Below are 57,421 nucleotides of genomic sequence, written 5' to 3'. Positions count from 1 at the left end.
TTGCTGCCCTTAATTCTCGGCCGCGTCACCGCCGCAGGCGACCTACGCAGCCCGAAAGTTGACCCGTAATGGGTATGCGGCGCCAATCAGCTTGCGCGCCCGCTGATTCGGCTGACTCCCCGACGTCCAGGGTGGGTCCGGTCTGTCCGGGGTGGGCTGCGCGCCGCCCGTCAGCAGAGGTCAGCGCGTGGTGGCTGCCGGTCCGGGCGGTGTTGGTGGCTGCACTCTCATCACGAGGCATTCCGCGACGGCCTTGTCGGCGCCACGGGCGTCGACGGACAGATGTCGATACACGGTCTGCCAGGCACCTCGTCGGCCTGACGCAACCCCGCCTTGGTCAGGTCATCGAGCAACTACCCGCTGGGAGAGATAAGCGCCATGGCCGCAGCCTGATCCCGCTACGCGACTAGACCACCGCTCGCGCAGCCCTTTCGCATCCGCGCCGCATTCATGGCCGTGGCTAGGTTCGTCAATTGGACGCGGTTCGTCCCATGAATTCGATGGCACCCTCGATCCGAGGGTTCGTGTAGCCACGAACATGGTCGGCGCGGTGCTTCCGCATAGGTGTGATCAACGGCGTACGCCGCGTAGTCATGAGCCATCAGTCATGAAACATAACTAGTACGTTCGGGTTACGACGAGACCAACTCATCGAGGTCAGCCGGCGCGGGGTACCAAGCGGATCACCGGCAGTTGGCGGTCCGTCTTCTGTTGATACTGCGCGAAGCGGGGCGAGGCCGCGGTGATCTGTCGCCAAGCGTTTTCGCGCGTCGTGCCGTTGAGCTGCTCGGCGCTTACGGCTATCTCGCGACCGGCGACCTCGATATGAATCTCGTCGGGATGTGCGGCGATGTTGTAGTACCACGCCGGGTTTCTGGCCGCGCCGGCGGCTGAGGCCACGACGAGCCAGCCGTCATTGCCGCTGCGGAAATAGCCGACTGGAGTGCGACGTTGTGCTCCGGTCTTGCGGCCCACTGTCGTCAGGACCAATGCGTCCATGCCGCCCATGAACTTGCCGCTCTTTCGGATTCGGCTCATGGCCCAGTTGTTAAACCACCGCATCGCGCGACTTGCGCGCGGTTGGCGAGAGCCGCGGGTGCCGTTGGGGGTATCGAAGCTCATGTGACCTCCTGAGTGATCCAACCGAGTGCTTTTGCGGTCTATCCCGTTTCGGCGATCAAGGCCTTGGCATCCCGCAGGTCGGCGGTGTCAAACCCCTCCGAATACCAGTCGTAAACGGCTGCCAGAACCTTCACCGGGCGGTGCCGGTTGCCTTGCTTGTACCGGAGTCGGGTGATGCTCATTGCCGCTCGTAGCTCCCAGGACTTGGCCTGCTGACGGTGCGCAATGTCCATGGCCCGCCGAAAACATTCTTCCGCCTCGGCGGCGTTCGCAGCGTCCTGTTCGAGTAGTAGCTGACCTTTCTGCCGATACGCTTCGGCCGCGTAGAGATGCTCGTCGTTGTGCTGGACCCACCCCAGTGCCTCTTCTGCGGCACGCAGGCCATCGTCAACATTTCCGGCTCGTCCGTAGGCCTCGCCCAGCACGGTGTAGAACCACGGTAGGACGGCTTTAGCTCCGGTTGCGTGCCGCGCATCCAGCGCCTCGTGTATGTTCGCGATGCCTTCCATCGCATGTCCCTGCTGTGCCTCAGCCCACCCCCGGGGGAGCAGGCACCAGGTGCGATATGCCTCGAAGCCGTGCTCGATACATAGCGCCAACGCCTCCTCAGCGCGGGCCCGCGCAGCCTGAGGTTCTCGGAGCAACTGATACAGATGGGCGGAAAAGAGAAGTGTCTGCGCCTCGCTGAAGGGATGCGCCAGTCCGCGGGCGCGTGCCAGGGTTTCGTCCATACTGTGCACGGCTTGGTCCGGATACCCTAGAACCCACTTGGTGAGGGCTCGGATCCAACCGCAGCAGACTCCAGAGTCCTGTCCATAGCTGACCAGGCTCGCACGATGCTGCTCAGGATTGTAAATAGCCAGGCCTTCACGGCTGTGGTCTAGCGCTTCTTTCAAGTCGCCCTGCCACCACGCGGTATTGGCCAGCATCCGGTGGCCCGCCGCAAGTACGAGCGGGTCTCGCTGCCGGCGCGCCAGCTCGAGGTAATCCGCGGCCAGTTCCCGTGCCGGTGGCATCTGGCCCTGCGCGATACGCGCATACCAGTACCCCCACAAGGCAGCGAACAGTTCCGGTGTGCTGCCCCCTTGACGGGCCAGCTCACAGGCCCGGGTGTAGACGTGACCCACCGCCTGTTGGCCCTGCGTGGCGCCCAGCGCAGCGCCCAGCATGATCTGCAAGCCGAGCTCCTGTTGCGCGCGTTCCGGCGTCTCGGGCATGGTGCCCAGGACTTCCAAGCCGCGCGTCACATGGGCAACCGCCTCCCGGTTGGCGGAGCGCTGAAGTGCTCGCTGCCCCGCGGCTTGCCAGTAGGGGACGGCCTTGGCGGTCAAGCCGGCTTCGCCGTAGTGGTGGGCGAGCAGTTCCGGCTCCGTTGCGACGGTCTCGCGGAACCGAGATTCGAGTACTTCGGCGATGCGTAGGTGATGGCGCTGACGGGTGCTCTTCAACAGTGACTCGTAGGCCGTGTCCTGGATAAGGGCGTGTTTGAAGCGGTAGGTCGCTTGTGGCGGCAAACCCTGTTGGTAGAGAAACTCGGCGGTTACCAGCTGCTGCAGTCCCTGCTTCAGCGGGCCGTCGTCCCACGAGGCGACTGCTTTCAGCAGCGGATACGTGAATTCGCGCCCCACGGTGGCACACAGCTGCGCCAGACCCCTGACCGCCGACAAGCGGTCCAAGCGTGCCATCAGCGAGTCATGCAGCGTGCTGGGAATCGCCAGCGGCGGGAGCCGGCTCGTCAGCGCGTACCGGTCTTCTTCCTCCCGCAGAAGGCCGGATTCAAGGACCATCTTGGTGAGCTCTTCAACGAACAGCGGCACACCGTCGGTCTTGGCGACCACCTGCCGCACAACCTCCGCCGGCAGTTGCTTGCCCTGCGTAACGTGGCCAACCAACTCGAGCACCTCATCGGGTGGAAGGCGAGAAAGAGTCAGCTCGGTGACACCTGAGCGGGCCGGCCATGGCGGCGTGAAGTCCGGGCGATAGGTGAAAAGAGCCATCACGCGGACGGTGGAAAGCTCCTCGACGAGAAGACCGAGCAGTTCCAGCGTGGTGGGATCAAACCAATGCAGGTCCTCAATGACGAATAAGACTGGTTGCTGAGCTGCTCGCTGCATCACGACATCTATCAGCGCACGCAGCGTCCGTTGCTTCTGCTGTTCGGGGGATATGTCGAGCGACGCGTAGTCATCAGTCAGCGGAATGGAAAGCAGGGAGGCGAACAGCGGCACGGTCTCCGCCAAAGGCCGACCGTTTTGGACCAGAAACCCTTCCAGCTTGCGCAGTTTCTGCTCCGGCGACTCCTGACGTTCGAACCGCAGCACGATGCGCTCGAGTAGGTCGATCACCGGATACAGCGCCGAGTGTTGATGGTACGGCGAACTCTGGCCTGGGATGAGCCACGCGTCGCCTTCGGCGGCAATTTCGGTAAGTGCCCGTACCAGTCGGGACTTGCCGATCCCGGCCTCGCCGCTCAGCAGCACTACTTGCCCTTGCCCGTCGAGTACTTGGGTCCACCGGTCTAGCAGCAGCGCCACTTCGCGTTCGCGCCCGACCAGGGGGGTCAAACCGCCCATGCCGAGCGCTTCCAGGCGCGTGCGGGCGCTGCTCTCCGACAGCACCCGGTACAGCTGGAGCGGTTGTGCGACGCCTTTGAGCGTTGGGGTTCCTAACGATTCACAGGCAAACAGGCCTCCCAGAAGCTGATGGGTTGCGGCGCTGATTACCAGTGTGTTTGGAGCGGCAACGCCTTGCAGGCGGGCGGCAATGTTGGGTGTTTCGCCCAACGCCAGCTCTTCGCGGCGCGCGTCGCCCCCGAGCGCGCCCACCACGACCAGCCCGGTATGGCACCCCAAGCGAACATCGAGTGACAACCCGCGCTTATCGACCAGACCCGTGTTGAGCTGCGCTATGGCCTCCACGATTCCCAAGCCGGCGCGAACGGCTCGGTGCGCGTCGTCCTCATGGGCTCGGGGGAAGCCGAAATAAACAAGCAGGCCATCGCCGAGAAATGCGCCGATATGCCCGTCATAGCGGGCGATGACCTTTTCGCAAGTGTCTTGATAGATCTGCACCACCTCGCTGAAGTCCTCGGGGTCGAGCCGCCCGGCGAGCGGAGTGGAGTCAACGAGGTCACAGAACAGCACCGTCAGGTGCCGACGTTCTGCGAATTGTGCCGAAGTATTTTCTGGCTCAGTGATTTTGGCGGTCGTCCGCGGCGGGCTGGTCCAGGCCAAGCCGAGTCCATCCTCAGTCACGGCGTCAGAATGTGCGTAGAGCAGCTCCTCCTTGAGTGCGTCGAGATCATCATCGCCGAGATCGAACTGGCGCCTGAGCGCGCGGTAGGAGACCCGGCCTCGACTGCGAAGTAAGTCAAACGCCTGATCAACGACCGCGTAAAAATCCATGACAATCCCGCCTTCGGCATAGTCTCCTACGCCCCGAGACATTGCGATCGACAAACCCGTCTCAGGAGTTTCAATCCGAGTGGGGCCGTCCCCGTTTTTTCCGGTGGTGAACCGACTCGTCTCTTCCACTAGGGCACCTTTGGCTTGACTTCCTCGATGACCCACTGCGCGTAGTCGAGGTAAGCATTGACGTCCTTGACCGGCGGGATCGGCACCCCGGTCATCGTTACTCCCAGCTCGGCGAACCAGCCGAGTTGGTCGATGATTTCCTCTGCGCTCATGCCGGGTTGTTGTGTGGGGTCGTCGATGGCAACGTGTCCTTCGCCGACTTGCGAGCTGCCCAGTCCGTACAGCACTTCGAACGGCCGTCCGTCGTACGTTGGCTGAGATTTGATGAAGTCGATCTTCGCGGGAATGTCCGCCGGACTCGTCAGCCACGGGAACCAACCTGATGCGTATCGGGCCGCGCGCTTGAGCATCGGCTCGGCGTCCCCGCCGATCCAGATCGGCAGATGCGGCTTCTGAACCGGCTTTGGCTCGAACGCAACGTCTTTGAAGGATACGTACTTGCCCTCGAACCCGGGCGAATCGCTCGTCCACAGTTCAACGATGGCGGCAAGGTATTCGTCGGCCATGCGTCCGCGCTCGTGGAATGGCACGCCGAGAATCTTGAATTCCTCTGCGTCCCAACCGACGCCGAACGTGACTGTGATGCGCCCGCCGCTCATCCAGTCTGCCGTCGACAACGCCTTGGCCATGATGACTGGGTGTTGCAGCGGCAGCAGCGTCACGCACGAGTTGACCCGGATGCGTTGTGTGGCGCCGGCAATGCACGCCTGCGCGACCGTCGAGTGAAAGTAGTGGGGTCCTGACAGCTCCACGTGTGCGTTCGGGACGATGAAGTGTTCCGGGATCGGGATCATGTCGTAGCCGAGGTCCTCGGCACGTTTGGCCATGACGATCTGATCCGGACCGGTCACGTCGAGCTCGAAGGGCTGCGTGAGTGCTTTGACGCGGACGGTGTTTGGCATTGCAAAGGAAAATTTCATGGGGCACCGTGCCTTTCGATAACCGACACGGCATGGGGAGTACCCAGCCGGCCGGCCTTCTTGACCGGGATATGCCCGGCCTCGACCATCCAGCGGATGGTGTCTCCGAGGGTCTCTTCCCCCGGTCGGAAGCACAAACCCGACTTCGCCACAAAGCGGCTCGAGTCCGCGGGTGGCCACAGGGTGTTGATCGCCATTGATTCGGCTGAGATCTGCGTCTCAAACGGCACCAGCTTCTTGGCGCGATCCGCGGTGGTGCCTATCGCGCGTATTAGCCGCGGCGAGACGCGTGGACTGAAGATGCGCCGCCCAAGCAGCGCTTCGAGGCGCTCGCGTAGCTGGTCCCACGCATAAAAGTGGCCGCCGATGATGTAGCGCGCGTCCTCGAAGGCACGGCTGGGTGGATGCGCTAACAGCCATTGGTGTGCCTGCGCCAGGTCGCGCACATCGACACACTGGAAACCCGTTGTACTTCGCGGCAGCATCTGCCCGACGAAGGTTGCCAGCGCGCGGTTGGCTGCACTGAGCTTGGGATCATCGGGCCCGACGACGGCGACCGGATACGTGATCTGCACCGGCAAGCCGCGCTGCTGCAGCTCGCGGACATACTCTTCGCTATCGCGCTTGGATCGCGAATACGCCTCGGACACATCGGCCAGCGGCGTTGATTCGTCGACGCGGGCGGCTCCGGGATGAAACAACGCGGCGACGCTGGAGACATACAGCATCTTGCCGATGCCGAGCGCGTGTGCGGCGCCGAGCACCGCCCTCGTCGCGCCGACGTTGGTGTCGTAGGTTTCCCGGCCCTTACGCGGGTCCAGCGACACGGATGCCGCGGCGTGAAACACGGCATCGCAGCCGGCCATCGCGTGCTGCACGGCTGCCTGATCGGTGATGTCGACGGTGACGAAGCGCTCGATGTGCTGACCGCGAGACTCGAACCAGCGCCGCGCCCTTGGTTCGTCGCGTACCAGCAAGCGCATCTCGTGGCCCGCATCGAGCAGCGCCAGTACGGTGTGAGCGCCAACTAAACCGGTCGCGCCTGTGGCGAAGACCCTCATTCGCCACCGACCCGCACCTCCACCACGGTGAACAGCTATTTGAGCCATTCCGCCCCCAACGTCACCCACTGCCTGGTGCAACATGCCAGCACCCAACCACTCTCGGCTGCGCAATTCCTCATCCAAATGGGTGAGGTCAGTTGCGCGTTGACACGAGCAGACTCGAACCGGCGAATCGAGGACGTGCGATGGGCGCGTCGATGAGTTCCCGCGCCTAGAGGCGATCCATTTCACGGGCCATGCAGGAGTACTCAAGGAATGCGTAGTGTCTCGGGCAGTCGTGACGCACTGGGCGGGCATCTCGCCGCGAGCTCGCAACCATGCGGCGAATGGACGTCAAGAGAACCGAGGCTGTCCCGGTCCAGCGGCGTACCGTCGGCTTCGCCCGCACAACCACCGCCGTGCCGAACATGACCTCCTGCTCGGTAATCAAGACTGGCGTACGAGATGCGCCCTCAACGGTGGGCTCACGATGCCGTGCACCGGTATCGGTGTCTGGTGTTGCGGTCATTTCCACGCCCCTCACGGCCGAGATTGATTGCTGATGAGGTGCCGCCCCTCGATCTCGACTGGGCGGTCTTGTCGTAGCTGTGATATCGGCGGCGCGCATGTGATTCCTCCGTTCGTGTCATCGTGGGAACAGTTCGACACTTGTGCTGGCTCACGTTCCGTTACTGGGAATAGTGGATCGCGCTGGACCAATCGACATGAGTGGTGCACTACTCACATTTCGCAGCATGACGGCGTGGTACCACGCATACGCGATCTCGCGCCGGGGTCTTGTCCGCTCGCCCGAGACGACGAGAATCAAGTGTGGCTTCGTGCCGGGAAATGGAGTGGGAGACGGCGATGGCTGACAGCCAGATGCGGGCACTCGTGGACCGCCACATGAGTGCCGAAGGTCAAGGAGATATCGACGGCGCGGTAGCGGTGTACACCGACGACATCGAGCATGATGTAGTCGGATTCCCCAATGGCCCCACTCGCGGTAAGGACGGGGCCCGCGGCTTTTATGCCTACCTCACCGCCAACTTCCGCAGCGAAAGCTGGAACATTTTGCACCGGTACGTGGCCGGCGACGCGATGATCCTCGAAATGCTCATGACGGGCACCGTGATCGGATCGTTGCTCGGGCTTCCGGGCAACGGGCGGCGCATCAGTTTTCGGATGTTGCATGTCTTCGAGTTCCGCGACGGGCTGATTAGCCGCGAGAATGTATGGCTGGACACGGCCGCGGTGGTTAGTCAGTTGGATTGACGCGCTGTCGCCATGGCGTTGCCCGGGCGCGAGAACTAGATGGTCCCGGCACGCTGCGCGTCGAACGAGCAGCCGGAGGCACGACTCAGTGACGACAGGCAGTTCCGCGTGCCCGACAGCTAAAGATGAGTAGCCCACTACTTACGTGCCTTCGCGAGACCGAAACAACGATGGCCTCATGGCTTGCAACCGCTACGGCCAGCCGACTTGTCCCCGCCTGAGAGGCCATCATGACCGTCGACACGATGCCTACGCCCGTTTGCCCGAACGTCTTCGAGGCGGGGCTGCCCATCTTGGCCTACGAGCAGGTGCCCAATCCTGAGGAGGCGCACCGGCTCATCGCGCAAGCCCGCGCTCGGGCGCCGATCGCCATGGGCACCCACGGGCCCGAAGTCTTGAGCTACGAACTTGTGCGCTCGGTGCTACGCGATTCACGATTCCGCGTACCACAAGGGATGTTCCTTGCCGCACAAGGCATTACCTCCGGCCCAATATGGGACCGCGTCGCCACCAACCTGATCAGTCTCGACGGCGCCGAACACCACCGGCTACGCCGCCTGGTGTCAAAGGCCTTCACACCCCGAGCCACCGCACGGCTGCGCACGACGATCCACGACGTCATCACCGAACTCGTGGACCGGCACACGGCTCACGGGCGATGCGAGGTGGTCGCCGACATCGCACGCCAATACCCGATCCCCATCATCTGTGCGCTGCTCGGCGCGCCAGCCGAGGACTGGCAACTGTTCTCCGACTGGACCGACGACATCTTCAAGGTCTTCGGCTGGAACGTGGCTGGCCAAACTCCCTCGATCCTCACGGCCTGGGAGGCGCTAGACGCCTACATCGATGACATGGTCGCCGACCGACGGCACACATTGACAGACGACCTGATCTCCGAGCTGATCCGCGCCGAAGACGACGGCGATCGCCTGGGCACGGACGAGCTGCGCATGCTCGTCGCCGGCCTGCTGATGGCCGGCACCGACACCACCCGCAATCAGCTCGCCGCCGCGGTCCACGTGCTGTGCGATCATCCCGAGCAGTGGGCACTGCTCGGACAGCGGCCCGAGCTGGCAGGCAATGCCGTCGAGGAGATCATGCGGCATTCCCCGGTGGCGTTCGCGATGCTGCGCACCGCCATCGATGACGTCGAATTCGCCGGTGTCATAATGCCGGCCGGCACCCTGGTCCTCGCGAATATGGCTGCGGCTAACCGGGATCCCGCCGTGTACGACGATCCCGACCGCCTCGACATTACCCGCGACGGCGCCCCGGCGATGCAGACGTTCGGCGCGGGCATGCACTACTGCCTCGGTTCGCACCTCGCGCGCCTTGAGCTCGCCGAAGCCCTCACCGTCATGACGCAACGCATGCACAACCCGCGCCGCACCGGACCGGCCCCGTGGAAGCCGCTGACCGCGCTCAGCGGCCCGACCACCCTACCTATCGAATTCGACACCGGAGATTGAGCATCGGCCAGCGCGGCGAACGGATCCACCAGCGGCGCCAACGCGGGACATACGACCGTTGGCCTCAATCTCGGCGGTTTCATGGAGTGAGTGCGAGCACAAGACCAACGAGTTCGGCTTGGCGGTGGGTGTCGGTCTTGTCGAAGGCGTGTTGTAGGTGGGTGCGAACCGTCTCATACGACACGGACAATTCGTCGGCGATTTGTTTCAGACCTGCACCGCGGGTGAGCCGCAGCGCGACTTCGGCTTCGCCCTCGGTGAGGCGGTAGAATCGGCGCAACAGCCTTGTGGCGGAATCAGTTTCGCGTTCTGGATCCTTGATCAGGACCAACGCCGATGGCTCCGCTACCCTTTCATTAGTTTTGGTGCGATGCAGCGGGATCACCTGAATCACATAGGGACGCAGGCCCGATGGGCGCCTACAGATCAAGGAGCTTCCGCCACGAACCCCTGAATCGCCGCCGATCAGCGCACGATGCAGCGCGCGGTGCAGCTCCCGCTGGGTCTGAATAATTGCTGACCCGAGGCGTCCCGATTCGACGCGCAGTCCGTCGTGGCCGCGCAGAACTTCTTCGGCAGTGGAATTGAGACTGATCACCCGGCAATCTGTTCCGACGATGATGAGACCGTCGCGGATCGCGTCGAGCGCTCCCGAGAGGTCAGCGCTGCGCGCTCGGGCAGCTTCGAGTTGGTTGTGCGTGCGCACGGCCTGCTGCAGATGGACCACCAAGCCGCGCATTACCTTCGTGCGTTCGGGCGTGTCGAGCGACGCCTTCGGTGAGATCACCAGGAAACAGGTCGGGTGCGGACCCTCGGTGAGCCGGACGAATAACCCGTCCTCCATGCCGTTAGGGCGCATCCAGTCGTTGTAGAACTCGGGGTTTCGATTCGGAACAACGATTTCCGGTCCGGTCCGCACCACGCCGACCGGACTTTTGTCCACCGCAGCGAGCACATAGTCCAATCGCTGGTAATGCGTCGCATAGCTTTCGAAGGCGGCCACGGGAATCGTTGAAGCCTGGAACGACCAGAGCGACCAGGGTGTAGCGTCGCGCCTCAACAGCGAACCGCCTGTCGCGCCAAGCGCGCGCTGAATGTCGCGGATGGCCGCGTCCCACTGCTCGGGCGCGGCGGCCGCGGCGTAGATGTCGGCTACGAGGCGCGAGAAGTCCTCGACCGTGACCGTCGCCCGGCGCCGGATTCGCTCAGTCATCGGCTTAGCGCGAGTAGTAGACGGACGAGCTCAGCTTGGCGGTGGGTGTCAGTTTTGTCGAAGACGTGTTGCAGATGGGTGCGAACCGTCGTCACCGAGACCGACAACTCCTGTGCAATTTGCTTGAGGTTCGCGCCGTGCATCACGTGTAGGGCAACCTGGGCTTCCGCTTCGGTGAGCTGGTAGAGCCGGCGCAACAACGCTGCGGCGGGTTCGGGTTCGTCCTCTGGGTCGATAATCAGCACCAGGGCCGTTGGCTGCCGGAGTGGCTCATCGGCATTGCGGCGGTGCGAGGGCAGCACGTGAATGACGTAGGGCCGCTCGCCCGAGCGCCGAATGCAGCTGAGCGACCGGCCTGTGCGAATGGCGGACCGCTCACCGACAAGGGCATCGTTAATAGCCCGATGCAGCTCTTGTTCGACGTGCGCGGTTGTTGCGGCGATGCGTCCTGACCGTATGCAGAGCCCGTCTTCCGAACGAAGAATCCGTTCGGCGGCCGAATTCAGGTTTATCACCAGATGCTCGCCCGCGACGATGAGTATCCCGTGCCGGACAACCTCTAGCGCGCCTGCCAGCTCAACCGCGCTGTTGGTCAGCGCCGCTAGTTTCTCCTGCGTGCGCAGCGCCTGTCGCAAGTGTGGCACCAACCCGCTCATTAACTTCATACGCTCAGACGTGTCGAACGACTCGGTGCGCCTCGGCGCCGCCACGATCAAACACGAGGGGCGTTGTCCACTGGTCAGGCCCACGAACAGGCCGTCTTTGAGTTCGTTCGGTCGCAGCCAGTCGTTGTAGAACTCCGAGTTCGTCCGCGGCGCAATCAGCTCTGTCCCGGTGCGCACCGCGCCGACTGGACTGTTTCCCACCCCAGCGAGCACATAATCCAGGCGGTAGTAATGCTCGGCATAGGACTTACCGACGTCAGCCGGCGCAGTCGTGGCCTGGATCGACCACACTCCGTCCACGGCTTCACTGAGCGTGCCCACCGTCCCGCCTAGGCTGCGGCAAACTTCGTCGAGGGCCGGCTCCCAGTGCCGGGGAGTGACCGCGGCGGCGTAGATGCCGGAGACTAGGCGCGAGAAGTCCTCGACCGTGACCATTGACCGGCCCCTGATTCGCAGGCTGGTATCCGCATGGGCAGCTTCCTAGGTGTGAATCCTATGAAGAGAAGAGTAGCTGGATCTCACCCATTTGCATGAGGCATTGGGCGAGTCATGGTGCTTGTGTTCAGGCATGCTCACGCGGGCGGGTGTTATGTCGTCCGCTGCAGCGCCTGTCGTAGCTGCGGCTGATCGGCCGCGCCGCCCGGATGAGGGCAGCCACCGACGGGGTAGGGCGGCGCCAGCGATTACTGAAATGAGACGGCATGGTGGGTGCCGGGACGATCAAGGACCGGTGCGCCTGAGGTGGCCGCTGACGGGCCGCGCCGAGGAGATGCGGCTCATCGAGGCCGTGCTGTGGGATCCGGATCCTTGCGGGATGGTCATTCATGGGTCTGCCGGTATCGGCAAGAGCCGGATCGCCCGCGAAGCGCTGTCGTTTGCGGCATCAAAAGGATGCGAAACCCATTGGGCCGTGGCGACATCGTCGTCGCAAAAAATCCCGCTGGGCGCCTTCGCTCATTGGGCCGGATCGGCCGTGGGTGACACGCTACAACTGGTAGGCAGCGTGATCGAATCGCTGATAGCGGCATCGGGCGGGAGCCAAGTGGTGATCGGCGTTGACGACGTCAGTTTGCTCGATGACGCGTCGACTTTTGTGTTGCATCAGATCGTCCAGCGCCGCGCGGCCAAGCTCATCCTGACGTTGCGGGACGGGGAACCGATCAGCGCGGGGACGCGTGAGCTGTGGAAGGTTGCCCAATTCGGACGGCTCGATCTGCGGCCATTGTCACCTGAGGAAACGACCGAGCTGCTATTGGCGACCCTGGGTGGACGTTTGGATCCAGACGCTGTCCGCCGCTTATGGAACCTGACCTGCGGCAACGTTTTGTACCTGCGCAACATCGTGGAGCAGGAGATCGCCGATGGCCGGCTCGTCGAGCAGCACGGTCGTTGGTGCTGGGTCGGCGACCCGGTCGTGCCGCCCGATTTGGCTGAACTGATCGAATCGCGCATCGGTGCCCTGCCGGCACCGGTGAACGATGTAGTCGATGTGCTGGCGGTCGGCGAGCCGATCGAGCTGGGGTCGCTTACGCGTATCACCGATCCCGCGGCTGTCGAGGAGGCCGACGTGCGCGGCCTCCTCACGCTGGACCAGGTCGACGGTCGTGTCGAGGTGCGGGTGGCGCATCCGCTGTATGCCGAGGTGCGTAAGCGGCGTGCGGCACCCACCAGGCTGCGCCGGTTGCGGGGATTGGTCGCGGCTGAACTCGCCACTGCCGGCCGCGCCGACGTGCGGGCGGTGGTGCGGCGAGCGGTGTTGAGCCTCGACTCCGACCTTGAGCCGGACGCCGACCTTCTGACCAGAGCTGCTCCGGGGGCGGTGTGGCTGATGGATCTGCCCCTGGCCGATCGGCTCGCCGATGCGGCCATCCGCGCTGGCGGGGGCCCGGAAGCGAATTTCCTGCGCGCGTATGTCTTATCGTCGCTGAGCCGAGGCGAGGAGGCCGACGCGGTACTCGCGGACATGCCCACTAGCGAATTGGCCGACGGCGAGCGTGCCAGGCTCGCCAATCTGCGGGCCACCAACAGGCTGTTCACCCTCGCGGATCCCCAAGGGGCAAAAAGGCTGATTGACGACGCGACGCGCGCGATACCGGCGCAGGCGCGCAGCTGCATCAACGCCTTTCTCACCGTGTACTGGGCGGCGATGGGCAGGCCCTACGCCGCCCGCGAAGCGTCGAAAGGTGTTGTGCTGGAACAGCTATCCGATGTGGCCGCGCGCTTTATAGCGTGGGCTAGAACTGTTGCCGCAGGGGACGCCGGTCGCACCAGCGAAGCCGCGGTCGCCGCGAACACCGGATACCCCGTGGCGGTGCGTGGCTTCGTCATCATCACTGACGCGCACGTCGGCGCTCTGTTGCTGGCTGGTCAGATACCGGAAGCCCGGGCAGCGGCCGAGTGGCTGCGCCAACGGGCGTCCAACGTTTCAGGCCCGGGCCACCTACAGAGTGCTCCCGTCGCGGCTCGCGCCGCTCTTGGCGCGGGCCGCCTCGATGCCGCATGCGCGCTTCTTGAACCCGTCATCGACACGTTGGCGGCGTCCGGCGAGCGCAACGGATGGGTGTACCGCTGCCAGATCCCACACACGATCGCGCTCGCCATGCGCGGATCAACCGGTGATGCCGTCGCCGCACTTGCCCGGCTTGAGCAGCAGCGGCATCCGGGTTGGCGCTACCTCGACTACGAGTACGAGCTGGCTCGCGCGTGGGTGGCCGCCTGCCAGGGCGCTGTCAGCAATGCAATCGCGATGACGCTCTCGGCGGCCGGGATCGCCAGCGCCAATGGGCAATTCGCTGCCGAAGTGATGTGTCTGCAGACCGCGGTGCAGTTTGGTGACGATTCCAGTGCGCCGCGCTTACGCGAGCTCGAAACGATCGTGGAAGGACCACGCGCCGGTGTTGCGGCCCGATTCGCTGAGGCTCTTCATGTCGGGGATGCGGCTGTATTAGCGTGGGTGTCGCAGGAATTCGAGCGCATGGGTGATCGGGTTGCGGCGATGGACGCGACCGCCCACGCAGCTATCGCATATCGCCGACAGGACAAACGCGGGTCGGCGTTGGCATGCTCGACGCGCGCCGAGGCGTTCGCGCAGCAGTGCGGCGGCGCCAGCACACCGGCGCTTCGGCAGGCCGCCGAGCGGGTGCCGGTGACCGGTCGCGAACGAGAAATCGTGATGCTCCTCGGTGAAGGGTTGTCTAACCGTGAGATCGCTGCGAGACTGACGCTGTCGGTCCGTACCGTCGAGAACCACATCTACAATGCGATGGGCAAAACCGGCACGGCCAGCCGCGACGACCTCGCCGCTCTGATGCGTCCACGCATCGCCAAGCCCCGGTAACGACGTCAGCGCGAGGCGCTCGCAGAACGGGCATTGCGATGGATGCAATCGTGGACGGTCGGCTGCTGCGTTCCGTCCAAATCCGTAGACCGTTCAGCTGGATACCAGGCACGAGATGCCTTCATACTGTCGAGGAAAGACGGCGCCGAATTCACAGGCATAGCAAAGGCGGGCTGCTCAATATGCCTGGTACCGCGCAGGCGGGTCGCGCTGCAGCGCCCAGGGGCGCCCGGAGCACTGATCTGGTACATGACCGATCGATCATTACCGTCAACGAAAATGCCGGCGCGGCATCGAATCTGAAAGCACTATCTGCTCCCACCGAAGCCGCGGCCACCTTGGGCCAGCTAGAGCGATAACCGCAACGGCGTTGTAGTCGCCAGCGCGTCTGTCGCCCGCCTATTGACCGGCGAGCGCGAGATCCTCGGGACCGGCAGCTGCCGCTGTATCGAAGCCGTCACTCCAGTCGGCCGTGTCCTTTGCCGGGCTTGTGTTACATTGTGGCGTTCATGTCGATGTGGCTCAACCCTCCAAAGGCATGATGCAGCAACAGCTTTCGAGTTCAATACCCCCCCCTGGGGAAGTGCTCGGTATCGATCGACAATACGCAAGTCGTGATTTTGCGTTACCTGTGCGATCGAGCTGCGGCTGAGGACGTACTAGGCCCAGCTGGATCCAACGGCGCTGTCGGTGGAGGCCATGTTGGCCCCGGCGGTTTGGACTTTTTGCCCATGGGCGTTGGCCTGCTCGTAGATGACCTGGAAGTTGCGGCCCAACTGGGTGATGAACTCTTGGCAGGCCACCGAACCCGCACCGCCCCAAAAGTCCCCGGCGGCAAGCACATCGCGGATGATGGCCTGATGCTCGGCCTCCAAGGAAGCGGCCTGGGCGCGGATCAGGGCGCCGTGGGCGTCGACGTCGCCGAATTGGTAGTTGATGCTCATCGTCGGTTCTCCTAACTGCCTAGCATCTGCTGTGAGGCTTGCTCTTGCTGTTCGTAGTTGTTGGCGTCGCGGATCAGGCCGTCGCGCACCCCGTGCAGCATGGTGACGATGTTGCGGAACGCGGTGTTCGTTTGGCCCATGGTGTCGTAGGACGCGGCCTGAGCGGTCCCGCTCCATCCGGCACCGGCAATGTTCAGCGAGGACGCCCACATCTTGCGAGCTTCATCTTCGACGGTTTGGGCGTGCACATCGAAACGGCCTGCCATGGATCGCATCTCGTTCGGATCGGTCATAAAGCGTGTAGTCATTGGAGTGTTTCCTTACCTGGAAATCATCAGTTTTGCTCGACGTGGCCGGCGTGATGGCCGCCTGCCAAAACGAATTGGTGCTCTCCTTTGTTATCCGACGGTCGCCGAGGGCGGTACCACTGTCAGGCGGGGCATGAAGCGAAGGTCGGTTTCGCCGACGTTGCCTATGCCGCGCCCGGGCATCGTTGCCAGCGGCGCGCCGAGCATGCTTGCGGGAGCCCCCGTTGTGGCTCCTGGGGCAGTGGCCAGGCTGGTGCTGGGCAGCGCCGTCGCGGCAGGACTCATTGCCGGGGCCGCCGAAGCCCAGGTTTGGGGCACCGACAACGCCCCGACCGTGGCCGCGCGGCCCACTCCCGCCGACACGGCCGCCCCGCCGAGTCCTGCTGAGCCGGGTGCTCCCAGCGCGCCGGACGCGAGCGCGCCCGTCAACCCCGGTCCCGAAGCTGCGGTGCTGGCGGCGGTGACGGCCGGCATCAAATTCTTCATCTGATTCGCGTTCGAGAGCAGCGAACTCGATATCCACCCGACCGAACTTGTCATCGACAACGCCGGATTCATGGAACTGAGCGACGAACTCAGCGACGACAGCGACCCCGTGGACGACTCGGACGTGGACGATAGCGGCGAGGCGAGCTGCTGCAGAGCCGTGGGCACCGTGGAGGTCACCTGTGACAGGACCGCCTGGGTGTCGGTGCTGGCCGAGCTGCCGACAGCTTGGCCGACCGCGGTCCCCTGTCCGGCCAGGCCGGCCGGGTTGCTGGTGGGCTGCGGCGGGATGAACTGGGTCAGGAGCGACGCACTGGCCGAGGCGGCCGCGTAGCCATACATCGCGGCGGCGTCCTGGGCCCACATCGCCGTGTACTGTGCCTCGGTGGCCGCGATCGCGGGCGTGTTTTGCCCGAGGATGTTGGTCGCGATCAGCGACAGCAACAGGCTGCGGTTGGCCGCGATGACTGGTGGCGGCACCGTCATCGCAAAGGCTGCCTCATAGGCGGCCGCGGCCTCCATGGCCTGCGAAGCCGTCTGCTGTGCCGTGGCGGCAGTGGTGTCCATCCACGCCACGAAGGGGGCGCTCGCGGCGGCCATCGCCGTCGACGCTGGACCTAGCCACGGTCCGCTGGTCAGCTCCGCAACTACCGAGGAATACGAAGCGGCCTCCGCATATAGCTGCTCGGCGAGCCCCTCCCAGGCCGACGCTGCGGCCAGCATCGAGCCCGGCCCCGGACCGGCATAGATCCTTGCCGAGTTGATCTCGGGTGGCAAAGCTGCGAAATCCATCATTTCACCTCGGAATGCTTAGCCGGCCGCGATCGCGTTGGCGGCCTCGGTGAGCGCATACGAGTCAGCGCTGACACCAAGGGTTTTCGCGACCAATTCGTGGATCGCCGCAGCTTGGGCGCTGACGGCCTGGTACATCTGCGCGTGCGCGGCAAACTGCAGCGCCGTCAACGCCGACACCTCATCGGCGGCGGCGGGACCCACCCCGGTCGTCGGTGTGGCCGCGGCCGCGTTTTCGGCGCTCATCGCCGAGCCGATGCCCTGCAGGTTACCGGTCGCCGCCGTCAACATTTGCGGGGCGACGGTGAGTGAGAACATGGATTTCTCCTTGGAGACTTGGGATTACGGACATGGGCTGACCCCGTCCGCTGCGGTGTGTTAAGGCGCTGGTGCGGTCGCCGCGGCATGGAAGCCGCGTCGCCTGATTCGGCTAGACAGCGTCAGGGAGGATTGATGTGTTCAATGGCCCGGCATTCATCCGGGCGAAAGGGGCGGCAGAGATTGGTGATGGTGAGCGAGTGCTCACCGATCCTCGTGGCGTAACACAATGGCCTGCCGCCGGCCGATCACCGGCGAGCTATGCAGAACCGCGTCAAGAGGTCTCGACCGGTGAAGGCAATGGCAGCCGCGCGGGGCGGGGCCCGCCCGACCGGCACCACAAGTTTGACCCGCGAACCTGCGACGGCGACCACCGCGACCGCGAGACCGAGTTCCACCAGCGCGGTAACCGGCCCCGGCACCGGCATAGCCCCGAACACCTTGGAGCATTTGGCGGCCAGGCCGCGGTAAAGCGAAGCATGGTCGGCCTGCATCCCGGGCCCGCCAGTGCCAGACCCGCCATCCGCCGATGTCACGAAGGCGTGCGGTGGGTCAAACGCGAGAGGAGCGAAATGCACCAGCCCGCACCCCAGGGCGCCGAGGGCCAGCCACACTGCAGCCGCGATCGCGACGACAGCGCGCAACCGCACCGAACTGCCTGCGCCGCCGGGTTTCATAGTGTCTCAACTGTACCTGTCTATAGGGGGGTATGCCATACATAGGGCGGTCGATACCGCATCGTGCCCGGGCCGCGATCGTGCCTCCTGGCGGCCCTAATGCTGCAGCTCAAGCAGATATCAGCAGTCGGGCCGCAGGGACTGACGCGCACAATTGCACCTCCATCCCAAATACCCCTACCCACCGGAGGTATAGCGGCGCCCGAGCTGGCATTCCTCTACCGAGGCGGTAATCGGTGCGTCGGCCCGCTCGCACGACAACACCAACTCGCGGCTTCGATCTATCGGCCCGGACACATAAGGACTCACCCGGCAGGCGATGCCCCCGGCCGAGCCGTTGGCAGCTGTTCACGTCGAATCCCTTAATCGCATGGGGATTTCGCGCCGATCGGGTGCTTAACGGTGGATCCTGCGGATTCACATGGGTCATTACCAGGTGACGACATCGAGGTGACCGAACGTGAGCAATCTTGCGCCTGGTTGCGTGCCGATGCCATTCTGCGGCGACTCTTTGGGGTCAGAGTCGTCGTCATCGCGGGCCGGCGTCCGACAGGATGACCAGGAGACGGGGACACAGATGCCTTGCCATGTGGCGGTGTGAATCGCCGGCGTCGGCCCCGGCCGGTTATCGCCGGTACCGCCGCTTGGAAGCCGCCAAGCTCGGAATGAGCCGGTTGCAGGTCGCGTGCGGGTTCGAGACGGTAGAGGGCAACTGCGGCGATGATGCCGATGAGAACCAGCCCGCCCCAAACCAGTGCGCCGGCGCTCAGCCGTTGTGCCGCACCGAATATCGATCCGGTAGCCAGGTTGCCGACGAGGATTCCGGCTCCGACGATGGTGTTGTAGAACCCATAATGGGTGGCCACGAGCCGGCCTCCGGCCAGCGAGACGACGGTGTCCATCTCGAACGGGAAGACCGCGGCCGAACCGACGGCCAGCAGCGCCGCCGACACCAGCAGGGCCCCCACCGCCGCGGGTGTCCCGAACCGATGGCCGTCGGGGACGACCGTCAGCGGCACGAACGAGGCCGCCAGGATGGCCACACCGATGGCCAGGCTACGTCCGGATCCCCAGCGTTTGGTGAACCAGCGGGTGATGCGCAGCTGTCCGATCACCGCAACCAGGCCAGAGACAACGAAAAGAGCTGCAACCAAAGCCTTTCCAGAGCGCGGCGTCAGCATCGACGCCTGCAGCGGCAGCGCCAGGTACACCTGGAAGGTCAATACGTAGGAGCCGATCATCGCCGCCGCGAAGAGCAGGAACGGCCGATTGCGGGCGACAACCCGCCAGTCCTGCAGGAACGACTTCTGCTGCGGCGCCGAATCGACACCGCGTCGCGGCAACGCCAACAGCTGCGCCACGGTCAGCACTGCGAACACGGCCGCCGCTGCCGCCGCCGTGACCTGAAAGTCGACGGCCACCAGGACCAGTCCGACCAGCGGACCCAACAGGATTCCGGCCTGATAGAAGAGGTTGAATATGGCGAAGGCCTCCACCCGGCGATCTCCGGCGTCAGCGGCCAGATAGGCCCGCACCGCCGGGTTGAACAACGCGCCGGCGAACCCGGTGGCCGCCGCGGCGATCAGCACAGCCGGCAACGACTGGGCCACCACAAGCAGCGCGAATCCGCCTGTGCGCAGCAGACATCCAGCCACGATCAACGGCTTATAGCCCACCCGGTCGGCCAGTGTGCCGCCCACGATGAACATGCCCTGCTGGGAGAAATTCCGCACGCCGAGCACCAATCCGACCGCCCAGGCCGCCAGCCCGAGCGGGCCAGCCAGGTACCCGGCCAGATACGGCATCAGCATGTAGAAACCCATGTTGATGCCGAACTGGTTGAGCATCAGGACCTGGCTGGGCCGGTCGAAGCCTCGAAACCGGGTGAGGAAATCCCTCATGCGGCTGCGATCAGTGCGGGATTGACGACGGTGCTGGTGCGAGTCCAGGAGGTCACCACCTGCTGGGTGGGGTCGGTGATGACGGTGGGCTCGGCGACGGGTTGCCAATCCAACAGCTGGTGCTGGTGGCAGTAGTCGTCGTTGTAGATGGTGTCGAAGTAGCGTTGCGGACCGTCAGGAAACACCGCGGCGATGCGGGTGTCCTGCGGGAAGGTGCGCGCGGCCCAGCCCGCGACCAGCGCCACGGCCCCCACGCTCCAGCCGCCGCTGGCGAAGTTGCTGGCCGCCAAAGTGCGGCACGCCCACACCGACTCCTGCGGGGCCACCCAGTGCACCTCGTCAAAGGCGGCGTAGTCGATGTTGCGCGGATAGATGCTCGAGCCCAGCCCGCGCATCAACCGGCTGGCCACCGGCTGACCGAAAATAGTCGAGCCGATGGTGTCGACCCCGATCAGCTTCATCGCCGGGTTGAACTCGCGCAGCACCCGCGCCACCCCGGCCGAATGCCCGCCGGTGCCCACCGAGCACACCAGCACATCCACCCCGCCGAGCTGATCAAGCAGCTCCAACGCCAACGACCGGTAGCCGGTGATGTTGTCGGGGTTGCTGTACTGGTCGGGGCACCAGGCCCCCGGCTCGGCGGCCAACAGCTGGGCGACCCGGTCTTTACGGGCCTGTTGCCAGCCCCCCACCGGGTGCGGCTCGGTGACCAGCTCGACATCGGCGCCGTAGGCGGCCAGCATGTGACGCACGATCGGCTCCATGCCGGTGTCGGTGACCACGGTGACCGGATGCCCATAGGCCTGGCCGGCCAACGCCAGCCCCAACCCCAGGCTGCCGCTGGTGGATTCCACGATGCGCGCCCCGGGAGCTAATTCGCCGCGGGCCCGGGCGGCTTCGACCATGTGCAGGGCCGGGCGGTCTTTCATGCTGCCGCCGGGATTGAACCCTTCCAGCTTGGCCCAAAACCCGCGTCCGGGCGGGGCGAACGGCGCCTCAATGCGCAGCACCGGGGTATGGCCCACCATCGCACCGGGACGCCGATAGGTGTCGGTGCCGGGCAGGGCGCACTCACGTGGCTGAACAACTTTGAGCGCCGGGATCGGGTGAACATAGTTATCGAAAGACAAAACATCGGTCATGAGAATCGTCGCTTTCTTGCGAACGCCGCGAATCAGTGCGGCACTTGACAGGGGTCAGCGATCACCAGCCGCCGAGCACACACGTGCTGCAAACGACCTGGCGCTGACCAGTCAGCGACGAGACAAGCAGAACCGGGTCAACACGTCTTGACCGGTAACAGAAAGAGCCGGGGCGCGCGGGGGGCCGCGCCCGGCGGGCACCCCAAACCGGGCCAGCCCACCGGTCAGCGCCACGGCGGCCACCGCACTCAACGCGATTAACGCAGCCACCACCGCGCCCGAGCGCGGCAGCACCGCCGTGGTGAACTGCTCGTGATGGTCGCCCGAGGAACCCTTGCCCACATGCGGATGATCGACATCAACGGTGAACTCACCACCCAGCGAAGCCACCAACGCATGCGCCGACTGCGACATCGAAGACTGCGACACCGAAGACTGCGAATGCCCCATCACGCTGTGGGCACCGATGAGAACCCACGCCGTCAACCACGCCGCAGCCCCCACGGCCACTACATACCGGAGCCGAGGCAACCCGCTAGCGCCGCCGAATATCACGACACACCGGCCCTGGCGATATGCGAGAAAACCGAGGATGAGCCGGGGTATTTCCGATGCGCGGATTCGCAGCTCATGGTGTGCGTCGCCGATGAGCAGTTCACTGCGCGCCCGGTGGACATAGAAGCAGAATATACCCCGTACCCGTATATGTAAACCGGGGCCTTTGGCGGTCGAGCAGTCCTAGGTTGCGCCTGACCAGATGCTGACGACGCTCCACGGACTGCACGACGGCCGGCATAGTTGTGCCCGAGATCGACCGTCACCGTCGGCCCGGCATATCGATTACAACCAGTGCCCCGCCGCACCTACCACCGGGTTCATCGACCCAGCGGCCTTTGCGCCGTGATGTAGTGCAGCAACAATCGGTCACCGGTGCCGACGATGGAGAACCCCGCATCGGTAATCAGCTCATCGAGCTGGTGTAGCCGGTTCTGCTCCCTGGCATGGGCGTTGAAAACAGCAGCAATCCGGTGCAAGGTGCCACCGCCCGAGGGGCGAAGATCGGCGATGCATAGCCGCCCGCCCGGTCGCAGAACTCGAAACATTTGCCGCACTGCGTCGGCACGTCGGTCGACTGGAAAGTGGTGAAACGCCAAGCTAGATACCACCACGTCGAACGATTGGTCGGAGAAGGGCAGATCTTCGGCGGAGGCAACCTGAAAGGCCGCGTTCGCCGGCGCACGCCGCGCGGCGTAGTCCACCATCGATTGTGAAGGATCGATCCCGACAACGCTGCCACCCGGGTGCACCGCCCGTGCGATTCGTCGAGTGAAGTATCCGGTCCCGCAGCCGACGTCGAGCACCCTATTGCCGGGCTCGGCGCCGGATAGCCCGACCAGCCGGTCCCACATGCGCGCACGTAGCCCCAGAGACCACGCATTGGTGGCCCATTCGTAAGTACGGGGATAGTTGAGTACCCACCCGGACCCGTCACCGTGCCGATGATCAGCGAACAGCCTCTGCGCCAGTCCCATCTAAAAATCCTTCCTGTATATGCTTTCAGTGCGGCCAACCCAACGGTACAGCAATACCCCCATGCGGTATATTCAAGCTCGGCGGAGCGGGACGCGGCTCTTTCGGATCGAACGAAACACCGAACGGCGCAATGAAAGACAGGTACAGGCGTGCGCGAATTGACTTTTGACAGGGCGCGACTTAGCAGGCGGAGTTTTATGGCTGCCACCGTTGCCGGCGGGTTCGCCCTGGCCGCCTGCGGCCGATCCGACGAGCAAACACATACCGGCAACACGGCGATGGCGGCCGCCATCGCTGCTGCCGAGGCGGCGCGGCCCCACACCGGGCGCACCGTAACGGCGGCACTGACGCCTCAACCGACAACAATCGACCTCGGTGGCATCACTGTGCGCACGATGGCCTACGGTAACGCCATCCCGGGGCCCGTGATCCGCGCCAATGTCGGTGACGAACTCGCGGTCACGGTCACCAACCGGCTCGATTCGGCCACCTCGGTGCATTGGCACGGCATCGCGCTGCGCAACGACATGGACGGCGTCGCACCCGCCACCCCGAACATCGACGCCGGCCGCGACTTCACCTACCGCTTTTCGGTACCTCACCCCGGCACCTATTGGGCGCATCCGCACGTCGGCCTGGACGCCGACTATGGTCTGTATCTGCCCGTGATCATCGATGACCCCCGAGAGTCGGGCCGCTACGACGCCGAATGGATCGTCGTACTCGACGACTGGACCGACGGCGTCGGCAAGACCCCCAGGCAGCTCTACGACGATTTGACCAATCAGCGCAGGCCCAGCATGAGCAGCATGCCCGGCATGGGAAACATGCCCGCCATGGAGATGGACGGCGTCGGGACCAGCAATCTGCTCGGCGGCGATCCAGGCGATATTGCCTATCCGCACTACCTCATCAACGGCCGTATTCCCGCCGCTCCCACCACATTCAGCGCCAAGCCCGGACAGCGCATCCGGATCCGGATCATCAATTCCGGCTCCGACACCGCGTTCCGCGTCGCGCTAGCCGGGCACTCGATGACCGTCACCCACACCGACGGCTACCCCGTAGTGCCCACCGAGGTCGACGCGCTACTGATCGGCATGGCCGAACGCTACGACGTCGTCGTCACCGCCGCCGATGGCGTTTTCCCGCTGGTCGCTCTTGCCGAAGGCAAAAATGCGCTGGCGCGGGCTGTGCTCTCCACCGGCGCCGGTAACGCCCCTGATCCGGGTTTCCAGCCGCCCGAACTCAACAAGCGAGTCGGCACCGTCGAAATGTTCTCCGCCGCACCGGAAGTCGATTTGGGTGTGGCCAAATCCGATGTGAATCTCCCGGTGGTCCTCAGTGGCGACATGACGAAGTATGATTGGCTGATCAACGGCGAGCCCTACAGCAAGACCAAGCCGCTACAGGTACGCCAGGGCCAACGCGCCACGCTGGCATTCGACAACACCACCATGATGTACCACCCGATGCACCTGCACGGACACACTTTCCAGGTGATCAAGCCCGATGGCACGCCCGGCCCCCGCAAAGACACCGTCAACGTACTGCCCAAGCAGAAATTGAGCGCCGTCCTCGTCGCGGACAACCCCGGCGTCTGGATGTTCCACTGCCACAACACCTATCACCAAGAGGCCGGCATGATGACTCGCCTCGAGTACACCAGCTGAGCCATCACGGCGTGCGCGCAGTCCCTCAACATGGCTAGGGTGATGCCGAGGTCGCTAGCCTTGCTAGACGAAGATTGTCTGAGATGTCATTCTCGACGGCCTGGATTGAGTGGCGTGCGCTCCGGCAGGCTTCTAATTGGTGAGTAACCCAAACCACCGTTCAACCTGCTCGAGCACGACGAGTATGTTGGGGTGAAGCAGATTCGGACTCGAGGATGGGTGACGAGCCGTTTCGTTATCCGTCGAATTTCACGAACGATGTGTCGTTGCGTCGGTGGGGTGCGAGTGCAAGGGGCTACGCCGCCCGCTGAGTGCCCCGTGGCCGCTAGTGGTGCGCCATTTGTCCGTCTTCTTGGTCTATGCTCCCGGCACAGTGGTATCCGGGCGGTATTGCGGGCAGTAGGCATTGACTGCGGTGCCGAAGAAATAGCCGGCCACGTGTGCCGACAGGTCGGTGTCTTTTACCAGCGACAAAATCAGGTTGGCCGGCGTCTGGCCTGCATCGAGTCCGGTGCACACTTTATGGCCGGCCGTGATCGCGACATCGCGGTTGGTAAAGACGATCCCGTGTTTCTTGAGCGCGGCGAGGAAGTCATCGTCAGTTTGATCCGCTGATACAGGTGGAGCGAATTGCAGCGCAGCAGCGAAGAGCAGGATTACGCTCGTTGTCAACCATTTCCACCGAGGCACATTGGTTTGGGCCATTAATCGCTCCTGCGGGTGCTAAAAGGTCTTGAGACGCGGGAGCGTCGGGGGCCACCGACATGGCTTTGTTTGGTGCGCGCGCGGCGTCGTCGACGTTGGATGATGATGAATGCCACTGCCAGGGCGACCGCGATGGTGGCGAGGATGGCAGTTCCTGTGATCTGCTGGATGTCGTTGTAGTGCGGTAGGTAGTTGGCTTCCGCGGCGAATCGCCCGTTGCGTGGCGTGCTCATTTGGTGACCTTTCGGATTGGCCCAAATTCATCGGCCGCTGAGCTGGACAGCCTTGACGATGAGCAGGACGGCGCCGACGACGAGGTAGCCGCGCAGCGCAATCATGCCTAGACGGGTCCCTGGCGACCACGTCACGGGCTCTAACAAGGTCAGTGGTGGCATTCGCCAGCTATTGCGGTCAATAGGCCGCGCCGGGCTCGATGCCGCCGGTGGTGAGGGCTGGCGGCGACCCATCCAACGAAGTGCCGGTACCGTGGCTGCGGCGAGTATGACCAAGGTCAGTGCCAGGTAGCCGGCGACAACGATCACGTCGAGGCCGGGGAACAAGGTAGTCGCCATCAGGATTCCCGACAGCAACAGCAGGACGCCGACGATCAGCCCGGCAACCCAGTTGAGCCAGGGCCGATTCACCCAGGGGCCCAATACTTCCCGGTCGTTGCACAGCAGCAGGAGGAACACGCTGGCGCTGGGCAACAGCAAGCCAGCGAGGGCCTGCACGGCGGTGGTGATCAACCCAAGGGGGGCGCCAGGAATCAGCACGATCGCCGCCGCAAACGACACCATCGCGCTGTAAGAAAGGTAGAACGGTTTGGCATCGGCGAACCCCCGGTGCAGCGAGTGTTTCAGGCCGAATACGTCGCCAAAGGCGTAGCTGGTGGCCAGGGTCACTGCGGCGGCGCCGACGATCGAGGCGTCCATCAGCACGATCGCGAACAACCAGCCGAGCGTCGAATTGTGTTGGCCCAGCAGATGCGAGATGGCGCCGGCGTCGGTGAAACCACCTGCTGTGCCAGTGGAGCGCGCCGCCCAATCGCCGATCATGACCAGCGCGGTGGCGCCGATCACCACGATGAACGCCCCCAACACCGTATCGGCGCGCTCGTAGCCCATAAATCGAGGTGTAATGCGCTTGTCGACGACGTTGGACTGCTGAAAAAACAGCTGCCAAGGCGCCACGGTGGTGCCGACGATGGCAATGATCAAAAGCACCGCATCCGAGGTCACGCCACCGGAGATGTTCGGCACCACAAATGATTTGGCGGCCTGGGCCCACTGTGGGTGCGCCATCAACAGGATTGGGATCTGCACCAAAGTGATGGCGATGAAGACGAACATAGCCCGCTCCCACCGGCGAAAGCTGCCGCTGGCCATGATCGCGATGAGCGCGATCGCTGAGACCGGAACGACAATGTATTTGGAGATACCGATGTAGGTGGCGGCCAAAGTGATGCCGATGAACTCGGTGACGATCGTGAGGAAGTTGAGCAGGAACAGGTCGCCGACGGAGAACCAGCCCCAGCCGCGGCCGAAGCGTTCGTTGATCAAGCGGGCGTGTCCGACGCCGGTAACCGCGCCGAGCCGGACCACCATCTCTTGGTTGACGATGAGCACCGGGATGAGCAGGAGTAGCACCCACAGCAGGGAGTAGCCATAATTTTGGCCAGCTTGGGTGTAGGTGGCCACCCCGCCGGCATCGTTATCGCCGACCATCACAATGATTCCGGGACCGATAATGGCAAGCAGCGTCAGCAGCCGCGTCTTGAAAGTGCGGGGATGGTCGGTTTCCGCGACGTTAATGCGCCCGAAGGCGCCCTCGATATCACCGAGGTGAGCCGAGTCAAGCACAGCGGTGCGCTTCGGTGGTGGCGACTCGGATCGGTGAGTCGCTGCTGCGTGGCCGGTGGCCTTCTCGCCGGAGGTCACGGCGCCTCACTCTCTGGTGCAGGCGCGTCGCGATCGTCATGCGGTGGGGTGATTTCGCGGACCGGGCGGGGGGCGGGTTCGCGGCGACGCCAATCCTCGGGGATGGTGGCTTCTAGCACGTCGTCGACGGTGACAACCCCGAGCACGCGGTCCTGGCCGTCGACGACGGGGATGGAGTAGAGGTTGAAGTCGGCCATCAATAGGGCGACGTCGGTCAGATCGGCTTCAGCGCCGATTCGAATTGGGTCGCAATCCATCAGTGCTTCAACGGTTTGACCGGGTTCGGCTTGCAGCAGGTCGATCACCGACACGACACCAGCCAGGCGGTTGTCTTCATCAAGGACATGCATCTTGACCAATGCCTCGGGCTGTATCGTCGTGGCGCCCGCGATCAGTGCCAGCGCCGTGCCGGCAGTGGTGCTTGCGGCGCAGGAGACGAAGTCGACGTTCATCAGGCCGCCGGCACTGTCGGGGTTAAAGCCCATCAGGGTGATCACCTTCGTGCGCTGCGGGCCCGGCATCAGCTCCAGCACGCGCCGGCGCCGCGATTGACGCAGGTCTGCGATCGCGTCGGCGGCGTCGTCGGCGCGCATCCGGCCCAATAGTGCGGCGACCTCGTCATCGGCCATGTCATTGAGCAATCGGCTGGCCTTGTCAGGGTCGAGTTCTTCGAACACGTCGGCTTCCAATTCCGGGTCGCTGCGGACCCGGTCGAGGATCTCCCCACCCTCGGCTTTGTCAGCGTCTTCGAGAAGATCAGCGATGTCCGCGGGTTTGAACCCGCCGAGCCGGCCTGACTGACGTCGCGATGCACCGGAGCGGGCGTGGCCGATCAGTGGTTCGAATGCCTTCCAATCTCGGGCCGCATGCCCACCCCGACTTTTGACTAGTCCGAAGAACCGCGCCGGGCGGCGAGTATCCAGACGGGCAAGCACCCACCCGCCGCCGGTATCTTCGAGCTCCACGTCATAGGCGCGTACCAACTCCACGGCAGCCACATCGATCAACCGGTGTCCTAGCACATCAGTGCGCAGCAACACCTCGCCGTCGCGGCGTTCGAAACCGCGCAGATCGATTTTGTGTGTCGCCAATACCACGCGGTCTGGGGCGTACTGAGAAATGGAGGGGCTGCCGATGAACACCCGCCGCCTCCCCACCACAGCGACGATCCCACTCACCAACGGATACTCGTCGGCGCCGCGCAGCCGCACGATCACGTCCTGCACCCGGCCCACAGCCTCGCCCGACCGGGCCAGGACCGGCGCGTGCAGCAACTCTGAGAGATGCATAACCGGGTGCGACCCGACCTGCTTAGCTGGCGTTTCTGGTCCACTCACTTGTGCTTACCTTTCTTACCGGGGCGCTCGTCGGGCTCAGGATGCCGTAGCCCACTCGAACGGGTAACCCCCGCGAGTCACGCGCACTTCGGGGATTCGCTGCGGGGGAGACGCGACGGCATGGGCAATCAATTGGCGACCAGGGCCGACATCGCGTCCTGATACCGCCGCCACGGCGGTACTTGACGATCCTGGACGGGCCGTAGATTCGTTGCATCGTTACGTTGAATCGTGACTCGATGGCCTTGGCCCAGCAAGTGGTTTGATGCGTCCGGCGCGCACGCCATTGGCGATGACGACGACCTCGGTGAGCTCGTGCACGAATACCACCGCAGCCAAACCCAGGGTCCCGAACAGCGACAGCGGCATCAGCACGGTGATGATCGCTAGCGATAGCCCGACGTTTTGCAACATGATCTGCCGGGAACGGCGGGCATGGTGCAGCGCTTGGGGCAGATGGCGCAGGTCTTGGCCCATCAACGCGACGTCGGCGGTTTCGATGGCGACGTCGGTTCCCATGGCGCCCATAGCGATTCCCAGGTCGGCGGCGGCCAGGGCCGGAGCATCGTTGACGCCGTCGCCAACCATCGCGGTCCGCCGCTGGGCACGTAGCTCTGTGACCAGGTGTGCCTTGTCCTCAGGACGCAGCTCGGCGTACACGTGCTCGATTCCGGCTTCGGCGGCCAAAGCTGAAGCGGTGGCGCGATTGTCGCCGGTGAGCATCGCCACCTGGTAGTTGCCGGCTCGCAATTCGGCGACGACCTCGGCGGCTTCCGGACGTAGTTCGTCGCGCACGGCGATGGCCCCGAGTAGCCGCCCGTCGCGTTCGACGAGAACCGTTGTGGCTCCGGCGTGTTGCATGCGCATGACGTCCTCGGTGAGGTCGGCTGGATCGAGCCAGCCGGCGCGTCCCAGTCGGACATCGTGGCCGTCGACTCGGCCGGTCAATCCGGCGCCGGGGATGGCTTGCACGTCGCTGGCCGCGGCGACCGACGTTCGGGTCGTGGCGAGAACAGCCGCGGCCAGTGGGTGCTCGCTGCGGGCCTCCAGCGCGGCTGCCACCGCCAGCACGTCTTCGTGAGTGGCGCCCCCAGTGGTGGCGACCTCGATGACCGCGGGCCGATTGGCCGTCAGGGTTCCGGTCTTGTCCAGGGCAATTGCGCCGATGGTGCCCATGCCTTCCAGGGCGGCGCCACCTTTGATGAGTACACCGAACCGGGCGGCCGCCCCGATGGACGCCACCACCGACACGGGCACCGCGATGGCCAATGCGCATGGCGAGGCAGCAACCAGTACCACCAGAGCACGTTCGATCCAGACGGCAGGGCTACCGAAAATGCTGCCCACCCCGGCGATCGCGGCCCCGGCGATCATGATGCCCGGCACCAGCGGTCGCGCGATGCGGTCGGCCAGTCGCTGACTGGCGCCCTTGCGCGCCTGCTCGGCTTCCACGATGTGCACGATGCGCGCCAGCGAGTTGTCTTCTGCCGTTGCGGTGACCTGCACCAGCAGCGCGCCGGAACCGTTGATCGACCCGGCGAACACGTCGTCGCCGGGTCCGGCTTCGACCGGTACGGATTCACCGGTGATCGCGGAGACGTCCAATGAGGTGCGACCGTCACGAATGATGCCGTCAGTGGCCAGACGTTCACCTGGTTTGACGATCATTTGATCACCGACCTGAAGGTCGGCTGCGGCCACCACGGTTTCGCTGCCCGCGCGCAGCACTGTGGCCTGATCCGGCACCAGCGACAGCAGCGCGCGCAAGCCGCGGCGCGTACGCGACACCGCGAATTCCTCCAAGCCCTCACTGATGGAGAACAAGAACGCCAGCATGGCAGCCTCGCCGACCTGACCGAGACCCACGGCGCCGGCCGCAGCGATGGTCATCAACGTGCCGACACCGATGTGGCCCTGCGTAAGTCGCTTGATGGCCGACGGCACGAATGTCGAGGCCCCCACCGCCAAGGCGACGACTTTGAAACCCAGAGCGACCGGCCCCAGCGGAGTGACCCATGCGGTGATCACCGACCCCGTCAGCAACACCCCGGACAATGCAGCGCGTCGCAGCTTGACGACCTGCCAGAGCCGCTCCGGCGCGTCCTCGCTGTCATCATGCTCGCAGCAGCCATCGCTAACCGTCCCCCAAGGACGACGCTGTTCAACGTCACACGAACCCGACCGCACCCGCGTGCTCCAGTCGATGACTCGTTGCACCACACCGGGCTTGCGGCCGTCCGCCGAGTGCGGGGTACGCGGTGGCACCGACGCTACCGGGATGTGCTCGGCATCGGCGATCGCAGACAGGACGGAGGCTGTGTCGCAGCGCTCAGGCGTGTACCAGATCACCACTGAGGCGGTGCGCGGATAGGCCCGCACGGCTTCGACGCCGGTGACCATACCAACGGCGTCCTCGATCGCCACCGCGCGGACGGTGTCGAATCGAAACCCGCTGGCGTGCACCCGCATTCGTCGCGCCGTCGCAGACACAACGGTCAGCCTCAGGTCGGCATCGGGATGCGCAGCGGTGGTCGGCATCATCAGCCCTCCTAGCGGTATATCGGCGGATCCCTACCAAGGATGTCAACCTGCCCTGTCCGCCGAGGGCGCAGCGTGCGATGTCAGCTACAGCAGTCGTCGCCTACGGGGTCGACAGAAAGGGAGGCGTCGTCACCGATGCGATCGCGAGCTTCGGCGACCACGTCGGCAACTTTCAGCCGAGCAGCCTCGGCCGCCACCTCGGCGCGCCGGGTTCCCCGCAGGCCCCATTCCGTCGCGGTCACCGCCGCGCGGTGGACCGGAGCTTTTCCCACCGCCTTGCGCAACACCTCATAGGCACTCACCCCGACGAGCCCGGTGAACACCGTCCCGGTCGCCTTAACCAGCAGTCCATGTGCAACCACGGCCAACCCTCCTTATGTTCTGCTTTGTCGTCGCGATTCGGCGAGCCCGCTCATCGACTAGCCGGCGCGGTGCGGACCTCCTCGAACGTGGCTTGCTCACCACCGCAAGGCTGATCGGTGTCCACCGCGAGAACGACCTGAACCAACTCGCTCAGGGCACGCGCGAGGTGACTATCGGCCAGGGCATAACGAACCTGGCGGCCCTCATACGTTGCGATGACCAGGCCGCAGCCCCGTAAGCACGACAGATGGTTGGACACATTGGATCGGGTCAATCCCAAGTGCGAAGCCAACTGGCCGGGATAGCAAACTCCATCCAGCAGCGCGACGAGAATTCGGCAGCGCGTCGGATCGGCCAGCGCCCGGCCCAGCCGAGACAACGCCGATTCCCGCACCTCACACGTCAGCATAGCCGCAACTGTACAGTCGTCGCTGATATAACAGCAACGGCTGAACTATGGTTCCGAATCGCGGTGCACCTGTGATGTGTGGCGTCGGTATGCAGTCGACGGGTTTGGGAATTCCGCGGCGGGGCATGCGCAGCCGGGGTCGTGGCGGCCAAAGAACCCCATTTCTCGGTCGTAGTTGCGGGAATTCTTGTCCGAGTATCGGTTCCACGGGCAGCGGGGGCATTGGCCGGCGTCATGGGGCCTCCGTCTTCAGCGGCGGTGTCTAGTTGCGCCCGATGCCGGGCGCAAACCGCCCAACCGCGGCGCGGTAATCGGTGTAGGCGCGGCCGTGGATGCGGGCCAGGTATGGCTCTTCGACGACACGGACCTGAACCTCGATGGCCGCCAGCAGGACCACGAACGCGGCCAGGGCCAGCGGGTTGGGCGTCATCAGAGCGATGCCGGCGGCGAAGACGAGCATGGCAGCGAAGATGGGATTGCGGACCCAGCCGAACACACCCGTGCGTACCAAGGTGGTGGTTTCGCCGGGGTCGACCCCGATCCGCCAGGACTCACCCATGCCGTGTTGGGCGTAGAGGGTGGCGGCGAGTCCTGCAATCGCCGCCACCACCCCGGGCGCCTGGACAGCAGGTGCGTGCAGGACCGGCATCGGGGTGAGGATTCCAGTCAGTTGCAGCAGCGGCGCGGCCACCCCGGCGAGGATGGCGCCCACGAATCCGACACCGGCCCACCATTCCAGCGAGCCGGGACGCCCACTGACGCCGCGAAATCCGGTCGAGCCGGTGCGCCGATGCTGGGTCCAGCTGCGCCAGCCGAACCCGAGTACGGCGAAGACGACTTAGAGCGCCAGCGCGGACACAGGCATCATGGTCAACCCTGTCCTGTGCGAACCGGCGACAGCCTGCGCGATTGCTTGCTATGCGGTGACGACGCCGCGGGCTGCTCGCTAGCGGTGCCGACAGGCGCCCCCGTCGAATGTTCGTTCGCGGCCGGGGATTGGCCGTTCATCAGGCGGTAGCGGATCAGTCGAGAGCTGTTGGTGACCACCGCGACCGAGGACGCGTTGTGCAGGATCGCGGCCAGCACCGGCGACAGGGCCCCTCCGGCGCCCATGAGCAGACCGACGGAGTTGACGGCGATGGACATGCCGTAGTTCTGCCGGATCACCGCGACGGCTCGTGCACCCAAATCGGGTACATCGAGCAGGCGCTGCAGGTTGTCGTTGGCCAGTGCGATATCGGCGGTTTCCACGGCGACGTCCGTGCCGGCCAGACCCATGGCAATCCCGATATCGGCGGTCGCCAGTGCCGGCGCGTCATTGACGCCATCACCGATCATCGCGACCACGTAACCTTCGTCCTGCAGTTGGCGCACCGCCTGAAGCTTGTCTTCGGGCAGCACCTCGGCGCGCCACTCGTCGATACCGAGTTCGCCGGCCACCACCTCGGCGGTATCCGGATGATCACCAGTCAGCATCACGATGCGCCGAATGCCCTTGCTGCGCAACTTGTTCAGCACATCGGCGGCCTCGGGGCGGATTTCGTCGCGCAGGCTGATCAGCCCGACCAGCGTGCCGTCCACCGCCAGCAACAGCGGGGTCTCGGCCTGGCGCCGCAATTTGTCAACCCACTCGGTTGCCTTCTTGGACACGCGGACTTTTTCGGCACGCAGCAGCGACGGGCTACCCAACAGCAAAACGCGGCCATCAGCCCAGGTGCGCATGCCCAGGCCGACCAATACTTCGCACTGTTCGTGCGGCGGGATCGTGATGTGGCGTTCGTTGGTCGAGCGGATCACCGCTTCGGCCAGCGGATGACGCGAATGGATCTCCGAGCTGGCCGCATAGGCCAGGACCTCTTCGGGCTGCCAGTCCTTCTGGAAGGCAACAACATTCGTCACGACGGGGCGCCCAACTGTCAGCGTCCCGGTCTTGTCGAACACGATGGCGTTCACCCGCCCGGCTTGTTCGAGGTGCGATCCGCCCTTGATCAGGATGCCGCGGCGCGCCCCGTTGCCGATCGCGGCGCTGATCGCGGTCGGGGTCGACAATCCCACCGCGCACGGGCACGCGATCAACAGCATGGTCATCGCGCGCCGGATGTCGCCGGTCAGCAGCAGGGTCGCCGCGGACACGATGAATGAGATCGGAACAAACCGGCGCGAGAAGTTCTCACCGACCGTTTGAATCGGTGCCCGGTCGTGTTGGGCCTCTTCGACGCGGGAAATGATGCGCCCGATCGTGGTTTCGCTGCCCACCGCGGCCGCGCGCACCACCAGGCGTCCGCGTACCACCACCGATCCGGCGTGTACACGGGAGCCGACGACCATGCTGACCGGCAACGTCTCTCCGGTGATCGCCGACTGGTCGACCACCGCTTCGCCGTCGAGCACCTCGCCGTCCACCGGGATCGCCACGTGATCGTGAATGACGACCTCGTCGCCGATTTGCAAGGTATCGATGGGGACTTGGACTTCGCTGCCATCATTGGCCCTGATCCACGCGGTGTCCGCGGTGCCGCGCAACAGGTCGGCGATGGCCCGCCGGGTGCGGCGCAGCGTCAGGTCCTGCAGGTACTCGCCGATATTGAGTAGCCACAGCACGGTCAGTGCGACCACGTTCTCCCGCAACACCATGCTGGCCACCGTGGCCACCGTCACCAGCGTGTCGGTGCCGGCGCGGCCAGAACGAAGCGAGCGTAGCGCCCCGCGGAAGAACGGATAGCCCATGAACACCGTCGCGCCGGTGGCCACCAACTGACCCTTGGGGCCCAGCAGCGGCGGGCGGCGGAAACCGTAGCGGCGCACACCCAACAACACCAGCGCCGCCCCGCCGATCGCGATGCGCAGTACCTCAGTGTTGCGGACGTCCGCCGAGCGCGGCGTACGCGCGGGAATCAGCTCAGCTGCAACGTCTTTGGCCGCCGCAATGGCCGCCATGATCGCCGAGCGATCGCAACGCTTGGGTGAATACCACACCACGACCGATCCGGTGTGGGGATAGGCGTGCACCGCGCGCACCCCGGTCTGCTTGTCCACCTTGTCTTCGACGGCCACCGCACGACGGGAATCCGAACGAACCCACGGAACATGCAATCTCATCCGCCCCGCCGCATCGGAGAGAATTTCTACGGCGGTGTCCTCGACAACAGTCATAACAGCGATCAGTGGTCGTGGTCGTGGACCGCGGCCGCAGCCGGTGGGGAAGCCTCTTCGCCGATGCGTTCACGCGCCTCGGCGACCACGTCAGCCGCCTTCAGCCGAGCCGACTCCGCTACCACTTCTGCGCGACGCGTCCCTCGCAAACTCAACTCCGCGGCCGCGACCGTCGCCCGACGCACCGGCGCCCCACCAGCCGCCTTACGCAACAGCTCATAGGCACTCACGCCCACCAATCCCGTGAACACCGTAGCGGCCGCCTTCGCCGCTAGCGCATGCGGAAACATCAACTTCCTCCTCGTGTTCGGCCCTGTCGGGCGCATTTCATCTACTACTCATTCGACCGTAACATAGATACATCGCAATATCACTATGAATTTCGGTTGGGCCAACCGGCCGCGAGCGCCGGTAAGCAAAGCGCAGCCGCCAGCCCGCGCGTAGCACCTGCATCGGCTGCGACTGCCAGGCGTCGTGCCGGCGGGGTGGTCAGCGTGAGGGGGCCTCGGTACTAACCGGTCCATCAAGGGGGGAGGGCCTCACGACGGCGCCATGCGCCGTGAAGTTGGTCAGATGCGAGCCCGGCTGTCCGATCGCCGCTGGCCGCCGCCGACGGCGACTCAACATTTGGGCTGGATAAACTTGCCGGTGCGCGACTGTGGGATGTGGAGGCCACTGGGTCGGGCGTGCACGGAAGTTGAAGGCAATGCCGCCGGCGCAATCGTCAGTGGTGTCCGCCCCGATATCCTCCGTGGTGACCACCGTAATAGCCCTCTCCGAACAATCCACCCAAAAATCCTCTAGGGCGGGAATTTTCGACGTACACGGGCTGCGCTGGGTACTGCGCAGGCGCATACCCTCCCGGCGGTGGCGCGGGTTGGGGTGGCTGTTGGGCGGCGTAGAACTTGGCCTCGGCCTCGGAGAGTTGCTCTAGTTCGCCCCGGTCCAGGAAGACGCCGCCGCAACCCGTGCACTGATCGATCGTCACGCCGAAGCGCTGCACCGGCAGCATCTGCGACACACACCGCGGACACAGCAGCGTTGACTCTTTGGCCTCCATTGATCCGCGCTCGTCTGCCATTTGGACCTCCCTAATCAGGCAACGGCGATGCCTTACCCGCCCAGACTAACAAACTATAAACGCATGCGCATATACGAATGCGCATGGCTTGGACTCTGCGGTTACCCCGCCGTCGCCTGATCAGCAAGGGAGCGATGCGAGCGCTCGGGGGCCGATATCGCGCGGGCCAATCGGGTGCTGCGCCGCCGGCTATACAGCAGGCTGGCTATCGCGACAGCCAGGCAGGCGGCAGCTGGAAGAAGCAGTGCGTTGTGGCCGAACCGGCCGCCAATGAGGGCGCCCGTCGCGCCGCCGCCGACGAATAGCACCACGGTCGTCGTGAGCACCGCGGCCTTCCACTTGTCCATCCCGTGGCGGCGGCTGCGGCCCAGTATCAATCCGAGGTCGGTGATGGTGCCGGTGAAGTGCGTTGTGCGGATTGCCATCCCGGGCGAGTTCGAGGTCATCGCGTTTTGCAGCCCGCACGCGGCCGCCGCCAGCAGCGCCTTGAACCCGGGAATCTCGATACCGGCTGCGGCCACCAGCAGCGCGGCCTCGGCGAGCAGGACCGCGGCGTGGCGCGCACTGGTGTGGGTTTGCACCGGCGCCAGTACAGCTCCGGCCCCGGCGGCTCCGGCCAGAAATCCGCCTACGATCAGTGCGATCATGCAGCTCTCGTACAGCAGCGGATTGGCTGAGTCCATGCCCAGCTTGGTGCTCAATGCAGTTAGGTTGCCCACCGGAAACGTCAAGACCAGCAGTGCCACCGAGTTGATGAACCCGGCGATCGCGGCCAGCAGCCCGTTGTAGCCCAGTACCAATACCCGCAGCTCGCGTGTTTCGCGGGTTGGCGTGTGCGGCATGGTTTCTCCTTCCGGTGACCGGAGGCTGGGTATGGTCCGTGGTGGGTTTGTCAGGCGCCGGTAAAACGATGCGTCGGGCCGTGTGGATCCTCGCAGTGCGCATGCTCGCCGGCTGCATCCTGCCTGCCGATTTCGGAGGCTTCGTGGTCGAGCTGCAACGTGGTGTGGGAGATGCCATATTCGTGGGCCAGCAGCTGCGCCAAGTCGTTTCGGGTGGCGTGGCAGTCGCGGCCCGGCGCGACGATCACGTGCGCCGACAGGGCCGGTTCACCTGAGGTGATTTCCCACACATGCAGATCATGAACTTCCACGACGGAATCGTGAGCGGCCATGGCCCGCCCGATCGAGTCCGGATCGATACCTTGGGGCGCGGCCTCGAGAAAAACGAGGCTAGCGGCCCGCACCAATCCGATGCCGGCTCGCAGCATCAGCGCCACCACGACCAGCGTGGCGATCGCGTCCGCACGCCCGAACCCGGTGACCATGATCATTACCCCGGCCACGGCGGTGGCGATGAAGGCGAACAAGTCGTTGAGTATGTGCTGAAAAGCGCCCTCGACGTTCAGGCTGGCCCGGTTGGCCCGGCTGATCATCCACGTGGCCACCAGGTTCACCACCACACCGACCAGCGCAGTGACTAGCACCAGTGCGCCTGTGACCTGCGGCGGATGGATCAGCCTTTTGATCGCCTCATACGCCAGCCATGCCGCCAACACCAGCAAGGTCACGCCGTTGGCCTGCGCGGACAAAATCTCCACGCGCCGCCACCCGTAGGTCATCCGCCCTGCCGCCGGCCGCGCGGACAGCCGAATCGCCCACAACGCCAACGCAATCGAGGCCGCATCGGTGAGCATGTGTGCCGCATCGGAGAGCAACGCCAATGAGCCCGCGATGATCCCCACGACCACCTCACCCAGCATGAACCCCGCGATCACCGCCAGCGCACCGCCCAGCCATCGCCGGTCAGAATCTGCCGATGTATGCCCGTGGGTGTGGCTATGGTCCGCGTTCATTGACGTCCCCCGGCTGCCCGATCCATGTCGACAAACTATGCGTATATCGCGATATATGCAATGACCGTGCCGAGTATTGCGGTGCCGTTCATCCGGCCCGGGCCTAGCATCCGCAATCCTCGCCGCGCCACGATCGCCGCCCTTGCCAGACGGCGACGGCGGCGATGCCCAGCCCGATGGCGGGGTCTAACCACCATCCGTTGCGCCATGCGAGGGTGACCGCCAAGCCGAGGAGGACTGCGGCCGCCTGTGCGGCGCACAGATAGTTTTGGATGCCCTTGCCGATCGTGGCGCCCGAGCCCAGCCGTGCGCCGAGTTTCTGTTGCGCGCGGCCCAGGATCGGCATCTGCACCAAGGCGGCAGCCGTCAAGACAACACCGACCAGCGACGTGTGTGACACGTGCTCTTTGAGTAGATGGTGCAGGGATTCAGCGGCAATGTAGGGGGCGCTGAGCCAAAACGACACCGCTACGCCACGTTGCGCACGGAGCTCGGCCGTCTCGGACAAGGTTCGCGTGCCGCTGAACCGCCAAATCACGACCAGGCTGGCCATCGCCTCGGGCGCGCTTCCTAATGCCCATGCGGTCAGTGCGACAGATCCTGTAGCCACGCCCTGCCACAGGCCGAGGGCCCCTTCGGCGACCACAAAGATCAGGCTGACCCAAGCCAGCCATCGCGCCCATCGTGCGGCAGCGTGCCATCGGGAATCGCGTTGAAATGTCATCGCTGTTCTCGAAGTGGTCGTGCTGCAACAGCTAAGGTCGTCGCTTCCCGGGGTGGCGGCTGATCCAAACTGCGTCATGAGACTCGCTCCACGAGTGAGCCGAGCGCGCCGTTAGACTCGCGGTGACAACGCTGCGAAATACACGCCGTTGGGCCGATTGGCTCGGTGCCTTTAGCGATGAATGGCGCCGCGCTCATTAGTACGCCGCGGGCGGCGACTGAGTCAACTATTTCCATGACTGGCTCTGCGGGTTCAGCGGTCCGCTGACGGGCGGTGTCACGAACCGCGGCCGGAGACCGGGCGCGATGGTGTGGTGGCGCATCAAAATCCTCCCGAACGACAAAGGCATTTGACGAAACGACTCAGGTGGCGTCGCTTCACTGTTCTTAGACGCGGCCGACTGGCCCTGGGCCGCATGGTGAGTGAGGACGCCAGATAACGCGACGCAGCTTGGCTGCCGGGTCAACTCATCGAAAATATCGACAGGTCTTCGACCCAGCCCGCGTGAAAGAATGCTCGTCAATCAAGCAGCGGGATTACCGGTAGACCGTGCAACGCCGTGTGATGTGGCGTCGACCTATCAGCGTCGTGCGAGACAAAATCGTGTTAGCAGGTCTTGACCGGCGACGGGTGTAGCGGGCCCTCGGGGTGGACCTCGTTTGGCCTGTCGCGCCCACACAAAGCAATAACCGACAACGGCCACCGCCGCGACCCCGGCGTACACCAGAAACGCGTCATCCCAGCGCGGGACATCCGCCACCGCCGTCGCTACGAGGCAGGAGTGCGACAGCCCGCTGTCGCACTGCGCGTGATCGCCATCAACCGCTAGTGCACCACTCGATGAGCTACCCGACTGCTGAGCCGCATCAACCGTGGCGGCCGCGTGCCACGCGTGCTCGGCGGCACCACCCAGCAACCAGAGTGCCGCGATGATGGCGATGGCCGATCGCAGCAGGGGAAGCTTGAGAAGGTCGCTATGCACAGTGCTTCCAAATGTAGCAGCGCTAGGCGTGTGCCTCCGACATTGCAACCTGGGGGGCTGCTGTGTCTTTCAGATCGAAACTGCGGCGTGTGAGGCGCTCGTTTCTTGTTGAATCCTGAATGGCGGTGTTGGTTCTCCTTCGGCACAATGGAGGTTCGCTGAGGCAGCCAAGCTCCGTTTTGTGTCTCCGAGATGCACAATGCCCGAATCGCTTGCTTGGCGCTCAACGCGTGGCTGAATCACCCAGGATGCTAGAAAAATCTGGAATCTCGACGCCTACCTGGTCCAGGTAGGCCCACTGACCACACCGGCGCTTCCCGGGCCGCCAGGCGCCTCCGAAACGCGGACCGCCAACCTCAATAGCTGACGTGGACGCGCATTCGTAGCGCGAACGCCATTTCGACTGGTTTGTGCCTACATAAGGAAGGAATAGGCAAGGCAGTGGGCGGGCGGCGGGATTGACCAAGCTGGCGGCGATGAGTTCGGAGGCGCCCGAACATGCGGGTGGTGCCGGCCATGGGACTCGCACCGGGCGGCGGCGCGGGGCAAAAAGTAGAGCGCAGCTGACGGTCAGTACACGACGACGGCCCAGCGGCAATTGTTTCCATAACCGAATAAGAGCGTATCGGGTCGTTACCCGACATGGTCGCCGAAGTCGTGGCGGGCGATCGAAGCGATGCGTCGGTGCGACAATTGCGTTTCGACGGTCTCCCAACGGCAGGAAACGAACACGCCGGCAACACGTTGATTGGGTTTCGCCGCCGTCGTGATCAGACATCCGACATTGTGTGTCGGCCATGGGTAATCTACTATGTGCGTACGTAGTTAGTGTATGACGGCGACCGACGTCGAATGCTGTGCGGATCGGAGGGTGACGGTGCGGGTGCGGGGCTTCGGGGAGTTGGAAGCGGTGGTGATGGACCGCATCTGGGACCGGGATGGAACCACGACGGTCCGCGAGATTTTTGACGAGCTGGCCGCTGAACGCGAGATCGCCTACACGACAGTGATGTCGACCATGGACAACCTGCACACCAAGGGGTGGCTGGCGCGTGAGCGAGATGGCAAGGCCTACCGGTACTGGCCGGCGTTGACCCGCGAGCAGCACAGTGCGCAACTGATGCGCGAGGTGTTTGACGCCGGGGGGCGCTCTGAACTGGTGCTCAGCCACTTTCTCGAACAGATCAGTCCCGAGGAATCCGCGCATTTGCGTGCTGCGTTGCAGCGTCTGGCCAGAAGAACCCGGCGCAAGTAACCATTACCGGGCCGCCAGAGTGCTGCCTTTACCGCATCGAATAGGGCTGCGTTGCAGACGTATTGTTGAAAGTCATCTCGTGATCGCGGGCCGCTATGGTGGTCCCACGGGCCCGCCGGCCCCGTCCATCACGTCCTGCATCGTCGTGGTATCCCGTCGTGCACGAAACCACTCACCTCGCGGGCATGAGCTCGGATGGTGCCAGACAACGCGGGACCAGACGTTCTTACGGCGATGGTGGCCCCTGCGCGTCGCCGTAGGCGGCAGCCACCCCAGTATCGCGGTACAGCGTCGGCGGGGTCGAGCTCATACCAAACGAACTCCGCGCTGCGGTCAGCTACCCCAAATCATTTGTACACGGTCAATTACTCGCGCAGTCATCGCATCTCGCCCGCCTACATCAACCGGCGGTAAGATTCATCCTCTTCCGTATCGCCGCGCGCATGAGGTGATCCGACCCGAGCAAACGCGCCATCTCCTCCCGCTGACGGGCCGCTTCGTCCCGCGCCGCTAAGGTGAACCGCAAGCACCACGGCCGCGGTGATGACACCCAAAATCACCATCACCCCCAACGTGTTGAATAACGCGCTACACCAAACCCAGCCATCGCCGCCATACGACATCATCAGCGTATTACCTCCGTCTCGTTACCGATCACCACGCGACTGCGGGATTTGAAAGCCGATACTGCCCCAACCGTATCGCCCACCTAGACGGCGACGCCCCGCCAGAATCGGTCGGGCGACGGAGTCCGATATGCATTTCTACTATCTATGTACACAGATAGTAGATCAATTCGAAATTTCCGGCAACGGACCAAGATGATGCGGCTCTGGCCGCGTCCGGCTACTCGTGTCACGGGCCAAGCCGGTCGCGCGACGATGAACACGTTCGGCCGCGCGTAGTCGAGGAGTCGGACGAAACAATCGTGACTACGGGATATGAAACTGCGTCTACGTACCGACTGTCGTAGATGATCAAGGTGGTGACGCTTCGGCTGGTGAACTTGCCAGGTGCTTCCCTCGTGATATAGCAGGAGGTGATGAAGTGCCCAAGGGTCATCGGCGGATCGGATTTGCAAGCGGCGGTGACAGTTCGCGACGTCGATCAGGCTGCCGTCTTGTGACGATCCGCGTTGCGATTGATGGGTGGCGCTTGTCGTGCCAAAGTCGTGGTCTGGGAAACGCTACTCCGGGGGACCTCGGAATCGCTGAGGGACCGGTCAAGTCCCGATTGCGCTATGTCGCTCGGGCACAACGGCTTTCGCTGCAAGAGGACGGGATGACACGTTGACCGCGCTACCGGCGATTGCGATGCCAGCTGGCGGCGAAAGCCAAATGATGCAAGGCAATTGGCTCGAGACCAAAAGCCGTCCGGCAGGCCGATCCGTGTGCCTTCGAGCCCGAATGCCTGCTAGTAGCTAGGGATGGAGGGCGATGATGATATCGTTACGCGGACTTGGCCCGCCTGGTGACAACCACCTCCACGTGATGTGGGATGCCGCGTACGTCTTGGGATCACTGTCGGCCACCGATTGGCGGGAATTCGAGGCGCACATGGCCGGCTGCCCGCAATGCCGTCAGGCCGTTGCCGAGCTCAGCGGCATTCCGGCCATGCTGGCACAACTCGACCGCAGTGAGGTTTGTGCGATCAACGAGGCAGACCACCCATCCGGAGCAACCGAGATGCCTCCAGAGTTGCTGCCGTCGATGCAAGCAGCGGTCCGTTTACACCGCGTTCGAAGCCGCAGGATGACCTGGGTGGTCTCGGCAGCCGCTGCCGTCATCCTGACGATCTGTGTGCTAGTTGGGGTTCACGGCAGGTTCCCGACATCGCCGCCACAGACGGCCCTGCCGGCACTGCCGATGGACCAAATCGGGACGACCCTGTTGGCATCGACGGTCGCTTAGCGGCCAGCAGTGGGGTACAAACATCGCGCTGAATTTCGTGTGCCTAGCTCCACCCGATGCTCCTCACGATACGGTGGCGTTGGTCGTCGTCAGCCGCGACGGCAGCCTGACCCGGCTGGCGACGTGGGTGGCGATCCCAGGCCATACGGCGGCGCCCACCGGCAGCATTTCGATGCCAGTTACCCAGATCGCCACAGTACAAGTTGTTTTGGCCGACAACGGCCACGTGATGCTCCAGCGCTCGATCTAGCCTCGACAGTAGCCGCAACAATGGTGATGCGACGCGCAGCGCTACGGCCCCGCCTCGAAGTTGTTCTGGGTCGGTATGAGTTCTCCGGGCTGGACGGTGCCGTAGGTCAGGACGATTTCGTCGTGCGCGTTGAGGGCGTCGTGCGCGTTGAGGGCACGGCAGCAGGGTTGCCGCTCATGGGATCGCCGTTAAGGAAGTCCCGTAGCGTCTTCGGTCACCGGCGCGTAGCCCGCCGATGCTGTCAGTGGACAGGCCCACGCCCAATTCTGTAAGAACTCGTCGAGGGTAAACGTTCCTTCACAGGCTATTGATATGAATCACTGCGTCAAGGCGTGCGTGTGCACGAGGCCGATTCTCCGACGGGCGACGCCGATCATCGCTGGACCTCGACGGTTACTCAGACCGGGGAGGCCTGTGCGCTTTATCGTTTAATCATCTACTATATGTGTACGTAGATAGTGCTGCATCGGTGACCCCTGAGGGATTGGCGCCGCTGACAGATAGGAAAGAGGATTGCTCCGTCGCAACCCGCATACTGGTATTCGATGCTGGCAGCGAATCTGATCGGGTCGAGTCCACAATATTTCCGAGGCGTTTGACCAGCTGGCGCGAACGTCAAGGGTGGAACGGCCTTCCAAGCAACGTAATATTATCTAGCGAAACCCGGAGATGCACATGACTGAAACACCCCAAGCCCCAAGCGAATCCACGGCCGGAAAACCGAGCCCTCGATCCAGCCGTCTAGGTCAGGTCGCGGCAGTGGTGGGAATCACCGCCGGTGTTGTCTTCGTCGTGGGTGCGGTGTTTTTTTCGGGCTTGTTCCTTGGCTCCCGCTGGGAGCATCACAGCGGACCGCAGATGATGCGCTGTGAGATGGGCGGGTCTGGCGGCGGAATGGGAGGCATGATGGGGCCCGGTGGCATGGGGCCGATGATGCCTGGCCAACCGCCGTCGTCGACGTCGACTACTCCTTCGGTCCCGGTCACGCCGCGACCGTAGCCGAATGGCCTAGCAACCGCATCCAGAGGTTCCTAGGCCACGCATTAACTCTGAAACCGTTCCGCAGCAGAGAAATTCGTGCTCGAAGGACAGCCGGCTCGCGCGCGTCCGTCCATGACCGCCCACGCGCGTGGCTGCTACTCCACTGGTCGTCTCCTTCGGTTGGCCGCAAATCAACTGCGCAGGGTGCATATGGAATTCGGTGGCAATAAGAGTCCATCCGTCACCCGGGTCGCTATGTCAACATGAACTGGGGTATGAATTGGCCCACTTAGGATGCTTGAGGATGCCGGGTGAGCGAAGCTGGGTGTATGCGTGCAGAGCTACTCACGAGCCCGGGGTGTCCAAATGCGGCGTTGGCTCGGCGCCTGCTCGTGGACTGTCTGTCCGAGGTTGGTTTCGCTGAGCGAGTGGTGGAAAGAGTCGGTGCATATCCATCGCCGACCGTGCTCGTTGATGGTGTCGATGTCATGACACCGGGTGCCCCATTGATCGCCAATGCGTGCCGGCTGGACCTCCCGACCAGGGAGCGCGTGCTGGCGGCGCTGAATGATGCTCGGCGCCGTTAGCCTGATCGACGCGCCCGCGGCACGGATTCAGCGGGGCTGAGACGTTAGATTTCGGGTCTGGGCCAGCCGGTAGGAGGCGGTGCCGGTTCAATAATGGCGCCGCCGAAGGTAAGTCGGGCGAATGGCGGCGCAGAAGCGTGGGGCGGTAAACGGTTTGTCCACCGTGAGGAGGCTTCGTTGCTGGCGATCGCGATAGCGTTCTTTCCTCCGCTGGTCAAAACCTGGAAGAGCAGGTCGGCGCTGCACGTGCCTAGTTCCGTGTAGCCAATCAAGCAGCAGAAGATCCACACGCCCCTGGCAGTAGGTGGCCTTGGTCAGTTGTTTGTCGTCGGCGGCTTCGACGAGCTCGTTGACCAGTCATGGCCAAGGTGTAGCCCGACCTGTCACAGACATCCGCAAGTCTGACTCGATGAACCCACTACTGCCTACGCAAACGCGCATGAGCCCTGGGAGACCGTGCACGTGCTGGTCCCGCCAGGGTACCGATCTAGCCACGGGCGTCCGTGAGTTCGGCGGCTTCTGGGGCGTCCAGGTCGTTTTCCAAGATCCAGCACACGGTGGAATGGTCATGTTTGGTCGGCGCATGGCGTGATGCACGGTCGAGAAGGGTCTGCAAGTGGCCCTCAAGCGCGACGAGTTCGGCGATCTGGGCGCGGACTTGGTCAAGGCGGCTATGCAGGACTTGGCGGACGTGCCCGCACGGCACCTCGCCGCGGTCATGAATCGCCAGGATTTGGCGAACCTTCTGCAGGGTCAACCCGGCCGCTTGACCGCGATGGATGAACCGCAGCCGATCCACGATCTCGGGTCCATAGTCGCGATACCCCGAAGCGCTGCGGGCGGGCGACGGTAACAGCCCCGAGTCCTCGTAGAAGCGGATCGTCTTGGTGCTGGTGTTGGTCAGTTTGGCCAGCTCGCCGATCTTCATGCGCCCTCCTTGACCTTCCAGTGCACTGGAAGGATAACACTGGATTCATGGCAATCGCGAGCAGCGGAGGTGCGCTCAAGGTTGACGGTTGGTTTCGGTGAGTCCAGAAGTCACCTCGGTGCCAGAAATTGTTGCCGGCTTGTACGCCAGTAATTGGCCTATGACGCCCGCGGTAATGGCTTGATGGTCTCTTCAGCCCGGTCATCACGGCGGACACCACCGAAGTTGAACCCACTGACGGGTCAACGATTTGCATGACATGAAAGGGACTACTCGGAATGGTGTTGCACGGATTCTTGGTGAAGGCGGTACCCACGCTGGTGACCGGCGTAGTCGGGGTTGCCGCGTATGAGGCACTGCGCAAGGCGGCGGGGAAGGCTCCGTTGCGGAAGGCGACGGTCATCGCTACCGCTTGGGGCATACGCGTTGTCCGCGAGGCCGAGCGCAAGGCCGGGGCGGGCGCCGAGCAGGCTCGACTGACGGTCGCCGACGTGGTGGCTGAGGCCAAAGAGCGCGCCGGGGAGGAAGCTGGACCACTGACGGTGGTCGACTCGAGCGACGACAAATGACTACTGGGGTCCTTGACGGCGACGTCGCATTGAAAGTTGTATCCGATGCGTCGGGGCGGATGCGTGTGCGCGTCACCGGGTTTGGTGTGGACGCGATTCGGGCCGTTGCGATCGAGGAGATGGTCTCCCAAGTGACCGGCGTGCAGGCCGTGCAAGCGTATCCGCGTACCGCATCCGTGGTGGTCTGGTACATGCCCCAAGCCTGCGACACCGCTGACGTGCTGTCGGCGATCGCCGAAGCCGAGCACATCCCCGCCGAATCGGTGCCCGCGCGGGCCCCGCACTCGGCTGATATTCCAAAGACCGGTGTGCTGCGACGAATTGCCAGTGGGATCGGGTTGGCGCTGTTCGGCTTGCGCCGTGATGTGCAAGACCGTACTACGGACGGCGAGAGTTGCGGCGGCTGCGGGTCCGGGCCGGTCATCGGGAGCGAGTTGTCGCCGGACGAGCAGGGTCGGCGCGAGCGGCGCAAGTGGTGGCGGCGGGTGTGGTTGGCCTTCCCGCTGGGGCTGGTAGCGATGGCTTCGACAATGTTCTTCGGTGCCTACCCTTGGGCGGGGTGGTTGGCGTTCGCCGCGACGGTGCCGGTGCAATTCGTCGCCGGGTGGCCGTTCCTCCGGGGGGCGGTCGAGCGGGCACGGGAGTTGACCTCGAACATGGACACTCTGATCTCGCTGGGCACATTGACCGCGTTCGTCTACTCCACTTATCAGTTGTTTGCCGGTGGGCCTCTGTTCTTCGACACCTCGGCGCTGATCATCGCGTTCGTGGTGCTGGGCCGCTATTTCGAGGCCAGAGCCCAAGGCAAGGCGCGCGAGGCGATCAGCAAGCTGCTGGAGATGGGTGCCAAGGAAGCCACGCTGCTTGTGGACGGCGAGGAGCGCCGCGTGCCGGTCGATCAGGTCCGCGTCGGAGACTTGGTGCGCGTGCGGCCGGGGGAGAAGATCCCGGTCGACGGCGAAGTCATCGACGGGCGCGCCGCCGTCGATGAGTCGATGCTGACCGGCGAGTCCGTCCCGGTCGAGAAAACGGTGGGTGACCATGTTGCCGGCGCGACAGTCAACACCGATGGGCTACTGACGGTGCGCGCCACGGCGGTCGGAGCGGATACTGCGCTGGCGCAGATTGTGCGGCTTGTCGAGCAGGCGCAGAGCGGCAAGGCCGCGGTCCAGCGGCTGGCCGACCGGGTCTCGTCCGTGTTCGTTCCGGCCGTTATTGCTGTTGCCGTCGCGACGTTTGCGGGGTGGACGCTGCTTGCAGGCAACCCGATCGGTGGCATGACCGCGGCGGTGGCGGTGCTGATCATCGCGTGCCCGTGTGCGCTGGGCCTGGCCACCCCCACGGCAATCATGGTCGGCACCGGCCGGGGCGCAGACCTGGGAATCCTGGTCAAGGGCGGCGAGGTGCTCGAAGCCTCGAAGAAGATCGACACGGTGGTGTTCGACAAGACCGGCACCCTCACCCGCGCCCAGATGCGGGTGACCGAGGTCGTTGCCGGCAAGCGGCGCAAGCCCGATCTGGTGCTGCGGATCGCCGCCGCAGTCGAGTCGGGCTCCGAACACCCGATCGGTGCGGCGATCGTCGCCGATGCGCATGAGCGGGGATTGGAGATCCCGGCCGCCACTGCGTTCACCAACGTCGCCGGGCACGGGGTGCGCGCCGAGATTGACGGCAGGCCGGTGTTGGTTGGGCGGCGCAAGCTCATCGACGAGCACGATCTGGAGCTGCCCGACCACCTGGCTGCTGCCGCCGCAGACCTCGAAGAGCAGGGCCGCACCGCGGTATTCGTCGGCCGCGACGGTCACGTGGTGGGCGTGATCGCGGTGGCCGACACGGTCAAAGACGACGCCGTCGACGTGGTCCGTCAACTGCACGCCATGGGTCTGCGGGTCGCCATGATTACCGGCGACAACGCCCGCACCGCGAACGCAATCGCGAACCAGGTCGGCATCGACCAGGTGCTGGCCGAGGTGTTGCCGGAAGACAAGGTCACCGAGGTTCGTCGGCTCCAGGACGAGGGCAAGGTGGTCGCGATGGTCGGCGATGGCGTCAACGACGCCCCCGCCCTGGTGCAGGCCGACCTCGGCATTGCCATCGGCACCGGCACCGACGTGGCCATCGAGGCCTCCGACATCACCCTGATGTCTGACCGGCTCGACGGTGTCGTGTCTGCGATCGGACTCTCCCGGCAGACCCTGCGCACCATCTATCAGAACCTCGGCTGGGCCTTCGGCTACAACACCGCCGCAATCCCACTCGCCGCGCTCGGCATGTTGAACCCGGTCGTGGCGGGTGCCGCGATGGGGTTCTCCTCGGTCAGCGTGGTAACCAACTCGCTGCGGCTCCGCCGCTTCGGTCGCGAGGCCCAGCTGGGCGTACGCAAATCAGTGGTCGCTCTGAAATGAGGAGCCATGCATTAGGCGTTGCGCCACGCCGTATGCGATTTCGACGCGGCTCCGCTGGCCTGCAAGGCATTTCGCGGCTGACCCTGGGGCACGCAAGATTTCGCGAACGATGCAGCCCTGAACAGCCGAATGGCACTGCACGCTTGAGTTGATAAGGAAGTGGAGACGTACGTCGGCCTCGCCGATGCTGCGGGCGCGAAAGGACTGTCGGAAGCGGCTTCCACACGCTCAAATCCGGAATAGCGTGGCGGAGAACAGGATAGACATACCGATGGCCATCCCTGCCTGACTCAGGTTACCCAGCGACCTGAAGAGTGACGGCTCATGCTGACGTTTGACGAAGTACCAATAGGTCCAAAAGAGCGCCGCAACCGCGAAACCGACGGCAGCGAGCCAGTTCACAGCGCTAAACCATACAGGCGGTCCGCTGCTTGCCGGCATGGCCGTGCCGGCCATGTCCATGCCCGGCATAGACGACATAGCTGGCGGAACGTGGTGCTCGGTGCCCGTTCGGGCCGGATACCACCGAGCGTTCATCATGGCGTACATCCAGCCCGTCGCCAGCATCATCACAGTGTGATACCCGTACCTAACGCGCAAGGCGGTTGTTCGGGCCACAGCGAAGGCCATCGTCACGAACGTCATGGCCGCTAGCAGAAAAAACACTGTAGCTCCGGTCGAAGGCAGCTGTGCGCCCGACGGCGGCCAGGCCATCATCACCATTGCCACTGCCATGACGAAATGCAGCCCGTGACTGACGACCCAAGTCCACGGTCGGCGTTTGCCGACGATCGCCAGCACGCATTCGGTGGCGGTCAGGACGAACAATCCGGTGACGACCCAACGAAGTGCCAAGTCATGAATCATGCGATACCGAGCCGCTCCCATCGATGTCAGAGAGGACGCCAGTGGTCATTGTGTCGTCCGGCGCTTGCCAGTCACGCGCGTGGCACGAACACGCGCCAGGCTCACCGCTCTCGACGTGGCCCCACCGCGTAGAGCATTGCGATCGCGCGGCCCCACCGCGTAGAGCATTGCGATCGCGCGGCCAATCCCCAATTGGCGTGCTGTCCAAGACTTTTAGACGATGCACTCCGAGCCGTGCTACCGCGCCGTATACCTTGCCCGCGACGCGGGGGCTCCAGGCTAAGATCGCGCGCATCGTCGTCCATACAGGTCATAGCCATCGTTCATATGTGTCACCGTCAAACCCACCTTTGCCCTGAGGCTGTCGTCGTACTTGCTGGGCATCGCGCCATCCTTCCCAAGCAAGAAAGTGCGCACGAAACTCGGGACTGTTAAGTTGCGCCGCGCAATACGCCGAGGCGTTGGTTAGGAAGGCGATAGTTTCTGCCTGTTCAGCCACCTGCTTGCGGAGTCGCACCAATTCCGCTCGCTCCTTGGGTAAAAGCGGTTCACCACTGGGATCACCTTGTAACCCGCCAGCACTGTCTGCAGACATCCGCCACCGTTCATCGCGCACCCATGTGTGCAGCACGCTGTCATTCAAGTTGAGCTCCCGGGCGACGTCGACGACCCGCTCTTTTCCATCGATGACACGATGTGCGGCCGTAAACCTGTACTCAGGAGTAAACGATCGCCGAGTTCGTCGCATTGCGCCATCCTTCAAGGAACACAAGTCCTGTCATCGCCGGTTCCCACCGCTTCATCGCAGTCCCATGACATGCCTCGTGCGTGCTGCTAAGACCCAGACAACTACCCGAGGCTACTATCTATGTACGCAGATAGTAGATACAGGACTGCACGACTGGCAATACCGATTTCGAGCCTTTTTGCAACCCGGCGATTTCACGGAGATCGATCCGCAGCCACTGCCGTGAAGGATGCGGCCGAGGAGCTCTGGAGAGGCTGTGCGGGTTAGGTGCAGTGGTCTTGGCGCTGGCGTTTGGGAGATCGGCCAACTCGCTAATCTTCGTACCACACCTCCTTGACCTTCCAGTGCGCTGGAAGGATAACACTGGGTGGTGTGCCACGGATCGGGAGGTACTGGCGGTGAGCACAACGATCGTTTCGGTACTCGAAATCTCGTGTGCTGCTTGCAAGTGCGCGAATGCTGACGCGATGACGGAATCCACGAACTCACCTGCGGGCCCCGATTTGGCCTCGGCTAGCTTCCTCAACCCGATCCTCACGAGCGCGGCAATGGAATTGTCTTCGGTCAGCGTGGGCGCCACTGCGGTGCGCCTGACGAGCTCCGACGAGAGCCCGACGGCACGATGAGCGTCGCAGTCTGCCTGCTGCTGTACAGCTTCGCTGTCGCGACGCTCTCACCGTGGGTGCTGCCTCGGTTGACCCATGCGGGTACCGTCCCGCGATTAGGGGTGGTTGCGTGGTTGGTGGTGATGGTCAGCGTTGTCGCTTCGTGGCTGGCCGCGACCGCATTCCTCATCGTGTCCCTCGTGCGTTATTGGCATGAGCCAGGTCGACTCGCCACCGCATGTTTCGAGTCGCTGCGGCGGCTGGTCGACGGCGGCGCCGCGATAGCGCTGCAGGTGGCCTTGCTTGTGCTGGCCGCGATCGCGGTCAGCACACTGAGCATGCTGGGTTGGCGCTCGGGCAGGTCTCTGTGGCGGGCACGCGCGCAGAGCCGCGGGCACGCCGAAAGAGCTCGGGTGATCGGCCGCCGCATCGATGGAGTGGATGCCGTCGTGGTGGACGCTGCCGAACGGGCCGCGTACTGCGTGGCCGGCCACCCTGACACCGTCGTCGTGACCAGCGCAGCGCTGGACTCGCTTACCGATCGCAATCTGCAGGCTGTGCTGGCACACGAACGGGCCCACCTGGCCGGGCGCCACCACCATGTTCTGGCCTTCGTGCGCGCCCTAGCGGTTGCCATTCCCGGGGTGCCCCTGTTCAGCACGGCCGATCGAGAGATCTCTCTGTTGCTGGAGATGGCCGCCGATGACGCCGCGGCCCGCAGATGCGGTTCGCTGACACTGTTGGACGCGCTGCTGGCATTGTCCATGGATGCCCAGGCGCCGCAAGGCGCCTTCGGGGCCACTGGAACGGACGTGCTGGCCCGCGCCGAACGTCTGGCCGCACCGGCCGCCGCTCGAAATCGGTGGAACAGCCGGCTGTTGCTAACCGCCGCAACCTTCCTCATCACGGGCGGGCCTCTGATTCTCGCCGCTCTCACTGCATCCAGCGCCATGTGGTGCCACCCGATAGCTATCTAAAGGCGAACGTCGGCCGAGCGCGTATCTACTTAATACCGAGTTGCGACGCTACCTCGGCGACAACCGCGCCTGTCGGAACGCCGCCTGCCGAGCCCTCGCGCGACAGGTTCTGCCTTTACGGCGCCATTACGGAAAACTAATCCCGACAAGCCTCGGCGCTCAGGGCCAAATCAATTGCGCGGCAACGTGATCAGCTTTCACCATCTGTATCACACTCCGCGGCCCGCCGCACTTGCTAATGTACCCAGCTACTAAGTACTATAGTAGACAGTACATATCCGCTCCGCCGGGAGGAGCCAAGGCCTCGCCAAGGGGAGCGATGGGATGGCCAAAAGAATGGAAGCACTGCCATGTTCGCCGGCATCACTAGCCACGCCGGCGCCCTGGTTACCGCCACTGTGGTGCTAGCCGGCACCGCAATCGTGGGCGCCGGCACAGTAGCCGCCGACCCCAACCAGGACGACCAGTTTCTGGCGCTGCTCGTTGAAAAAAAGATCCCCGCCCGCCGGAACGTGCCGAGCCTCATCGCCACTGCCCATAAGGTTTGTCGCAAACTCGATGGCGGCATGCCGGTGGACGACGTAGTGGACTTGATGAGGAACACTGCGTTCAACGTGGACCCGATCGAGCGCCAATACCCGCCCGAGCGCATCACGCGTACCCTCACCCGATTCATCACTGCGGCAGTGGAGGTCTACTGCCCGTACAACCAACAAAAGATTGATTCCATCACGGCTATGGCTAGTCGCGCGCCTGGATCGAATGAACCGACGCACCGGGTTGCCGCGTCGACGCACGACACGGTCAACTCAGCAAGCGGTAAGCGCGAGCCGCCGCCGCGGTTGGACACGATCAACATGCTCGCAGAGTGGCAGGAACCGATGGGCACCGTCGTGGTCCGGCTGCCACACTTGATAGACGGCGCCAAATTCGTGGCTGGCCGCTCTGGGAACGACCGGTCGGATGGTCACGCGCGGGGCACAAAGCTCGCCTCGCTGACCGGAGCGGTTCCCGAGGGAGATTCCGACTTGCCGAACCCGCCGCAGATTCCGCCACCACCGCCGCCCACGGCGCACAACCTGATCCCACCCCGGCCAAACGCGGCACCGCCGCCACCAAAACAGCCGCCGGCGCAAGAGCCCCCGCCGCCACCGCAACAGGCGGAACCACCCGCCGCCGCTCCTCAGCCGGGCGGCACTGCGGGCGGAGGCGGGGGCGGCGACGGCGGTGGAGGCATCGGCGGCGGTGACGGTGGTGGCAACGGAGGTGGCGGCCCGGTGGAGTCACCACCGGCGCCTCACATGCCGCCGGGCTTTGTCCGGCTCGCACCATGAGACAGCAACGGCCCGTCACCGCCGCCAAAGCCTTCCGATGGTCGCGTCGTTGGGTGTAGTCATGGTCTCGTGTTTAGCCTTCAGACGAAGCGGCCTTAGGGCAGTTATCGATTTGGCGTGAGCCATCGCGGCTTCTTATCGAAATCGGCCGCGACCCACCAGAAGGTCTCGTCATCGCTGAGTGGATACAGGCCGATATGTGTTTCGCCTCGCAGGTGGGCATCAACGACCTCAGGGGTCAGTGGTAGGTAAGGCGCGTCGGCGCGGTTCATACCCTTGCGCCAATATCGTTTGATCGCCGGCATCCAACCTGAACGGCCCTCTCGACGATTTTCCCAGCGCAGTGCGTAAACGTCGGTGCGACAACGGAACAAATCGAAAAGAACCGCACCTTATGAGCGGAGCTGGAGTCCATTGTCACCGGTGAGGCCGGCACCCCCGTCACCGTCGCCTGGTCACCGGAGGCCGCGCGTGCCTGTTCCTCACTCAATTGAAGGAGATGACGCAAACTCGCGTTGTCGGCACGCGCATGTCTAACTCACCGGGGAAACTCTCGACACCGCTAACGGCCAACTCCTTTGTGCAGCACACTGTTCGGCGGAAGGGCCTACTGCCGCCAACGCTCCCCGAGCGCTTTCGCCGCGGTGGACACCTTCATGACCAGACGACGCTCGCGGTTCGTGACGGGGACGAAATGGTAGTGCTCGTAGAAGGATTGCGCCTCGTCGTCTATGGCATCGACGACGATGAGCCGGCCGCCGCCGATTTCCGATGCGGCGACGGCTTTGCCTAGTGCGTCCAGAAGCAGCTGCTCGCCATATCCCTGTCCCCGTAGAGATGTGTCGATCGCCAGGCGGGCAATCAAGTATCCGGGTATGCGGGAATAGCCACCGGCCATGGATCCCGAGACGCCGTCGTCGTTGCGTACTACTTCGGTGGGGCAGATGGCGAAATAGGCACTGACTTTCGGTTCGCCGAGCGGGGTCCACACGTAGACGTGCGCGACCCCGCTGCTGTCCGCGCGACGGGCATGGGCGATGAGCCAGGTATTCAGCGACTCCTTACCGCAGTCGAACCCTTCCAGCGTGTGGGCGTCAGTGAGTCGCGCGGACTCGAACACAGTTCAACGCCTTGTGAAGACCGCTGGTTTCCGTGCGGCTGCCGCCAGCCGCGGCGCTTCGTCAGCAGCCTCGAGTGAGGACATCAGTTTGTCAAACTGTTCGGGCTCCATTGCCGTTACCAGCTCCTGGCGCAGGATGTCTTCGGCCCGTTGCATCGCAGCTTTCCGCACGAACTCCGAGGTCTGCTCATGGACAAGGTTGGCGGCGCGCTGGATGCGGTCCAAGGTCGCTTGCTCCGCGCGAAGCTCGATGCGCTTCGTTTTGACTGCCACAACAACACCTCCTTCTTCCTTCAGTTATCTGTGCTCGCAATTGCCGATCACTTCATTGTACGGCGAATGTACGTACACAGTGAGTATAGGTTGGGCCGGTACCGGGGACCACCTCGGGACCACACGTTATGCGCGAGGCCAAACGATCTGCACTTCCGTGAACGTCGCACACCGCGCCCTTGCAACGAAAACCGCCGACGACCTGCGAAAACACGCTACCGCTACTTCCTGGGGGTCAAGTGGTCGCAGGTTCAAATCCTGTCAGCCCGACTTTCACAAAGGGCGTCTGAGCTGGCCTTTTCCGATTTACTCGACTGCACGTATGTTCGACTAGCTCCGAAATTGTCACAGATTGTCACAAGGATTCGGTTCGTGTCACGCACACGTGTGCGAACGCGCTTAATCTGCCGCGCTTGACGCCGGCGGAGCAAAGCTGCGCGCCGCGATCTCCAGCGCCTCCGGCTGGGCGTGGACGTACGTGCGAAGCGTGAACGAAACGTCGGCGTGGCCTAGCCAGGCCGCCACCAACGCTATGGGAACGCCCTGCAAATGCATGAGCGTGGCGCAGGTGTGTCGGGCATCGTGCAGCCGGACTTGCGGCACGTCGAGGTCCTTGATGGCCGCCTGCCACATGGTGGACATTGTCGAGGGATGGTACGGCTCGCCGGCCTCGTTGCAGACCACGTAGCCGAGGCCCGCGTAGGCCTCGCCCAGGGCCAGCCGTTCTGCCGCCTGGCGGGCCTTGGCGGCGGTTAGTTCGGCCAGGAGGGTGTCGGGCAGGGGCAGCACACGGCCGGCTGAGGCCGTCTTGGGGTCGTCTTGGTCGAGTGCGCGACCTCCGACGTCGACACGAGTCTTTCCGATACGCACTGTCCGCTTGCCGAGATCGACGTCTTCCCAACGCAACCCCGCAATTTCACCGCGCCGCAGGCCGGCAAGCGCGAGATGCCATGCGTGCCGATTGCGATCATTCGCGATGCCGTCAAGAACGGTTCGGACCTGATCGGCGGTGAACGTCTCGAATCTTCTGGCCTTGCCCGGCACGCGATCAACAAGTCCGGCAACGTTTCTCGCTAACCGTCCTTCGGCGACCAGCTGGCCGAGGACCTGTGACAGGGCGCCAAGCATGTAATTGCACGATCGCGCGCTCCACGCTTTGCGCCCCCTGCCGCCTGGCCGCTGCAAGCTGCCGGCACGCAGCTTGACGATCAGATCGTCGATGTGTCGGCGGGTCAGGTCCTGGACGGCGAGCTCGCCGAGCTCGCTGCGCACCGGCTGCAAGACGTACTCGTAGCCAGCGGCAGTGGTGGGTCGGATCTTGTGGCGAGAACGCAGCCAGTCAGCACATGCCTGCTCCAGCGTGAGCGTGGACGGCTGCACGTAGGAACCCGCATTGACCTGGCCCTGTATCTCCGCCAGCGCGGCCCGCGCCTCCTTTTCGGTCCGGTAGCGCCGCCGCAGCTGCTTGCGTTTGCCATCAACGATGCCCGTGTCGACGGTCAACTGATACCGGACAACAGGCTTGCTGCCGGCGCGGCGAGCGAGCTCGACGCGTCGGATCTGAGGTGGCAGCTGGCGGCGCTCAGCCATCTTCAGTAGGTTACGACGCCGCTTCCGTATGCGCGGCGATGAAGCGGTGAATCTCCGCCGAGGTAACCCGGCGAGACGCTCCGATCTGAACCCACGCCAGCTCGCCGCCTTCGAACAGGCGATAGATCGACGAGCGTGAGATGCGAAGGGCTGCGGCTGCTTCGGAAACAGTGAGAAGCAAACTGCCGTTGATCGGCCGGCCCGTGAACGCGTTAAGCTCGGTTGGGCTTGGGGAGTTTGTCTGGGTCATGGGATCCCCTCGTGGTGAGTGCTGTTCCACCACTGTAATTCGCCCCGGGGACTACTTCGTGCGCCATTTTGGTGCGGCATCACTCATAACGCTTTACGTTAATAACGCCTGGCGTTACTATTGACCAGTGATCCGCTCCTTCCGGGACAAGGACCCTGAGGCGATCTGGCAGCGCCGCCACGTCAAGAAGCTCAGCCCGGAACTGAGCAGGCTTACATACAACAAGCTGGCTCTCATCAATGCCGCCGAGAGCATCAACGACCTTCGGGTGCCGCCAGGCAACCGGTTGGAGAAGCTGGCCGGCAGCCGCGCCGGCCAGTACAGCATTCGCGTCAACGACCAGTGGCGCATCTGCTTCACCTGGAGTACGCGCGGCGCCGGCAACGTCGAACTGGTCGACTACCGCTAGGAAGGAGAGACCGATGGCAGACTTCGCACCCACCCACCCGGGGGAAATCCTCAAAACCGAATTCCTCGACCCACTAGGCATTTCGCAGTACCGGATCGCCAAGGCGATCGACGTGCCGCCCCGGCGCATCAACGAAATCGTCCACGGCAAGCGCAGCATCAGCGCCGACACGGCGCTGCGGCTCTCGCGCGCACTGGGCCTGACTGACATGTTCTGGATCAACATGCAGGCGCACTACGACGCAGAAATCGTTCGCGAGCAGCTAGCCACCGAACTAGCGAGTATCGACCGCATCGCCTGACAAAGAACTTTGTCGGACGAGATTGCCTTTGTCACCGCCTGTCGCGGGAGCGTCTGCACTGTAGGGACAACACCAGAGCGATGACTCAAGCGTCAACACTGCGCCAGGGCCACCCAGGAAGCGGCTTCTGGCGGTTGCTGCAACAGGATTGTAAGGCAGAAGCGCTGTGGCTCATTGTGTTTAGGCAGAGCCTCGATTTTCAAGCTGGCTTATAGGCCCTCAGGAGGGCATCCGAGGCGACGGCGGTTGGATCCGTGCTCTTGGGGGCGGTGGACAATCTTCCTATGGGAGTAATCGATGACTTCTGGAACCAGGGCGCCGGCGCGTTACTGTCAAACTTTCAGCGCACTCGCACGGCGCACACGGATCCAGGGATCAAGGGTGGGGCAAACGAACAGACGCTGGGCGACTTCCTTAGCCAGAACATCGGAGCGCGGCGAATCGCCCTCAAATCGGCGATCATCGACTCGGAGGGGCGGCGCTCCGATGAAGTCGATGTCTCGATCGTTAACGAATATCAGCCAATTTGGACGGGTGACCGAGAACAGTTGGGTCTGCTGCACGAATAGGTGACAGTTTCCTTCATGCGGCCTGACTGGCCGATGTGGTCATGATTGCTTC

The 57,421-nt window shown here is 64.0% G+C and carries 49 protein-coding genes and 5 pseudogenes; 15 read left to right on the top strand and 39 right to left on the bottom strand.

The genetic code is table 11. The features are described from left to right. Window positions 1-657: 657 nt before the first annotated feature. The 4 genes from DQP57_RS13030 to DQP57_RS13015 form a co-directional block, all read right to left on the bottom strand. Window positions 658-1,122, bottom strand: coding sequence for a nitroreductase/quinone reductase family protein (locus tag DQP57_RS13030; protein WP_371265831.1), 465 nt, complete (start codon window positions 1,120-1,122; stop codon window positions 658-660). Between the two features lie 38 nt (window positions 1,123-1,160). Continuing rightward, window positions 1,161-4,526, bottom strand: a complete 3,366-nt coding sequence (locus DQP57_RS13025; protein ID WP_014942237.1) for an AAA family ATPase — start codon at window positions 4,524-4,526, stop codon at window positions 1,161-1,163. 128 nt (window positions 4,527-4,654) lie between these two features. Beyond that, window positions 4,655-5,575 (bottom strand): TIGR03619 family F420-dependent LLM class oxidoreductase, encoded by a 921-nt coding sequence (locus tag DQP57_RS13020; protein ID WP_008257414.1) that lies wholly within the window; start codon window positions 5,573-5,575, stop codon window positions 4,655-4,657. After that, on the bottom strand, window positions 5,572-6,636 hold the full coding sequence (locus tag DQP57_RS13015; protein ID WP_008257412.1) for an NAD-dependent epimerase/dehydratase family protein: 1,065 nt from the start codon (window positions 6,634-6,636) through the stop codon (window positions 5,572-5,574). The genes DQP57_RS13020 and DQP57_RS13015 overlap by 4 nt, the downstream gene beginning before the upstream one ends. Window positions 6,637-7,485: 849 nt before the next feature. Here DQP57_RS13015 and DQP57_RS13010 point away from each other — a divergent pair. Next, window positions 7,486-7,893 carry a nuclear transport factor 2 family protein gene (locus DQP57_RS13010; protein ID WP_225325687.1) on the top strand — a complete coding sequence of 136 codons (408 nt, stop codon included), beginning with the start codon at window positions 7,486-7,488 and terminating at the stop codon, window positions 7,891-7,893. Between the two features lie 230 nt (window positions 7,894-8,123). Continuing rightward, window positions 8,124-9,365, top strand: a complete 1,242-nt coding sequence (locus DQP57_RS13005) for a cytochrome P450 (RefSeq protein ID WP_008257410.1) — start codon at window positions 8,124-8,126, stop codon at window positions 9,363-9,365. Between the two features lie 79 nt (window positions 9,366-9,444). On the opposite strand, the gene DQP57_RS13000 is transcribed toward DQP57_RS13005, so the two are convergent. Both DQP57_RS13000 and DQP57_RS12995 read right to left on the bottom strand, forming a co-directional pair. Further along, a complete protein-coding gene (locus tag DQP57_RS13000) occupies window positions 9,445-10,578 on the bottom strand; it encodes a helix-turn-helix transcriptional regulator (RefSeq protein ID WP_008257409.1) in 1,134 nt (377 codons plus the stop codon). Next, window positions 10,575-11,678 (bottom strand): helix-turn-helix transcriptional regulator, encoded by a 1,104-nt coding sequence (locus DQP57_RS12995; protein WP_008257408.1) that lies wholly within the window; start codon window positions 11,676-11,678, stop codon window positions 10,575-10,577. The genes DQP57_RS13000 and DQP57_RS12995 overlap by 4 nt, the downstream gene beginning before the upstream one ends. Window positions 11,679-12,012: 334 nt before the next feature. On the opposite strand from DQP57_RS12995, the gene DQP57_RS12990 reads away from it, so the two are divergent. Further along, a complete protein-coding gene (locus DQP57_RS12990) occupies window positions 12,013-14,580 on the top strand; it encodes a helix-turn-helix transcriptional regulator (RefSeq protein ID WP_225325686.1) in 2,568 nt (855 codons plus the stop codon). A gap of 659 nt (window positions 14,581-15,239) precedes the next feature. Here the strand turns inward: DQP57_RS12990 and DQP57_RS12985 are convergent. From DQP57_RS12985 to DQP57_RS12945, 9 genes and pseudogenes are all read right to left on the bottom strand, one after another. Beyond that, window positions 15,240-15,524 (bottom strand): WXG100 family type VII secretion target, encoded by a 285-nt coding sequence (locus DQP57_RS12985; RefSeq protein WP_008257405.1) that lies wholly within the window; start codon window positions 15,522-15,524, stop codon window positions 15,240-15,242. A gap of 11 nt (window positions 15,525-15,535) precedes the next feature. Next, window positions 15,536-15,832: a WXG100 family type VII secretion target gene (locus DQP57_RS12980; protein ID WP_008257404.1), complete on the bottom strand. Its 297-nt coding sequence runs from the start codon at window positions 15,830-15,832 to the stop codon at window positions 15,536-15,538. Window positions 15,833-15,922: 90 nt separating this feature from the next. Then, a complete protein-coding gene (locus DQP57_RS12975; protein WP_014942231.1) occupies window positions 15,923-17,113 on the bottom strand; it encodes a PPE family protein in 1,191 nt (396 codons plus the stop codon). Window positions 17,114-17,128: 15 nt separating this feature from the next. Beyond that, window positions 17,129-17,428 (bottom strand): PE family protein, encoded by a 300-nt coding sequence (locus DQP57_RS12970; protein ID WP_008257399.1) that lies wholly within the window; start codon window positions 17,426-17,428, stop codon window positions 17,129-17,131. A 248-nt stretch (window positions 17,429-17,676) separates the two neighbouring features. Next, a complete protein-coding gene (locus DQP57_RS12965; RefSeq protein WP_008257397.1) occupies window positions 17,677-18,105 on the bottom strand; it encodes a hypothetical protein in 429 nt (142 codons plus the stop codon). A 656-nt stretch (window positions 18,106-18,761) separates the two neighbouring features. After that, window positions 18,762-20,006, bottom strand: a pseudogene (locus DQP57_RS12960) (MFS transporter); the annotation flags it as partial. After that, a complete protein-coding gene (locus DQP57_RS12955) occupies window positions 20,003-21,148 on the bottom strand; it encodes a PLP-dependent cysteine synthase family protein (RefSeq protein ID WP_008257392.1) in 1,146 nt (381 codons plus the stop codon). The pseudogene DQP57_RS12960 and the gene DQP57_RS12955, both read right to left, overlap by 4 nt. A 111-nt stretch (window positions 21,149-21,259) precedes the next feature. After that, window positions 21,260-21,658 (bottom strand): hypothetical protein, encoded by a 399-nt coding sequence (locus DQP57_RS12950; protein WP_008257390.1) that lies wholly within the window; start codon window positions 21,656-21,658, stop codon window positions 21,260-21,262. 365 nt (window positions 21,659-22,023) lie between these two features. Beyond that, window positions 22,024-22,680, bottom strand: coding sequence for a class I SAM-dependent methyltransferase (locus DQP57_RS12945; RefSeq protein ID WP_033717528.1), 657 nt, complete (start codon window positions 22,678-22,680; stop codon window positions 22,024-22,026). Between the two features lie 198 nt (window positions 22,681-22,878). Between DQP57_RS12945 and DQP57_RS12940 the strand changes: the two genes are divergently transcribed. Continuing rightward, window positions 22,879-24,354, top strand: a complete 1,476-nt coding sequence (locus tag DQP57_RS12940; protein ID WP_008257387.1) for a multicopper oxidase family protein — start codon at window positions 22,879-22,881, stop codon at window positions 24,352-24,354. Window positions 24,355-24,711: 357 nt separating this feature from the next. Here DQP57_RS12940 and DQP57_RS12935 read toward each other — a convergent pair whose 3' ends face one another. The 14 genes and pseudogenes from DQP57_RS12935 to DQP57_RS12870 all read right to left on the bottom strand — a co-directional run bounded on the left by DQP57_RS12935 (window position 24,712) and on the right by DQP57_RS12870 (window position 38,459). After that, window positions 24,712-25,059, bottom strand: coding sequence for a DUF732 domain-containing protein (locus DQP57_RS12935; RefSeq protein WP_014942227.1), 348 nt, complete (start codon window positions 25,057-25,059; stop codon window positions 24,712-24,714). Further along, complete coding sequence (locus tag DQP57_RS12930; protein WP_014942226.1) at window positions 25,059-25,292, bottom strand: hypothetical protein; 234 nt, start codon at window positions 25,290-25,292, stop codon at window positions 25,059-25,061. The genes DQP57_RS12935 and DQP57_RS12930 overlap by 1 nt, the downstream gene beginning before the upstream one ends. Before the next feature lie 27 nt (window positions 25,293-25,319). Beyond that, window positions 25,320-26,918: an Nramp family divalent metal transporter gene (locus tag DQP57_RS12925; protein ID WP_085978346.1), complete on the bottom strand. Its 1,599-nt coding sequence runs from the start codon at window positions 26,916-26,918 to the stop codon at window positions 25,320-25,322. A gap of 74 nt (window positions 26,919-26,992) precedes the next feature. After that, window positions 26,993-28,285, bottom strand: coding sequence for a magnesium transporter MgtE N-terminal domain-containing protein (locus DQP57_RS12920; RefSeq protein WP_008257382.1), 1,293 nt, complete (start codon window positions 28,283-28,285; stop codon window positions 26,993-26,995). A 267-nt stretch (window positions 28,286-28,552) separates the two neighbouring features. Further along, a complete protein-coding gene (locus DQP57_RS12915; RefSeq protein WP_008257380.1) occupies window positions 28,553-30,874 on the bottom strand; it encodes a heavy metal translocating P-type ATPase in 2,322 nt (773 codons plus the stop codon). A gap of 80 nt (window positions 30,875-30,954) precedes the next feature. Beyond that, window positions 30,955-31,236 carry a DUF1490 family protein gene (locus DQP57_RS12910; RefSeq protein WP_008257377.1) on the bottom strand — a complete coding sequence of 94 codons (282 nt, stop codon included), beginning with the start codon at window positions 31,234-31,236 and terminating at the stop codon, window positions 30,955-30,957. Window positions 31,237-31,286: 50 nt separating this feature from the next. Next, window positions 31,287-31,646 carry a Cd(II)/Pb(II)-sensing metalloregulatory transcriptional regulator CmtR gene (cmtR, locus tag DQP57_RS12905; protein ID WP_008257374.1) on the bottom strand — a complete coding sequence of 120 codons (360 nt, stop codon included), beginning with the start codon at window positions 31,644-31,646 and terminating at the stop codon, window positions 31,287-31,289. A 262-nt stretch (window positions 31,647-31,908) separates the two neighbouring features. Further along, window positions 31,909-32,511, bottom strand: a pseudogene (locus DQP57_RS12900) (methyltransferase family protein). A gap of 5 nt (window positions 32,512-32,516) precedes the next feature. Continuing rightward, window positions 32,517-34,799, bottom strand: coding sequence for a manganese-exporting P-type ATPase CtpC (gene ctpC / locus DQP57_RS12895; protein ID WP_014942224.1), 2,283 nt, complete (start codon window positions 34,797-34,799; stop codon window positions 32,517-32,519). 8 nt (window positions 34,800-34,807) lie between these two features. Beyond that, window positions 34,808-35,089 carry a DUF1490 family protein gene (locus tag DQP57_RS12890; RefSeq protein WP_008257367.1) on the bottom strand — a complete coding sequence of 94 codons (282 nt, stop codon included), beginning with the start codon at window positions 35,087-35,089 and terminating at the stop codon, window positions 34,808-34,810. Window positions 35,090-35,523: 434 nt separating this feature from the next. Next, window positions 35,524-35,859 carry a zf-TFIIB domain-containing protein gene (locus DQP57_RS12885; protein WP_008257365.1) on the bottom strand — a complete coding sequence of 112 codons (336 nt, stop codon included), beginning with the start codon at window positions 35,857-35,859 and terminating at the stop codon, window positions 35,524-35,526. Between the two features lie 122 nt (window positions 35,860-35,981). Further along, the gene (locus DQP57_RS12880) at window positions 35,982-36,722 is read right to left on the bottom strand and encodes a DUF1275 family protein (RefSeq protein WP_008257363.1); all 741 of its coding nucleotides are present in this window, start codon (window positions 36,720-36,722) and stop codon (window positions 35,982-35,984) included. A gap of 50 nt (window positions 36,723-36,772) precedes the next feature. After that, window positions 36,773-37,735, bottom strand: a complete 963-nt coding sequence (locus DQP57_RS12875; RefSeq protein ID WP_008257362.1) for a cation diffusion facilitator family transporter — start codon at window positions 37,733-37,735, stop codon at window positions 36,773-36,775. Between the two features lie 103 nt (window positions 37,736-37,838). Then, on the bottom strand, window positions 37,839-38,459 hold the full coding sequence (locus DQP57_RS12870; protein WP_020822717.1) for a cation transporter: 621 nt from the start codon (window positions 38,457-38,459) through the stop codon (window positions 37,839-37,841). 1,859 nt (window positions 38,460-40,318) lie between these two features. Between DQP57_RS12870 and DQP57_RS12865 the strand changes: the two genes are divergently transcribed. The 3 genes and pseudogenes from DQP57_RS12865 (at window position 40,319) to DQP57_RS12855 (ending at window position 42,856) form a co-directional block, all read left to right on the top strand. Then, a complete protein-coding gene (locus DQP57_RS12865) occupies window positions 40,319-40,696 on the top strand; it encodes a BlaI/MecI/CopY family transcriptional regulator (protein ID WP_033712913.1) in 378 nt (125 codons plus the stop codon). A 1,197-nt stretch (window positions 40,697-41,893) separates the two neighbouring features. After that, window positions 41,894-41,989: pseudogene (locus DQP57_RS12860) on the top strand (sigma-70 family RNA polymerase sigma factor); the annotation flags it as partial. A 143-nt stretch (window positions 41,990-42,132) separates the two neighbouring features. Beyond that, window positions 42,133-42,856, top strand: a pseudogene (locus DQP57_RS12855) (anti-sigma factor family protein). Between the two features lie 842 nt (window positions 42,857-43,698). Here the strand turns inward: DQP57_RS12855 and DQP57_RS27000 are convergent. The 3 genes and pseudogenes from DQP57_RS27000 to DQP57_RS12840 all read right to left on the bottom strand — a co-directional run bounded on the left by DQP57_RS27000 (window position 43,699) and on the right by DQP57_RS12840 (window position 45,352). Next, window positions 43,699-43,842: a hypothetical protein gene (locus tag DQP57_RS27000; protein WP_154074424.1), complete on the bottom strand. Its 144-nt coding sequence runs from the start codon at window positions 43,840-43,842 to the stop codon at window positions 43,699-43,701. A 609-nt stretch (window positions 43,843-44,451) separates the two neighbouring features. After that, window positions 44,452-44,781: pseudogene (locus DQP57_RS27640) on the bottom strand (ATP-binding protein); the annotation flags it as partial. Between the two features lie 130 nt (window positions 44,782-44,911). Then, window positions 44,912-45,352 carry a heavy metal-responsive transcriptional regulator gene (locus DQP57_RS12840; protein ID WP_008257349.1) on the bottom strand — a complete coding sequence of 147 codons (441 nt, stop codon included), beginning with the start codon at window positions 45,350-45,352 and terminating at the stop codon, window positions 44,912-44,914. A gap of 278 nt (window positions 45,353-45,630) precedes the next feature. Here DQP57_RS12840 and DQP57_RS12835 point away from each other — a divergent pair, with 278 nt between their 5' ends. Then, complete coding sequence (locus DQP57_RS12835) at window positions 45,631-45,921, top strand: DUF1490 family protein (RefSeq protein ID WP_008257347.1); 291 nt, start codon at window positions 45,631-45,633, stop codon at window positions 45,919-45,921. A 59-nt stretch (window positions 45,922-45,980) separates the two neighbouring features. Then, the gene (locus DQP57_RS12830; RefSeq protein ID WP_008257346.1) at window positions 45,981-48,326 is read left to right on the top strand and encodes a copper-translocating P-type ATPase; all 2,346 of its coding nucleotides are present in this window, start codon (window positions 45,981-45,983) and stop codon (window positions 48,324-48,326) included. 228 nt (window positions 48,327-48,554) lie between these two features. On the opposite strand, the gene DQP57_RS12825 is transcribed toward DQP57_RS12830, so the two are convergent. Both DQP57_RS12825 and DQP57_RS27635 read right to left on the bottom strand, forming a co-directional pair. Continuing rightward, window positions 48,555-49,193, bottom strand: coding sequence for a DUF5134 domain-containing protein (locus DQP57_RS12825; RefSeq protein WP_008257344.1), 639 nt, complete (start codon window positions 49,191-49,193; stop codon window positions 48,555-48,557). 310 nt (window positions 49,194-49,503) lie between these two features. Continuing rightward, window positions 49,504-49,941 (bottom strand): transposase, encoded by a 438-nt coding sequence (locus tag DQP57_RS27635; protein ID WP_008257343.1) that lies wholly within the window; start codon window positions 49,939-49,941, stop codon window positions 49,504-49,506. A 467-nt stretch (window positions 49,942-50,408) separates the two neighbouring features. On the opposite strand from DQP57_RS27635, the gene DQP57_RS26865 reads away from it, so the two are divergent. The 3 genes from DQP57_RS26865 (at window position 50,409) to DQP57_RS12810 (ending at window position 52,857) form a co-directional block, all read left to right on the top strand. Further along, complete coding sequence (locus DQP57_RS26865) at window positions 50,409-50,567, top strand: hypothetical protein (protein ID WP_154074423.1); 159 nt, start codon at window positions 50,409-50,411, stop codon at window positions 50,565-50,567. Continuing rightward, window positions 50,564-51,523 carry a M56 family metallopeptidase gene (locus tag DQP57_RS12815; protein ID WP_008257340.1) on the top strand — a complete coding sequence of 320 codons (960 nt, stop codon included), beginning with the start codon at window positions 50,564-50,566 and terminating at the stop codon, window positions 51,521-51,523. Before DQP57_RS26865 ends, DQP57_RS12815 begins: the two co-directional genes overlap by 4 nt. 350 nt (window positions 51,524-51,873) lie before the next feature. After that, window positions 51,874-52,857, top strand: coding sequence for a DUF732 domain-containing protein (locus DQP57_RS12810; RefSeq protein WP_008257338.1), 984 nt, complete (start codon window positions 51,874-51,876; stop codon window positions 52,855-52,857). Between the two features lie 104 nt (window positions 52,858-52,961). Here the strand turns inward: DQP57_RS12810 and DQP57_RS27630 are convergent, their stop codons facing one another. The 5 genes from DQP57_RS27630 to DQP57_RS12785 form a co-directional block, all read right to left on the bottom strand. Beyond that, window positions 52,962-53,231, bottom strand: a complete 270-nt coding sequence (locus DQP57_RS27630) for a TOTE conflict system archaeo-eukaryotic primase domain-containing protein (protein WP_371277662.1) — start codon at window positions 53,229-53,231, stop codon at window positions 52,962-52,964. Window positions 53,232-53,464: 233 nt separating this feature from the next. Next, complete coding sequence (locus tag DQP57_RS12800) at window positions 53,465-53,977, bottom strand: GNAT family N-acetyltransferase (protein WP_008257335.1); 513 nt, start codon at window positions 53,975-53,977, stop codon at window positions 53,465-53,467. A gap of 3 nt (window positions 53,978-53,980) precedes the next feature. Next, window positions 53,981-54,250, bottom strand: a complete 270-nt coding sequence (locus DQP57_RS12795) for a DUF1778 domain-containing protein (RefSeq protein ID WP_008257334.1) — start codon at window positions 54,248-54,250, stop codon at window positions 53,981-53,983. Between the two features lie 399 nt (window positions 54,251-54,649). Next, complete coding sequence (locus tag DQP57_RS12790) at window positions 54,650-55,840, bottom strand: site-specific integrase (protein ID WP_112633338.1); 1,191 nt, start codon at window positions 55,838-55,840, stop codon at window positions 54,650-54,652. 10 nt (window positions 55,841-55,850) lie between these two features. Continuing rightward, a complete protein-coding gene (locus tag DQP57_RS12785; protein WP_112633337.1) occupies window positions 55,851-56,090 on the bottom strand; it encodes a helix-turn-helix domain-containing protein in 240 nt (79 codons plus the stop codon). Between the two features lie 127 nt (window positions 56,091-56,217). On the opposite strand from DQP57_RS12785, the gene DQP57_RS12780 reads away from it, so the two are divergent. From DQP57_RS12780 to DQP57_RS12770, 3 genes are all read left to right on the top strand, one after another. After that, window positions 56,218-56,499: a type II toxin-antitoxin system RelE/ParE family toxin gene (locus tag DQP57_RS12780; protein ID WP_112633336.1), complete on the top strand. Its 282-nt coding sequence runs from the start codon at window positions 56,218-56,220 to the stop codon at window positions 56,497-56,499. A gap of 13 nt (window positions 56,500-56,512) precedes the next feature. Continuing rightward, a complete protein-coding gene (locus DQP57_RS12775) occupies window positions 56,513-56,800 on the top strand; it encodes a HigA family addiction module antitoxin (RefSeq protein ID WP_112633335.1) in 288 nt (95 codons plus the stop codon). 284 nt (window positions 56,801-57,084) lie between these two features. Beyond that, on the top strand, window positions 57,085-57,369 hold the full coding sequence (locus DQP57_RS12770; protein ID WP_112633334.1) for a DUF6602 domain-containing protein: 285 nt from the start codon (window positions 57,085-57,087) through the stop codon (window positions 57,367-57,369). Window positions 57,370-57,421 lie beyond the last annotated feature (52 nt).

This window comes from Mycobacterium colombiense, assembly GCF_003284935.1.
In the GTDB taxonomy this organism is placed as follows: domain Bacteria; phylum Actinomycetota; class Actinomycetes; order Mycobacteriales; family Mycobacteriaceae; genus Mycobacterium; species Mycobacterium arosiense_A.
This window is presented reverse-complemented; position numbering and strand designations above follow the sequence as displayed.

What these genes read in the sequence shown, in the direction of transcription:
- DQP57_RS12870 (WP_020822717.1), bottom strand. Translation starts at nt 38,459, where the DNA reads ATGACATTTCAACGCGATTCCCGATGGCACGCTGCCGCACGATGGGCG.
- DQP57_RS12930 (WP_014942226.1), bottom strand. Translation starts at nt 25,292, where the DNA reads ATGAGCACGCCACGCAACGGGCGATTCGCCGCGGAAGCCAACTACCTA.
- DQP57_RS12975 (WP_014942231.1), bottom strand. Translation starts at nt 17,113, where the DNA reads ATGATGGATTTCGCAGCTTTGCCACCCGAGATCAACTCGGCAAGGATC.
- DQP57_RS12920 (WP_008257382.1), bottom strand. Translation starts at nt 28,285, where the DNA reads ATGCATCTCTCAGAGTTGCTGCACGCGCCGGTCCTGGCCCGGTCGGGC.
- DQP57_RS12995 (WP_008257408.1), bottom strand. Translation starts at nt 11,678, where the DNA reads ATGGTCACGGTCGAGGACTTCTCGCGCCTAGTCTCCGGCATCTACGCC.
- DQP57_RS12935 (WP_014942227.1), bottom strand. Translation starts at nt 25,059, where the DNA reads ATGGCCCAAACCAATGTGCCTCGGTGGAAATGGTTGACAACGAGCGTA.
- DQP57_RS12835 (WP_008257347.1), top strand. Translation starts at nt 45,631, where the DNA reads ATGGTGTTGCACGGATTCTTGGTGAAGGCGGTACCCACGCTGGTGACC.
- DQP57_RS12880 (WP_008257363.1), bottom strand. Translation starts at nt 36,722, where the DNA reads ATGCCGCACACGCCAACCCGCGAAACACGCGAGCTGCGGGTATTGGTA.
- DQP57_RS12965 (WP_008257397.1), bottom strand. Translation starts at nt 18,105, where the DNA reads ATGAAACCCGGCGGCGCAGGCAGTTCGGTGCGGTTGCGCGCTGTCGTC.
- DQP57_RS12885 (WP_008257365.1), bottom strand. Translation starts at nt 35,859, where the DNA reads ATGGAGGCCAAAGAGTCAACGCTGCTGTGTCCGCGGTGTGTGTCGCAG.
- DQP57_RS12890 (WP_008257367.1), bottom strand. Translation starts at nt 35,089, where the DNA reads ATGTTTCCGCATGCGCTAGCGGCGAAGGCGGCCGCTACGGTGTTCACG.
- DQP57_RS12970 (WP_008257399.1), bottom strand. Translation starts at nt 17,428, where the DNA reads ATGTTCTCACTCACCGTCGCCCCGCAAATGTTGACGGCGGCGACCGGT.
- DQP57_RS12825 (WP_008257344.1), bottom strand. Translation starts at nt 49,193, where the DNA reads ATGATTCATGACTTGGCACTTCGTTGGGTCGTCACCGGATTGTTCGTC.
- DQP57_RS12945 (WP_033717528.1), bottom strand. Translation starts at nt 22,680, where the DNA reads ATGGGACTGGCGCAGAGGCTGTTCGCTGATCATCGGCACGGTGACGGG.
- DQP57_RS12840 (WP_008257349.1), bottom strand. Translation starts at nt 45,352, where the DNA reads ATGAAGATCGGCGAGCTGGCCAAACTGACCAACACCAGCACCAAGACG.
- DQP57_RS27635 (WP_008257343.1), bottom strand. Translation starts at nt 49,941, where the DNA reads ATGCGACGAACTCGGCGATCGTTTACTCCTGAGTACAGGTTTACGGCC.
- DQP57_RS12775 (WP_112633335.1), top strand. Translation starts at nt 56,513, where the DNA reads ATGGCAGACTTCGCACCCACCCACCCGGGGGAAATCCTCAAAACCGAA.
- DQP57_RS12830 (WP_008257346.1), top strand. Translation starts at nt 45,981, where the DNA reads ATGCGTGTGCGCGTCACCGGGTTTGGTGTGGACGCGATTCGGGCCGTT.
- DQP57_RS12990 (WP_225325686.1), top strand. Translation starts at nt 12,013, where the DNA reads ATGCGGCTCATCGAGGCCGTGCTGTGGGATCCGGATCCTTGCGGGATG.
- DQP57_RS12915 (WP_008257380.1), bottom strand. Translation starts at nt 30,874, where the DNA reads ATGATGCCGACCACCGCTGCGCATCCCGATGCCGACCTGAGGCTGACC.
- DQP57_RS12790 (WP_112633338.1), bottom strand. Translation starts at nt 55,840, where the DNA reads ATGGCTGAGCGCCGCCAGCTGCCACCTCAGATCCGACGCGTCGAGCTC.
- DQP57_RS13000 (WP_008257409.1), bottom strand. Translation starts at nt 10,578, where the DNA reads ATGACTGAGCGAATCCGGCGCCGGGCGACGGTCACGGTCGAGGACTTC.
- DQP57_RS13030 (WP_371265831.1), bottom strand. Translation starts at nt 1,122, where the DNA reads ATGAGCTTCGATACCCCCAACGGCACCCGCGGCTCTCGCCAACCGCGC.
- DQP57_RS13010 (WP_225325687.1), top strand. Translation starts at nt 7,486, where the DNA reads ATGGCTGACAGCCAGATGCGGGCACTCGTGGACCGCCACATGAGTGCC.
- ctpC (WP_014942224.1), bottom strand. Translation starts at nt 34,799, where the DNA reads ATGACTGTTGTCGAGGACACCGCCGTAGAAATTCTCTCCGATGCGGCG.
- DQP57_RS13020 (WP_008257414.1), bottom strand. Translation starts at nt 5,575, where the DNA reads ATGAAATTTTCCTTTGCAATGCCAAACACCGTCCGCGTCAAAGCACTC.
- DQP57_RS12940 (WP_008257387.1), top strand. Translation starts at nt 22,879, where the DNA reads ATGGCTGCCACCGTTGCCGGCGGGTTCGCCCTGGCCGCCTGCGGCCGA.
- DQP57_RS12985 (WP_008257405.1), bottom strand. Translation starts at nt 15,524, where the DNA reads ATGAGCATCAACTACCAATTCGGCGACGTCGACGCCCACGGCGCCCTG.
- DQP57_RS12785 (WP_112633337.1), bottom strand. Translation starts at nt 56,090, where the DNA reads ATGACCCAGACAAACTCCCCAAGCCCAACCGAGCTTAACGCGTTCACG.
- DQP57_RS13015 (WP_008257412.1), bottom strand. Translation starts at nt 6,636, where the DNA reads ATGAGGGTCTTCGCCACAGGCGCGACCGGTTTAGTTGGCGCTCACACC.
- DQP57_RS12875 (WP_008257362.1), bottom strand. Translation starts at nt 37,735, where the DNA reads ATGAACGCGGACCATAGCCACACCCACGGGCATACATCGGCAGATTCT.
- DQP57_RS13005 (WP_008257410.1), top strand. Translation starts at nt 8,124, where the DNA reads ATGACCGTCGACACGATGCCTACGCCCGTTTGCCCGAACGTCTTCGAG.
- DQP57_RS12770 (WP_112633334.1), top strand. Translation starts at nt 57,085, where the DNA reads ATGGGAGTAATCGATGACTTCTGGAACCAGGGCGCCGGCGCGTTACTG.
- DQP57_RS12810 (WP_008257338.1), top strand. Translation starts at nt 51,874, where the DNA reads ATGTTCGCCGGCATCACTAGCCACGCCGGCGCCCTGGTTACCGCCACT.
- DQP57_RS13025 (WP_014942237.1), bottom strand. Translation starts at nt 4,526, where the DNA reads ATGGATTTTTACGCGGTCGTTGATCAGGCGTTTGACTTACTTCGCAGT.
- DQP57_RS12815 (WP_008257340.1), top strand. Translation starts at nt 50,564, where the DNA reads ATGAGCGTCGCAGTCTGCCTGCTGCTGTACAGCTTCGCTGTCGCGACG.
- DQP57_RS26865 (WP_154074423.1), top strand. Translation starts at nt 50,409, where the DNA reads ATGACGGAATCCACGAACTCACCTGCGGGCCCCGATTTGGCCTCGGCT.
- DQP57_RS12955 (WP_008257392.1), bottom strand. Translation starts at nt 21,148, where the DNA reads ATGACCGATGTTTTGTCTTTCGATAACTATGTTCACCCGATCCCGGCG.
- cmtR (WP_008257374.1), bottom strand. Translation starts at nt 31,646, where the DNA reads ATGCTGACGTGTGAGGTGCGGGAATCGGCGTTGTCTCGGCTGGGCCGG.
- DQP57_RS12980 (WP_008257404.1), bottom strand. Translation starts at nt 15,832, where the DNA reads ATGACTACACGCTTTATGACCGATCCGAACGAGATGCGATCCATGGCA.